Source organism: Fimbriimonadia bacterium, assembly GCA_039961735.1.
In the GTDB taxonomy this organism is placed as follows: Bacteria; Armatimonadota; Fimbriimonadia; order Fimbriimonadales; family JABRVX01; genus JABRVX01.
This window is the reverse complement of the sequence record JABRVX010000012.1, coordinates 57,672-115,342: the sequence shown is the minus strand read 5'-3', so window position 1 is coordinate 115,342 and position 57,671 is coordinate 57,672. Positions and strand designations below refer to the sequence as shown.

General features: G+C 61.5%; 42 protein-coding genes and 1 tRNA gene (2 of these 43 cut by a window edge). 18 read left to right on the top strand and 25 right to left on the bottom strand.

The window, feature by feature from the left end; translation table 11 throughout:
* A protein-coding gene (locus tag HRF45_05550; protein ID MEP0765992.1) for a hypothetical protein crosses the window boundary here: on the top strand, positions 1–825 show its 3' portion. The gene continues 264 nt to the left of window position 1, outside the view; only the last 825 of its 1,089 coding nucleotides appear in the window; its start codon lies off the left edge, out of view; it ends in the stop codon at positions 823–825.
* Here HRF45_05550 and HRF45_05545 read toward each other — a convergent pair.
* Together HRF45_05545 and HRF45_05540 are read right to left on the bottom strand one after the other, a co-directional pair.
* The gene (locus HRF45_05545; protein MEP0765991.1) at positions 822–1,673 is read right to left on the bottom strand and encodes a hypothetical protein; all 852 of its coding nucleotides are present in this window, start codon (positions 1,671–1,673) and stop codon (positions 822–824) included. The genes HRF45_05550 and HRF45_05545 overlap by 4 nt on opposite strands.
* 103 nt (positions 1,674–1,776) lie before the next feature.
* Positions 1,777–3,474, bottom strand: coding sequence for a hypothetical protein (locus HRF45_05540; protein ID MEP0765990.1), 1,698 nt, complete (start codon positions 3,472–3,474; stop codon positions 1,777–1,779).
* Between the two features lie 200 nt (positions 3,475–3,674).
* On the opposite strand from HRF45_05540, the gene HRF45_05535 reads away from it, so the two are divergent.
* Positions 3,675–3,878, top strand: a complete 204-nt coding sequence (locus tag HRF45_05535) for a hypothetical protein (GenBank protein ID MEP0765989.1) — start codon at positions 3,675–3,677, stop codon at positions 3,876–3,878.
* Here the strand turns inward: HRF45_05535 and HRF45_05530 are convergent.
* A complete protein-coding gene (locus HRF45_05530) occupies positions 3,871–4,407 on the bottom strand; it encodes a DUF2993 domain-containing protein (GenBank protein MEP0765988.1) in 537 nt (178 codons plus the stop codon). The genes HRF45_05535 and HRF45_05530 overlap by 8 nt on opposite strands.
* A 122-nt stretch (positions 4,408–4,529) precedes the next feature.
* Between HRF45_05530 and HRF45_05525 the strand changes: the two genes are divergently transcribed.
* Complete coding sequence (locus HRF45_05525; GenBank protein MEP0765987.1) at positions 4,530–5,714, top strand: hypothetical protein; 1,185 nt, start codon at positions 4,530–4,532, stop codon at positions 5,712–5,714.
* A 157-nt stretch (positions 5,715–5,871) separates the two neighbouring features.
* A complete protein-coding gene (locus HRF45_05520) occupies positions 5,872–6,420 on the top strand; it encodes a hypothetical protein (protein MEP0765986.1) in 549 nt (182 codons plus the stop codon).
* A gap of 318 nt (positions 6,421–6,738) precedes the next feature.
* Here the strand turns inward: HRF45_05520 and HRF45_05515 are convergent, their stop codons facing one another.
* From HRF45_05515 to HRF45_05495, 5 genes are all read right to left on the bottom strand, one after another.
* On the bottom strand, positions 6,739–9,255 hold the full coding sequence (locus HRF45_05515) for a hypothetical protein (protein ID MEP0765985.1): 2,517 nt from the start codon (positions 9,253–9,255) through the stop codon (positions 6,739–6,741).
* A 244-nt stretch (positions 9,256–9,499) separates the two neighbouring features.
* Positions 9,500–10,192, bottom strand: a complete 693-nt coding sequence (locus tag HRF45_05510; GenBank protein MEP0765984.1) for a DUF4397 domain-containing protein — start codon at positions 10,190–10,192, stop codon at positions 9,500–9,502.
* Between the two features lie 525 nt (positions 10,193–10,717).
* Positions 10,718–11,692 carry a hypothetical protein gene (locus tag HRF45_05505; protein ID MEP0765983.1) on the bottom strand — a complete coding sequence of 325 codons (975 nt, stop codon included), beginning with the start codon at positions 11,690–11,692 and terminating at the stop codon, positions 10,718–10,720.
* Positions 11,693–11,785: 93 nt separating this feature from the next.
* A complete protein-coding gene (locus HRF45_05500) occupies positions 11,786–13,906 on the bottom strand; it encodes a hypothetical protein (GenBank protein MEP0765982.1) in 2,121 nt (706 codons plus the stop codon).
* A 105-nt stretch (positions 13,907–14,011) separates the two neighbouring features.
* Positions 14,012–14,782 carry a hypothetical protein gene (locus HRF45_05495; protein MEP0765981.1) on the bottom strand — a complete coding sequence of 257 codons (771 nt, stop codon included), beginning with the start codon at positions 14,780–14,782 and terminating at the stop codon, positions 14,012–14,014.
* Between the two features lie 932 nt (positions 14,783–15,714).
* On the opposite strand from HRF45_05495, the gene HRF45_05490 reads away from it, so the two are divergent.
* On the top strand, positions 15,715–20,358 hold the full coding sequence (locus HRF45_05490; GenBank protein MEP0765980.1) for a tetratricopeptide repeat protein: 4,644 nt from the start codon (positions 15,715–15,717) through the stop codon (positions 20,356–20,358).
* A gap of 89 nt (positions 20,359–20,447) precedes the next feature.
* Here HRF45_05490 and HRF45_05485 read toward each other — a convergent pair whose 3' ends face one another.
* Together HRF45_05485 and HRF45_05480 are read right to left on the bottom strand one after the other, a co-directional pair.
* Complete coding sequence (locus HRF45_05485; protein MEP0765979.1) at positions 20,448–22,430, bottom strand: hypothetical protein; 1,983 nt, start codon at positions 22,428–22,430, stop codon at positions 20,448–20,450.
* A gap of 120 nt (positions 22,431–22,550) precedes the next feature.
* The gene (locus HRF45_05480; GenBank protein ID MEP0765978.1) at positions 22,551–24,173 is read right to left on the bottom strand and encodes a PQQ-dependent sugar dehydrogenase; all 1,623 of its coding nucleotides are present in this window, start codon (positions 24,171–24,173) and stop codon (positions 22,551–22,553) included.
* Between the two features lie 347 nt (positions 24,174–24,520).
* Here HRF45_05480 and murB point away from each other — a divergent pair, with 347 nt between their 5' ends.
* Positions 24,521–25,501: a UDP-N-acetylmuramate dehydrogenase gene (gene murB / locus HRF45_05475; protein MEP0765977.1), complete on the top strand. Its 981-nt coding sequence runs from the start codon at positions 24,521–24,523 to the stop codon at positions 25,499–25,501.
* Here the strand turns inward: murB and HRF45_05470 are convergent.
* From HRF45_05470 to HRF45_05455, 4 genes are all read right to left on the bottom strand, one after another.
* Positions 25,498–26,856 carry an aspartate kinase gene (locus HRF45_05470; protein MEP0765976.1) on the bottom strand — a complete coding sequence of 453 codons (1,359 nt, stop codon included), beginning with the start codon at positions 26,854–26,856 and terminating at the stop codon, positions 25,498–25,500. The genes murB and HRF45_05470 overlap by 4 nt on opposite strands.
* On the bottom strand, positions 26,846–27,334 hold the full coding sequence (locus tag HRF45_05465) for a hypothetical protein (GenBank protein MEP0765975.1): 489 nt from the start codon (positions 27,332–27,334) through the stop codon (positions 26,846–26,848). The genes HRF45_05470 and HRF45_05465 overlap by 11 nt, the downstream gene beginning before the upstream one ends.
* Positions 27,335–27,378: 44 nt before the next feature.
* Entirely contained in the window at positions 27,379–28,101 is a 723-nt protein-coding gene (locus HRF45_05460) for a hypothetical protein (protein MEP0765974.1), read from the bottom strand.
* 83 nt (positions 28,102–28,184) lie between these two features.
* On the bottom strand, positions 28,185–29,492 hold the full coding sequence (locus HRF45_05455) for an adenylosuccinate synthase (GenBank protein MEP0765973.1): 1,308 nt from the start codon (positions 29,490–29,492) through the stop codon (positions 28,185–28,187).
* A gap of 101 nt (positions 29,493–29,593) precedes the next feature.
* Between HRF45_05455 and aroC the strand changes: the two genes are divergently transcribed.
* Entirely contained in the window at positions 29,594–30,691 is a 1,098-nt protein-coding gene (aroC, locus tag HRF45_05450; GenBank protein ID MEP0765972.1) for a chorismate synthase, read from the top strand.
* A gap of 61 nt (positions 30,692–30,752) precedes the next feature.
* Here the strand turns inward: aroC and HRF45_05445 are convergent, their stop codons facing one another.
* Positions 30,753–31,433 carry a PEP-CTERM sorting domain-containing protein gene (locus HRF45_05445; GenBank protein MEP0765971.1) on the bottom strand — a complete coding sequence of 227 codons (681 nt, stop codon included), beginning with the start codon at positions 31,431–31,433 and terminating at the stop codon, positions 30,753–30,755.
* Positions 31,434–31,911: 478 nt separating this feature from the next.
* Between HRF45_05445 and HRF45_05440 the strand changes: the two genes are divergently transcribed.
* Positions 31,912–33,639 carry a GAF domain-containing protein gene (locus tag HRF45_05440; GenBank protein MEP0765970.1) on the top strand — a complete coding sequence of 576 codons (1,728 nt, stop codon included), beginning with the start codon at positions 31,912–31,914 and terminating at the stop codon, positions 33,637–33,639.
* A 12-nt stretch (positions 33,640–33,651) separates the two neighbouring features.
* Here the strand turns inward: HRF45_05440 and HRF45_05435 are convergent, their stop codons facing one another.
* Together HRF45_05435 and HRF45_05430 are read right to left on the bottom strand one after the other, a co-directional pair.
* The gene (locus tag HRF45_05435) at positions 33,652–35,436 is read right to left on the bottom strand and encodes a hypothetical protein (protein MEP0765969.1); all 1,785 of its coding nucleotides are present in this window, start codon (positions 35,434–35,436) and stop codon (positions 33,652–33,654) included.
* Entirely contained in the window at positions 35,429–35,776 is a 348-nt protein-coding gene (locus HRF45_05430; GenBank protein MEP0765968.1) for a hypothetical protein, read from the bottom strand. The genes HRF45_05435 and HRF45_05430 overlap by 8 nt, the downstream gene beginning before the upstream one ends.
* 365 nt (positions 35,777–36,141) lie before the next feature.
* Between HRF45_05430 and HRF45_05425 the strand changes: the two genes are divergently transcribed.
* Positions 36,142–37,611 (top strand): hypothetical protein, encoded by a 1,470-nt coding sequence (locus HRF45_05425; GenBank protein ID MEP0765967.1) that lies wholly within the window; start codon positions 36,142–36,144, stop codon positions 37,609–37,611.
* On the opposite strand, the gene lnt is transcribed toward HRF45_05425, so the two are convergent.
* The 3 genes from lnt to sucC form a co-directional block, all read right to left on the bottom strand.
* Positions 37,608–39,113: an apolipoprotein N-acyltransferase gene (gene lnt / locus HRF45_05420; protein MEP0765966.1), complete on the bottom strand. Its 1,506-nt coding sequence runs from the start codon at positions 39,111–39,113 to the stop codon at positions 37,608–37,610. The two genes, HRF45_05425 and lnt, sit on opposite strands and share 4 nt — an antisense overlap.
* Positions 39,114–39,120: 7 nt before the next feature.
* Entirely contained in the window at positions 39,121–40,188 is a 1,068-nt protein-coding gene (locus HRF45_05415; GenBank protein ID MEP0765965.1) for a hypothetical protein, read from the bottom strand.
* Between the two features lie 63 nt (positions 40,189–40,251).
* Positions 40,252–41,403, bottom strand: a complete 1,152-nt coding sequence (sucC, locus tag HRF45_05410) for an ADP-forming succinate--CoA ligase subunit beta (protein MEP0765964.1) — start codon at positions 41,401–41,403, stop codon at positions 40,252–40,254.
* A gap of 358 nt (positions 41,404–41,761) precedes the next feature.
* Between sucC and HRF45_05405 the strand changes: the two genes are divergently transcribed.
* The 4 genes from HRF45_05405 to HRF45_05390 all read left to right on the top strand — a co-directional run bounded on the left by HRF45_05405 (position 41,762) and on the right by HRF45_05390 (position 44,843).
* Positions 41,762–42,496 (top strand): endonuclease III, encoded by a 735-nt coding sequence (locus HRF45_05405; protein MEP0765963.1) that lies wholly within the window; start codon positions 41,762–41,764, stop codon positions 42,494–42,496.
* Positions 42,489–43,901 carry a hypothetical protein gene (locus HRF45_05400; protein ID MEP0765962.1) on the top strand — a complete coding sequence of 471 codons (1,413 nt, stop codon included), beginning with the start codon at positions 42,489–42,491 and terminating at the stop codon, positions 43,899–43,901. The genes HRF45_05405 and HRF45_05400 overlap by 8 nt, the downstream gene beginning before the upstream one ends.
* A 192-nt stretch (positions 43,902–44,093) precedes the next feature.
* Positions 44,094–44,169: transfer RNA gene (locus HRF45_05395), tRNA-Arg, on the top strand.
* A gap of 212 nt (positions 44,170–44,381) precedes the next feature.
* Positions 44,382–44,843: a DUF192 domain-containing protein gene (locus HRF45_05390; GenBank protein ID MEP0765961.1), complete on the top strand. Its 462-nt coding sequence runs from the start codon at positions 44,382–44,384 to the stop codon at positions 44,841–44,843.
* Positions 44,844–44,870: 27 nt separating this feature from the next.
* Here the strand turns inward: HRF45_05390 and HRF45_05385 are convergent, their stop codons facing one another.
* Entirely contained in the window at positions 44,871–45,743 is an 873-nt protein-coding gene (locus HRF45_05385) for a hypothetical protein (protein ID MEP0765960.1), read from the bottom strand.
* A 297-nt stretch (positions 45,744–46,040) separates the two neighbouring features.
* On the opposite strand from HRF45_05385, the gene HRF45_05380 reads away from it, so the two are divergent.
* The 5 genes from HRF45_05380 to HRF45_05360 all read left to right on the top strand — a co-directional run bounded on the left by HRF45_05380 (position 46,041) and on the right by HRF45_05360 (position 52,428).
* Positions 46,041–47,102, top strand: coding sequence for a cytochrome c3 family protein (locus HRF45_05380; GenBank protein MEP0765959.1), 1,062 nt, complete (start codon positions 46,041–46,043; stop codon positions 47,100–47,102).
* A gap of 8 nt (positions 47,103–47,110) precedes the next feature.
* Positions 47,111–48,850 (top strand): hypothetical protein, encoded by a 1,740-nt coding sequence (locus tag HRF45_05375; GenBank protein MEP0765958.1) that lies wholly within the window; start codon positions 47,111–47,113, stop codon positions 48,848–48,850.
* Between the two features lie 34 nt (positions 48,851–48,884).
* The gene (locus HRF45_05370; protein ID MEP0765957.1) at positions 48,885–50,087 is read left to right on the top strand and encodes an ammonia-forming cytochrome c nitrite reductase subunit c552; all 1,203 of its coding nucleotides are present in this window, start codon (positions 48,885–48,887) and stop codon (positions 50,085–50,087) included.
* Positions 50,088–50,097: 10 nt separating this feature from the next.
* Entirely contained in the window at positions 50,098–50,865 is a 768-nt protein-coding gene (locus HRF45_05365) for a prepilin-type N-terminal cleavage/methylation domain-containing protein (protein MEP0765956.1), read from the top strand.
* 138 nt (positions 50,866–51,003) lie between these two features.
* Positions 51,004–52,428: a glycosyltransferase family 39 protein gene (locus HRF45_05360; protein ID MEP0765955.1), complete on the top strand. Its 1,425-nt coding sequence runs from the start codon at positions 51,004–51,006 to the stop codon at positions 52,426–52,428.
* Between the two features lie 67 nt (positions 52,429–52,495).
* Here HRF45_05360 and HRF45_05355 read toward each other — a convergent pair whose 3' ends face one another.
* From HRF45_05355 to polA, 4 genes are all read right to left on the bottom strand, one after another.
* Positions 52,496–53,230 (bottom strand): hypothetical protein, encoded by a 735-nt coding sequence (locus tag HRF45_05355; GenBank protein MEP0765954.1) that lies wholly within the window; start codon positions 53,228–53,230, stop codon positions 52,496–52,498.
* A 63-nt stretch (positions 53,231–53,293) separates the two neighbouring features.
* Positions 53,294–54,739, bottom strand: coding sequence for a menaquinone biosynthesis decarboxylase (locus HRF45_05350; protein ID MEP0765953.1), 1,446 nt, complete (start codon positions 54,737–54,739; stop codon positions 53,294–53,296).
* A gap of 33 nt (positions 54,740–54,772) precedes the next feature.
* Positions 54,773–55,621: a carboxylating nicotinate-nucleotide diphosphorylase gene (gene nadC / locus HRF45_05345; GenBank protein ID MEP0765952.1), complete on the bottom strand. Its 849-nt coding sequence runs from the start codon at positions 55,619–55,621 to the stop codon at positions 54,773–54,775.
* A protein-coding gene (gene polA, locus HRF45_05340; protein MEP0765951.1) for a DNA polymerase I crosses the window boundary here: on the bottom strand, positions 55,621–57,671 show its 3' portion. The gene runs 502 nt beyond the window's last position; 2,051 of the gene's 2,553 nt are visible here — the last part of the coding sequence; its start codon lies off the right edge, out of view; the stop codon is at positions 55,621–55,623. Before polA ends, nadC begins: the two co-directional genes overlap by 1 nt.

Below are 57,671 nucleotides of genomic sequence, written 5' to 3'. Positions count from 1 at the left end.
GGTATCGGCATTATTAGCGACGCCGAGGCGAACACCTTTGCCAATCAGGCGAACGCCGGGTTCTCGCCGAGCGGGCACTTTCCGCTAAAGGTATTTTGGCAACCCGACTACGGGCCCATGCACGATAACGGCATAGACCCCGGCGACACCACCAAACCCTTCGTGGCCGAGCGAGGTCTCTACTTCGTGGTCGGCGCGAACGGGAGCGCATCGTCGTCCTGGAGCTTCAACCGTACGCTCTTCACCTTCACCGTCCAGCCGGAAGGCATAGGTCAAGATCTGCACTGGCTTTTCGACGGCAGAGAGACGCCCGCCGGCCTCTCCACCCGGATGATGGACTACCAACCAATCACGGTGGACGTGACGGACAATTACCTGGTGGTCCTTCCGGCGTTCTCTCGCGTTGGTGGGTCGGTCACGTTATCAAATTGGCTGCAGCCTGCAGAAGGGGTAGATGTCGAATACTGGTTGCTCGACGATCAACAAGTCGTATCTTCTGGATGGACCACACTGGGGCCGAATGGCAGCTACGAACTGAGCTTCCCGCTGTCCGGTGAGTATCGTCTGCGCCTGAAAGCCTCGCACTGGCTGAGCGCTCTCTCTCAACCACTGCAGCTTGCACCTTTGTCACCCGCGCAGGCCGACTTCGTTCTCTCCAATGGTGACTCGGACGGGGACAACACGATCACTATCAGCGACATCAACGCTGTTCTGGTGAAGTTCGCGCTGACGGGACAGGTGAGGGAAGACCTAGACGGCTCGGGAATCGTGGATCTGCCGGATCTCAGCATCGCCCTTCTCGGCCTCGGTCAGATCGGCGACTAGGCAGCCTGCACCTGGTCCGTACTCTCGGGATGCTTTGTGGCCCTGCGAGGACGGGTTAGCCACCCGAGGAACAGCGGCGGCACTGCCATGAACAGACACGCCCATCCGTAGCCTAGCCACGGTCGGTCGATGAACGCCGGCGTGTCCATCTCCTCGACCCCCTTGGCCCCCACGAACAGTCCAACCACCGAACGGGCGAAGCCCTCCATGGGCCCGAGCCGACTCCATCGGAAGTACTGCGGCTTGTCGAGGCGGTATGGGTAGTGCTCGTGCTTCTGGAACACCTGCGCGAAGATCTCAGGGTTGTCACGGACCTCCTCGATGGTGGCGATCCGTCCCTCCTCGTTCACCCAGTAGTGATCGAAAGCAGGGTCCAACAGGCGGTAACCGCCATCATGCCAGACGGATACCATCTTGTGTTCTCCGCCCGCGGCTGCATCGTCCAACAACACCATACGCACAGGCATCCCGCGAATCCGCGCGATCGCACCGATCAGTTCGCTCATGCTCCCGCACTCACCGAAGCGTTCCGTGCCAGGAAACGCATAACCTTCGCGCAGGACCGTCACGGGAGAGAGTTTGAGCGGCAGCCGTTCCTCCAGCTTGGCCACCCAGTGAGCTTTCGCTGGATCTACAGGGTGCTTGCACTCTACCGCGACGTAGTGCAGCAGTTCTTTCAGCGACTCCTCCGTGTCCATCCCCGGGCGAAAGAACTGCTGGGAGAAGCGGTACAGCTCACGGTTGTCGAAGTACACCTTGGTCCAGCAGACTGCGGTACCGAGCAGCAGCACGAGGCCGATGGCAAGCATCGTGCGCGAGAACCCGCGGCTTCGAAACACTTTGCGCATCGCTTCCTCCTTGCGTAATGGGCCCTCGCAACATCGAGGGCTGCAAAGTAACGATTACAGGAGAACCGAGAACATAGGACACACAGAGCGGTCGGATTGCTCCCTAGAAGCGCATTCCGAGGCTGGCTTTCGCTTCATACTCCCTACGATCCCTCATGAGCGAGCCATGGTCGTAGTAGTCTTTCATCCGTCCCTCCAGCGAAATATGGAACGAGCCACGCGCACTGTGAAAGCCGAGGCCGTAGGACCGATACCCTGTAAGCGAGTCGGCAAATAGCCCCTCTTCTGCGTAGAGCAGCCGGAACGATGTCGAGCGATTGAAGAAGACACCGCTTTGCAGTTCGAGCTTCCGGCGTTCGGTAGAGCCGCTGAGCGGTGCGCTCTCCGCGTACGTACCGCCAAGCACCAGTGAGCCTAAGGTCAAGTCGGCCCCAGCGGCCCGTCGGCGCACCTCCTCCGGCATACCCATCTTGTCTTCTGGTCGGTCCGCGTACTCGGCCCGAAGCGCCAGTGGCCGAACGGGCTGCGAAGTGACCCGCATGACGAGTGTGTCGATAGGCTCTCCGCCGTCGGGGGACTCGCGTCGCCTGCCCATGCCACTGAACTCGACCGGAAGCAACGGCGACCACTTCAGCTCCACGCCCGCAGCTTCGTCGAATGGGGTGCCGCTTCCGGCGAAGTAGGTGCCCGCCAGCCCGATTCGAGACACGGGTTGCCACCAGAGCTTCGTGTCCGCAGCGGTTACTTCCCCCTCGGTAATCGCCGAGGCCTCTAGCCGTACCGAGCGGCTGACACGAGCCTGGCCGGAGACCGACGTTTCGCCCGTCCCGCCACGGTCCGGAGCCGTGTGCGAAGCAGCGAGGGAAGCGACTGGGTCGGTAGCTTCGAACCGTACTCTCGTCTTGCCGCCCGTGCCCATCTCGCCGAGCCAGTCCACCCCGAACGTAATCGGCTGGTAGGGCGTGTAGGTTAGCCCGAGCCGGTCTTGTGTTCGAGTGCGTCCGCCATCGCTGGTCACTCCGCGCGAGGCCGCGAACGAGAGCTCCGGATCGAGCATGACGTCGAATCCTGCGCCGTAGGCTGACCGCTGAATCCCCGTGGTCGTCTCTTCTTCCCGGAATGTCGCGTAGGCGGATCCGCGGTCGCCTCTGGCCCGCCAATCGGCGGATAGCACGTCCGTCCCGGCCTTGGCTCCCATCGCCTTGGCTCCGGCGAACTGGTCGCCCGCTGAGAGGTAGGAAGCCTTGAGCGAGCCCCCGAGCAGCCCACCAGCCACATCCATCTGCACGAAACTCGATCCTGGAGCAGAGAGGTCACGCTCGGAGAAATAGTAGCCGGAGGTCCATTGCCACCCGCCTCTCGTGCGATACGAGCCCCGCAGTCCCAGAAAGCCCGTGAGGTCGTCTCTCATCTGCGCAACGAGTCCCAGTCTCGCAGTGCTGGTGGCTAAGAAGTCGGTTTCGAGGGGCACGAGCGTGCGGCCGGATTGGCGCGAAGACCGACCCTTGGCGATCTCGTACTCGATCAGAGCGGACTCGCCGGGGGCCAACGGGGGTTCGAAGCGAATGTAACCGAGGTCCGGATTGACGAAGTAATCGCGGCCCGCGACCAGTAGGAGCCCTCCCCGTCGCACGCGTTCGCTTCCTGCCACGATGCCTTGCCACTGCAGCTTCGGCATGGCAATGCCCGCCTCTCCTACGAGCAACTCCGACACCCGCTCGGTTTGTGCAAGAGTGGCGACCGAAAGCGTCAGAACCAGTGTTGTCGCTAGAGTGGCGCGCATCACTCCGCCACCGGTCACAGCTAGCCTCCGTCCGTGAGAATACCCAGACCCGCCCGCAAATTCTGGCGGAAGAGCCCCGTTTCCTTACCGACTTAGACGTCTCGCCACCGTAATCGTGCCGAACCCACGGCCAAAGACCCGTCAAACCGGCGAGTCCGTTCTAGACGCAAGAGGCGGAATGAACCATCCGACAATTCCTGCGGAAGGTGGTTCGGGGGATGGGAAACCGGGAACTTAGGATTGTGAAGCTACTCCAGCCAGAGATCTGCCTGGAGTGCCGGTTCGCACATATGGCGAACGTCGAGACCCCGGACGGCCGGGAGCAACGGATGCTCTACTGCCGTCGACTCGATTGCGACAACTGGGATTACTCTAGCGCAGAGCCCGCGACCAAGGTGGACTGGGTCGAGGAGATCAAGTAGCGCTTCTTGAAATCCGAATCGGCCCACCGGACGCCTGCACACGCACCTCACGTGGCGTCACTTCCACGCGCTGCAGCTGAACGGGGAAGGGCAGTGCCGACACGTCGAGCAGCGGGTTCACGCTCTCCAACACTCGCTCGACGAGCGCGTCCGGCGCGCCCATGCCGGCCACTCGCACGGAGCTTGGGTGAAACGCGATCTGCGTCCCTTGCACGACTTCCAGGCTGCCGACCGCCTCGACCCCCAGCGGCAGCAGCCCCTGCATCCTCGCCGAGACTTTGACCGTTCCGTCCTGCAACACTACCTGCAGGTCCTGCACGGCATCAGGCGAGTTCTCTACCACGAAACTCACGATGGACTCGGCTGACATGCGCGCCGAGATCGTGGCTCGGCCAGGCAGCACGAAGGTTAGGCGGTCGGCCTCATAACTCACGTCGCCGGTCTCGACTACGACTTCGTCCAGGGTGAGGCCGTTGTCCAGGACTACTCCGGTCAGCCTGACTTCGCATTGTCCAGCGGATAGCTTCATCTAGGGCAGTTTCGCCACAGATTGCGCCGTTCCTGGACAATGGGCCAAACCCTTGATAGAATGTCGGCAGGCGGCCTTCCCCGAAGGCCGCAAATCGAGACGAAAGGATGGACATCAAGACCATGAGAGCCTTAGCCCTGATCGCTCTGGGCTCGGCCTTCACAGTCGCACCGGCCCAGGAGTGGGACGTCGCCCAGCGCATACCTGAAGGCGTGCAGCCACGGGTCGTCTATGCCGAGGTAGGGGCAGACGGGATCGGTCGCGTTGTGTCGGCGCCCGGTGTCAACATGCAGGCTGCTCCCCAGCTACCCCTTTACAGCGTGATGAAGAGCAGTGGCTACTTCAGCACCGCGGGACCCAGCCGACAGGACGGCATCGGTTTTCCCGCACCGGCCTATGTCACCGAGATGGCAATTTGGTACTTCGACAACAGTGGTGCAGGCCCATCCGATACTGTGGACGTTGACTTCACCTTCTTCGATGGTACGGCCCCCGGCGGCATCGGCTCCAACGATGATCGTGCCGAGATCATCGAGGGTGGCTGCCGCGGGGTTGCCGGCTTGGCCATCGGGTTCGTTACTGTAACCGGGCTCCCGCAGGACAGCACCTACTCGTGGATCGTCCAGATCACCCTCGGAGCCAGCTCGTTCATCGCCCCCGGGCACGTATGGGTCGAGCACCGGTACTACAACCAGACCTTCGGTGCAGGCGGAACGACAGGACCGATCCTTGCGGCTGGCGACGTGGTCGGCGTGCCGCTCGGCGTGCACTCGGTCTTCCAGTTCTCCAACTATCCGTACCAGAGCTCGGGCTCCGACAGCCAGAACCGCTGGTACAACCCAGGGACGGGAGGGTGCGCTTGGTTCAACCCATATCCGTTGGCAAACGTGGCATATGAGTTTCGCGGCCGCTATGCGCTTGTGTGTGAGCTGGGCGGTGAGTATGGCTCGATCGGCCCAGTACTGACTGGAGCCATGAACAAACTGTGGGTGGCTGTAGCGGATCCGAACGACCCCAACAAGCCTATCTACTATGATGTGGTTACCGTCTACGGTGAGGACGGCACAGGACAGGTGAACCGGTGGTTCATGCTGCCGTTCATGAGCAGCGGCCCCTATGAGGTCACAGTCATGCCGTTCAACGGCTTCCTCGGCAAGAAGCTTACGGTGACCCCCGATCCCGTCTCCTTCAGCGCCGCCGTCACCTTCCCGCTGGTTCGCGGTGACGCAAACGGCGACAATGCTGTCAACATCTCCGACCTGAACAGCATCTTGATCAACTTCGGCAAAACGGGCGACACCCCGTAAGCCGCAGTTCGACGCTGATTGGGTCTCGCTGTTCGCGCCCCGGCATTGCCGGGGCGCGAACTCACTTCTGGATAGGTCAGGGAGGCGTGTCCTGTCGCGCCGAATACTTTAGCACTACTGGCATCACGTGCCGGGGAGTGAATTGGAGGTCATAGGGATGAGATTGTGGACAACGTTGCTGTTATCAACTGCCTGCGCGGCGGTTCAGGCGCAGGAAGGCACCATCCGTGAGCTGCTCTCGGGTTCGAAGTACCCCAAGTTCATCACGGCGGAACAGGGAGAAGCCGACTACATGCCGGTGCAGATCGAGGCAGGCAGCGGAATGTCGGCTCTGATGGCGATGTTCGTTGGAGTTGCAGGGGGTATGGGTGGGCCGGCATTCCCGCCCGCTTACACGAAAGGAGACACGGTCCGCATCGGAGAGAAGACATATCTCGTGGCGTACGTTCTGCCACCGGACCTGATGCGCGGCATGATGGGTGCGATGGACGTGGCGATTCCCGGTGAGCCGGGCATCGAGGTGGGTCCGGGCGAACCGGGCGACGAGCCCGACGAGCCGCCGATGATGGGGCCTCAGGACCGTCCTCCCTTCGGCCCGTCCGACCCGCCAAAGCCGTCGCGCTACGTCTTGACCTTCTACAACCTAGACCTGCTGGGCAGCATCAGCCCCTGGTTCCCTCCGGAGCCACCGCCGTTCGAGCGATAGGCAGCGCAGTTTGGGAGTGCGCGAGCCTGCTCGCTTTGAATGCATCGCAGTCGGTCGCTGTCAAAGGCACAAGCAGGTTCGCGCAGTCCGGAAACCAGCGGAGCATTGCCGAACGCGAGGGAAGTTTTCATTCTTTTGAAAACATCTGGGTTCTCGTTCGCTTACACAAGATGTCGTTGGGATGCTGTCCTCACGGGCTTCCCGCCATTCGATTCGAGTTGTCATACACCCCCGTTCCTTACCCGCCGAGTTTGGGCATGGGGGATGCGAACCGGCAACAGTGCGGGTTGCATGCCGTGGCGCGTACGACGGCGCAAGCTACGGATCGGACTGTAGGCCGAAGTTCACCAAGACGATGTTTAGGTCACCCAGGTCCACCCAACCGCTACCGTCGAGGTCCGCCGCTGCGCTGCTCATGGCCCATTCTATGAAGAGGCGGTTCAGGTCGCCGGTGTCAATGCTTCCATCCTTCAGCGCGTCGCCATTGACCAGTGTGAAGTCCAGCTCGAGCCCCGCTGCGTCCAGTGTTGCCGTGTGCGACTGACGCAGCCAGTGCAGGCCCTCTGCGCTAACGCGCACGTTGCCAGTGAATGGGCACGAGAACGCGTAGTTCCCTTGTGCATCCAGCGGGATGTCCCGCTCGGTAATCAGTGCACCACCCTGCTCCTCACGCACCGTGAAGTGCACGACTACTCCCGCAGGCGAAGTGGCATAGTGACCGAGCGTTACCTTCCCGTGGATGAGGAATGGCGGCGCTGCGGCATGAATGTCGGTGGTAGGCCCGGCAGATGACGCACCCCTTTCACCGTGCCAAACGATGTAGGAGCCGGTGGCGATAGTGGGTGCTTTGTTGTCATAGTCGTAATTCGACACCTTGCTGATCACGCCGTTCATGTATTGATAGATCTGCCACCTACTCCCATCGTATCCCTGCCACACGATCCGTCCGTCGTCGTCAATCTTCGGGTGTTGGTTGTGTGTGGTGCTGCTCGTCAAAGCCGTCGAGGTGGTGCTATCCACCGAGCCACGCCGTATCTGCCATCGATTCGAGGCGTCCATCTGCATCCACACGACCGTACCCGCGGAGTTCACCTGTGGCCACCAGTCCTGAACGGAGTTGTTGGAGAGGCGTGTCACGTTCCCACCCGAGGCATTGGCTGCGTAGATCTCGCAGTTGCTATCGCTCCTCCAGGTCTGCCACACTACCTTGCCGGCATCACTGATCTGCGGGTATTCGCTGTCATAGGTGTTATTGGTTATGTTGACCAGCCCACTGCCGTCCGCGTTGGCGCTGTATATCTGCCAGCGGGTGCCATCGAACCCCATCCACACGACGCGGTTATTAGCGTTTATCCGTGGCCACATGTCGTCTAATGGCCTTCCCGAGCCGGAGCGATTCGTGATGCGAACCAGGTCACTTCCGTCGGCGTTTGCGGAGTAGATCTCGTAGTCCGTACCGTCGAACTGCTCCCACACGATTCGTCCGGTATCACTGATTGCGGGGTGCAGGTCCTGAACTGCGTTGTCGGTGATACGATGGACATCCGTGCCATCGGCGTTCGCCGTGTAGATCTCGAAATCGCGACCATCGAAAGATTGCCAGACGATCTTGCCTGAATCGTTGATTTGAGGCATCTCGTCCGCCTGACTGTTCGAGGTGATCTGTACGAAGCCCGTCCCATCGGCGTTGGAGGAAAAGATCTCTGTGTCCATGCCGTCATGCCCAGCCCAGACGATGCGGTCGTTCCGGTTGATCTGTGGCCTCCAATCGTCACCGGGGCGCGATATAAATGTGGGTTGATTCGGATAGGGTTGGGAAGAGGGAGGAGTTCCACCGGGCACATGGTTGCCTCCACTCTCTGTGTAAGAGTTGAAGTTCTGAAGGTACTCCCACCAATTGTTCAGCCGTGTCATGCCGTATTCGGTTAGGCTTCCCTCTACGTGAGGGATATGCTTGAACCACCAAATGTGGTGCAATCGCATGTCGCCGCCGCCCCATTCCGCGCAGTTCACCCATTTCTTCTGGTCAACGAGGTTCGGGTAGTTGTAGAGAAAGTCGTCGCAATAACTCCACACGTAGGTCGGATTTCCCCAATCGTAGTCACTCTGACTGTTAGGTGCGTAGTGCACATTGCCGCAGCCCGCTTCCCCGGGGAGCTGCTTGTCATACAGTGTAAAGCGGTTCCACATATGAGTCTTTACGGGCTGCCAACTTCCGTACACGACCCTCATGATGGACTCGGTGCGGTGCCCATAGTCCTCTAGCATGCAGTCCACACCGCGCTCGAAGTTGAACCCCATCATCACGAAGATACGTGCGGAAGCGATGCGTTGCTGTGGTCCAGAGTTGCACCAGTAGCCACCGTAGCCGGCCATGGTCGATTCCCAATAGCCGAAATATGGCGCCCCCTGAACGAACACCTCGTCGATCTCGCCGAAGTCCACCCGTCGAGCCAGATCGAAGTTTCGCGCGATCATCTTGTAGTCTACGCCGTCGGGCGTGTGCCAGCCGCTCCATGTCTGCCAGCAGGCGATGTAGCTCTCGTCGGTGTACCGGAAGCCGTCCGACTTGAGCGGGAACTCGTCCACGTCCACGCTGCCCGAGAGGCGATAGTCGAGTATGTTGTGGCTGGAGTTACGCATGTCCGCGATGTACGAGTTGTTGAGCGTAGCGGGGTTGTTCCATCCACACTTGCTGTGGAGCCGCTGATTAAAGGCCTCGAGCCAAGGGTTGTAGTTGATGGCGTAGACGCGAGGGGTCTGCGTGCTTACGGCCTGCCCGAAGGCGGTCATGACCAGGGCCGTCAAGGCCGCAATGTGTAGAAGGCGTTGCATCGATAGATCGCTCCTGTTCGCTAGGTCTACTGCCGCCAGGGTGGCTCGTAGGGTCTGGCGGCCATCGAGCAGCCTTCAGGGGCAAAGCACTCTACCCTACAATGACAGCCGAATTGGCCGTGCTGCTCCCGCTGGCGCGGCGAATCGGGGCATATTGGAGCCCGTTTCAGCTGTGTGCCCGATCCGAGTGAGAAGAAGGCCCCGGCCGCCTCGCTCGGCCGGGGCCCAGAAGGTGCAGTCGTACCTAGCGCCCGAATTTGACCGGGATGACGATCAGGTCGAGCGAGTTGCGCGTGTCGTTGATTGTGCCAACAGCGTACACGAGATACGTCGTGCGAGGAATGAACAGCGCGGTGGCCGGACCGAGTACGGGAGTCGTGGTCCCAGCGGGAGTCAGCCACAGCCGGTAGATGCCCGAGCCTATGAGCGCAGAAGCCTGCTCGCCGTTCGCGAAGTCCTGAACGACGAGCGGGCTGAAGAAGGGAAGGCGCTTCAGATATACGTCCACTGCAGGAGCAGCCGCGGTGTGGTGGACGATAACACGGCTCCGGAAGAAACCCGGAAGCGAAACGTTGTTCGTAAACTTAGATGCGGTTGGTGCGCCACCTTCAGTTAGGTGCGCGATCACTGTGGCGTTCTCACCCGAAGCGAACGGAACCGTCGCCTCGATGACAGTGATGTCGGTGTTTGCGAGCTTGATGGCTATATCGTAAGAACCCGCAGGCAGCGACAGCGGACCAACCACCGCCTTGAAGGTGAAGCCAGGTATTGCCAGGCTATCGTTCACATAAACGTCGACGGGCAGAGCCTCGTCTAGCCCGAGGTCTCCGCCATTGATGCCGTGAACGACATAGAGAGACGCGTTGCTGGCAAGTGCCGCCACGGTCAGCCCGACCGCAAGCGTCAGCGCGCTGATCATGCGAACGAAACGATTCATCAACTTTCCCCTAAGTTGGGCTCTCCAAACCTTCGATGGCAGAGTCCTTGCGTTAGAGCCTATTATCCGCGAGACCGCTCAGGATGTCAAGATATTGTCTAATATTTTTAGGGCTTTTTCTCGACATTGCTTGACGCCGTCGCCCGCAATCGGGCGGCCAGCCCGGCTCTCCTTGGGGCAGCCCCGTCGCTTCCTCGCGGAGCTCCTCAGCCTCGGGCCAAGTAACTGGAGACTGGAACGCGAGTTGCATGGAAGTCGGAGCGAGGCCCCGGTTAGCAATGGGTGCGATAAGAGTCACACCGAACGTAGAAAGGGCGCTCGGTCCGGAGTTCGCTCAATGGCTCAGAAAGGTGGGTGGAACTGCGCATTCCGAGGGTAGCCACACGCTTCGAAGTGTAGGCCCGAGTCGGGTCCGGATCGCCCAGTTTCGCCGACGCGGAACCTGTTGGCTGGGCGGACACCGTCTGGGGTGTCCGCCCGCTTTGCGCGAGGTCGCGCCCACCTCGCAGGTCCCGCACGCCCTTGCTATGGAGCACCCACGAGACCGAAGTTGACCATGTTGATGTTCATGTCCAGGATGTCCACCAGCCCGTCCCAGTTCAGGTTCCCCATCACCTGGCCCGGCTGTCCGAAGTTCACCATAATCCAGTTGAGATCGATTAGGTCCACAGCGTTGTCACCGTTCGCATCACCATTGACCACCGTGAAGTTGACGCCACTGGTGCTAGGGTCGGTGATAACCACGTCCTCCAACACCTGACGCAGCCAGTTGTGCAACTTGAGTGCAACGTCATACGTGCCGACGGGCACGGTCGTGGCAGCGTAGTTACCCGAGGCGTCGAGGGTGATAGGTTGCGAGTGCAACACAGTCAGTGTGTCGGGATCGCGAAACTCTAACGTGCCGGTCATTCCCGCACCGCCGAGGTAGAACTGCCTATTCACGTTCCCATACACCGTCGCGACAGGAATGATTTTCACGATGGCTCCTGGGTCTATCGTGCCGGTGATAGGCGTGTTAGGTATGAAGCCATCATAGACCACGGTGGTATAGGGGCCGATGTTCGTTGGAATGCTGAAGACGGTCCCCGGCGTGCCCGCCAAAGCCTGGAACTGGAACGTTGTCACCTTCAGCCCCGCAGGCGGAATCGGTGCTGGATTGCCCGGCCCGGCAAACGCGGTCCACACGGCGTCCCCGTCTGCCAGACTGGCATTCGGGTCGCCGGGGTAGAGAAATCCTGACTGGAACCACGAATAACCTGCTCCCGCGTTCGTGAACGACAAGGGGTTCATGTAGGTGGGATCCCATAGAAGGCATATATCCATCGCCGATGTGTACTCCGTAGCAGACGTCTCCGATATCGCCCACAGCTCGATGCTGACAGTCTGCCCGACGTACACCTCCTGATAGTCTGGCTGAAGGTCGAGAGTGACCTGAGCATTCACCGGTCCACACGACCAGATCGCGACCGTTATCCCGAAGAGCGTACCGACTCTTTTCATTATCGTATCCTTTCACCTTGCGTTTCTGGAGGCCGGCGGCGGCTCTTGGAGCCCGCCGCCGGCCTGCCCGTCACTCGCCCCATTGTCCAAGGGCTACCGGCCTGCAGGTCCTCCGGTGCCACCCCACCGCAACCACTCGACTATCTCTTCCATCGTCACCCAGCCATCTCGGTTCAGGTCGAAGAACGGAGCGATTCGAATCCCTGCGTCCAGCATCTCACGAACCGTAGCCGTCACCTTTGGTGTACCTTGTGGTATGTACGGACCAACGGGCAGATCGCCAACGGTTAGGAAGCCGGTCTGGATGTAGGTGTAGTCGGCGGTGTCCACCAAGCCGTTCCCGCTAAAGTCGGGATGCGGATCAGTAGTGGTGTTGTATGTGGTGTTCACGTCCGTATCCGCACCGAGGTTCTGTCCGAACCTCCATGCGAACATGCCGAAGTCGAGGATGTCGATGAGGTTGTCACCGTTAGCATCTCCGCCGGACAGGGAGTTCGCCGTGCCAGTGAATGATGCCGTGTAGTTAGGTGACACACCGCCGAGTGGGATGGTCTTCCTTAGCGTGTGCAGCGGGTCCTTCGCACTGATGTGCGTGGGGCTGCCAGTACAGGGTATCGGGGCATCGAGTGCTGTCAATACCACGCTGCCGGTCGCGTGTTGGCCGCCGGGTCCATCCGGATCGCTGAATACCAGGTCCTTGAAGAACGAAACGGGTGGATTGCTCCCTCCGGTTCCACCGACTTGGAACTGGATCGCTCGCGTCACGGAGGTTAGCAGTGGCAGATGCACGTTCTTCAGCTCCACCGTCGCGCTGACCTGCTTCGTGTTGAGGTCGAGACTTCCGTTCAGAACGGCCATGTTGCCAGCATCGTCCGAGCCGGTGATGGTGATTGTAGCGGTTCCACACCCGTGCGCACCCGTAACAGCAGTATCGAACCCGAAGGTGTTACCTACCAGGGCATGCATCGGCTGATTCAGGACGTCGGGGCCGGAGGGGAAGTCTATGCTGATCAGCGGGTAGTTCTCCAATCCGGCTCCGTTGTTAGGCGTTAGCGTCCACAGGTCGCGCGCATCCACGGTGATCACGATTGGCCCCTGAATGACAGGATTGATTCCGCCCAGCACGTTGAGCACTCCCTGCATGGCTGTCATGTTGCCGAGGAAGGGTGGCGTATCGTCAATCACCAGCAGATTGGACGCGTGAAGCGCGCCCGGCAGGATAGGTAGACCTATGGGCGAGGTGAATCGCGTCGGTATCAGCGGATTACCGTTGTCCGGCATGATGGTCAGCGAAGCGAGTCCCTCCACCGAAGGATCGTACGGCAGGGTGGCCAGCGTAGCGTTGATCTGCGTGGGGCTCCCAGGCAGCGCTATACCGGCTGCCAAGCCCGCCTGTGTGGTAATGCCTCTCGGGTCCAAGATATGATTGGAGAACGGCAGCCCGGTGTAGTATGCGCCTAGCGAACCCAGATCCACCAGCGTCTGCGGCCCGCTGGAGGCGAAGAATTGCTGATAGCCGCTCACCAATTGCGTAAGGTTCGCCATGCCGAAGCGATAGAACGCCAGCTCGTTCGAGCGCACGTACGGGTCGTCCAAAAAGGCGAACAGCACGTCGTTCGGTCGATCGGTCACGAAGTTCGTGACCTCTGTCGCCGCCAGCGTCTTGTTCGTATCGCACACGAACCCGGCCGCGAAACCCACCGTCCCTGGTAGAGAGTATGCGCCGATGGTAGGGTCGTACGGCCCGCCCAGGCTCACCGGCACGCCGGCTCCGACGCCATTGAGAGGTGTCACCGAGCCGCTGAGCTTGCCTGCCAGGTCCACGCTTACCAGCACTCGGAACTGTGTGTTCGTTGGGGCGGCAACAAAGGGAGTGCCGCCGGTCTGCATGGTCCAGGGTGCCAACATGAGGCGGGATCCCAACTCGATGCGATATACGGAGCCCTGAAGGGTTACCACCGCACCGGCCATTAGTCCGCCCCCACCGACCGCAATACCAAACATGTCACCGGACTGCCAGGTACCTGTCAGGTCCAGGTCGGCCTGAAATGTCATGTTCGCAGCGGTCACCGTAAGCGGATTGGGTGGCTTTACGTCGTCCGAGAAGGGTGTGAAAGTACCTTCCACCACGTTCGGGTCCCAGTCGTTCGGTGTTCCGGGCCCGCTGCGCTCGATCACTTGCCCGTAGTACGGATCGGCGACCGTGGCAGCCATGGCTACCCCCGGGTAGACGAGACCCACATCGGTCACACTAGGACAGATGTAAGTGCCGTTGAGATCCACGGGGAAGCCGGGTAGAGGCAGCTCGACCCCTTCGGCTCACACTTGCACGTTGATGTCGCTGGACTTGTCCCAGCCATAACCGTCGCTGTCCCAAGTCCCATCGCCGCTCTGCAGGTTATGAACGTAGAAGTCTCGCATCAGATCGTCGGCCCCATCTTGTGTCGAACCACTGAGTGCCGCGTTCGATGCGTGGTTGAACCAAACTCGGTTGACGTTGTCGTAGACCAGTCCGTGGACACCGAACCGAATCGGCCGTCCTCCCGGGACAAGCCAATCGAGATTGACGAAGTCGGTTTGCCATATCTGCGCGAAGGCACCGGAACCTGTCTGGTAGTCAAGTCCGCCCGCGTACTGTACGGGAGTGAACGTAATGTCGGGATTGGCAGTCGTGGTACCCGGTATCAGCGCCGTGTTAGTACCTGGTGCAATGTCGCCAGACTTGATCGGCACGACAGCACCGTGCCCCCCTGAACCATAGAGCGTGACGTTATAGTACCTGTCACCTAACTTGAATCCGGGGTCGCCGGCTGCGCCGGCAACTGCCCAGATCCGGATCTTGGTCACACGCCAGACTTTGCCGGGTGAGTTGGCTGGGAGTGTGAAGTCATCACCAGTGAACCACTCGTTGTTGCCCTCGCCCGCTTCATAGCCGAACCCCCACGCCACGTTGCTGCGATTGGCTCCGGCAGCGTTGTTCAGGTTGGCCGTCGGCAGGCCGCGGTCGAAGAGCTGCGCCTGCGAGCAGAGAGATGCACCCACTAAGAGCAGGCTGCAGAGAACGATACGGATCAGTCTAGTCTGCGTCATTGAAGACACTTACCCTCCTTATTTGAAGAGATCTGTCGGAAGCCGATAGGGCGTGGGGTGCCCGCCGGGAGGATGCTGCGCGGCCGTCCGCAAGCCAACGAGGGCAGGGGCAGGCAGCCGGAGATGAAGATGCGTAGCAGGAGGCCGACGCGAAAGCTTCTGGAACGAGGCCGCAGGAGATCACGTCTTAACGGCATGGGCGTCCTCCATTTCCAGTAAGGTGACGCTTCGCGGGAGTTGGGGTCTGCCTGCAAGCAGACCGTAGGGATGCCTGAAGCAAGGGGCGCGCGGTGGCCAAGCCGCGCGCCCCTTCGTCGAATGGCTTGTCATCACAAGCACTCGGCTGGTCGGGGGTCGGAGATCCTTTGTGCCACGCAGACCGCATCTCGAACGCCAGCCGAGTGCGCATTCCCTGCCCGCGGGACGAACCCGCAGTCGGGGCTGGCCGCCACTCGGGCTGCCGGTTTCCAAGGCATCGCGGACCGCGCGCATCGGGGGGTCTCTTTCCCAAACCATTTCACGAACCCTCTTCGGACTCAAAACACGGGGGCTAGAGCCGAACTCTTGTCCCAATACAGGAAGCTACGAAGGAAACTTACGGCTTGCGCCGTCTAACTCGGCAACATTCCTGTTATCAATCCGCAAGGTCTCGTAGAGGCGTACAGAGATAATGTTATCAATCAGGAAAAGCAGTAACTAAATTTACCTCCCGATTGCCAATCTAAGGGCACAGAGCCCGCAGATTTGCAAGCCCTTCTGCAAACAATCTCGCAGGCCCCACGCCCAGAGCGCCGTCAAGCACCCTGTAGGACATCCGTACCCAATTCGCACAACCGTTCGCCAAACCCCTCGCATCGACTCGAACTCGTCCCCTCCCCCGCCGATTCATCTCAATGGATTGCACCCGCGCTGGGCATCTCGGGAGGAACCTTATGCGAAATCCGAGCCTGGCCTTCTGGCGACTAACTCCAATGCTGCTCCTAGCTGCCATCGGCACCCACGCGCAACAGGCCAAACCCATCGAGCTGCGAGATACCTCTGCATCGGCACTGCTCGCCGACACCTACCCCGTCGCCGACTTCGCGCTCGAGCTGGACATCCGCTGCGAGAAGCCTGGCGCCGTCATCCAATCGGGCGATCCGGGGCTTCGGGGCGCTATCCGCCTCTCCATCACCGATGATCGTGTGCCGCTGCTCGAATGGCAAGACGGCGGATGGAAGAGCCTCTCGGGGAGCCCGCTTCCAGCCTTAGGCTCTGCACGCCTAACCATCCGACGCATCGGCAATCGTGTGTGGATGGCCCTGGGCGGCACAGATCCTGTCGAGGCGACAATGGCTCCGCTTTTGTCCGGCAGCCCTCTGTACGCAGGCAGACTTCCTGGTGGCGCGGGCCTGCGTGCGATGGTGGGATCGGTCGAGGTGTTGTCGCACACGGCTTGGGCACAGCCTGGCAGCCCCATCAGGCCTAATCCGTCTGCCGATGACCGAAAACAACTAAACTCCCTCTTGCAGGCTGTCAACAAGGCGCTGTCGGATCCTAAGTCGGCCGATCAGGCGCAGCGGGCAGTCGAGTTGGCCAAGTCCCGCTTTGGTTACGGCACGAAGGAACACTCCCAAGCCAACTCTCTCCTCGCGGTGTGCCTGTTCAACCAGAAACAAGACCAAGCTGCAATCCAAACCCTGTACGAGTCCGTCGCGCTCAGCGAAAAGGCATACGGCGTCGGGTCCTTCGAATCTGGCAGCGACATGCGGCTGCTCGGGGCGATACTCACCATTCAAAAGAACTATCCCGAGGCGGAGCCGGTCCTGCTTCACGCCAAACGCCTCTACCAGCGAGCCAAGTCAACCGAGAACGTCAACTACGCGCACCTGCTCAACAACCTCGGCATCACCCTCCGCGACCTGGGAAAGCTCACCGAGGCAGAACCGGTGCTGAGAGAAGCGTTGCAGCGAAAGGAAAAGCTCAACGGCAAGGACACGGCCGACTGGCCGGTCACCGCCAGCGCACTCGGTTGGTGCCTGCACTTGCAAGGAAAGGACAAGGAAGCAGAAAAGTATCTCTCCGTGGCTTTACGTCTCCGCGAGCGCGCCAATCCGCGGGACGAGAACGTCATCGCGAGTCTGAAGAACCGTTTGGCCGAGGTGAGGGGGGAGGGGCCTGCCGTAGTTGCAGAGACTACTACCAACATGTTGTTCGACCTACCGCCCCACTCGCCTGAGCCACCTGGCTCAATGCCGCCACCACCCATCCCCACCGACGTCCCGCCTGTTCGCCTGACACCGGACGTAGAGATTCGGAGTATGACCGAGGCGCAGTACACAGGACTGGTGAGCGCGGTAGTCGAGGCGATGCGTTTGGTCTATGGGGAGATGAGCCCCCAGGAAGATCTCGCTTTCAGTGCACGGTGGGCGCCGTACTTCGATCACCCTTCACCCGAGGCAATCGAGTACCTCGAAAATCTGCTGCCTCTCTTAGACAGATACCTACAGGTTCGAGGGGCACTAGCCGAGGCCGCCGTGGCATTCGACCAAGCCCAGCTCGAAGCGGCGACCTGCGCAGGATTGGGTGATGACGACGGCACGCTAGAGGCAGTGGAACTGGGCAAGCTCCACATGGAGGCTATCAAGTCTCTCCTTGCGGAGCTGCAGGCGCTGCACCAAGAGATCGATGCGCTGGGTGACCCGCCCGACCCTGCGGCGCAGAAGGAGGAGGCAAGGCGCCGATTCAAGTCGCTTCTCGAAGAAACTCAGAAGTTGCTGCCCAGTTTCGCCATCAAGCCTGCCAAAACGAAGACGGAGCTGAACAAGAAAGTCGTGCTTACTCCAGTCGGCAAGAACCTCCCGACCGGCGTACGAGTGAGCTGGCAGTTCAGCGATGGCAAGTCACTCACCGGTGGCATGGAACCGATAGGCCGCATCTTCGACAAACCCGGCACCTATACGGGTGTCGCAACTGCCACCGATCCGAAGACCAAGAAGCTCATCGCGAAGGCTACCACTACTATCATTGTGGCCGAGAAGGCCGCGACGCCAGGGGTGTGGCGACTGGAGAAGGTGGACAAGAAGGATGATAGGGGCCAGAGTGGATACACCTTTACTCCCACTGTCACCTTCAGCGATAACTCGCTGAGCACGAATGCCACCACTGGAGGCGAGGGCAGCATGTCCGGTGGCCGCGTCCTGGGTAAGTGCAATCGCATCACCACGGTTGCCTGGACCGCCCCACCTGCCACGATTCGACCCAACGAACCATTCGATATCAGACTCATGATCACCGACAATGTGCAGGGTGACATCGAGAGCCTCGCCGGTGGAGGTCCTGGCGCGGTCTGTGGCCTGAACCTGTACCTCACGGTGGACTCGCCGTTCGTCGGAATGACGCCTTCCACCCGCAAGTACGAGCAGGACGGCTACTCCCATTACTTCGTCGCAGGGTTGACGGTGGATTCGGATAAGTTCCTACGTATCAAAGACTATCGTCCGGTGGGTGGGCAGCTCTCCGACGAGAAGACTGTCAAGTTGGCCCTGCCGCCTGGGACTCCGGGTGCACGATTCCGCATTCAGTTCAAGGCGGAGGACAGCACGTGGTCGGCATCGAGCGGCCGCGCTGCACAGTCGTTCCGCCACTACGTGTATGTGTATGCAGGCGAAGGCGAGGAGATCGTGGAGGAACCTCCAGCGGAGTTGTCACTCGCCGAACTGGAGAAGCGGGCGAACGAAGAACAGATTCGTTTCCACGAAGACAATATCGCCTACTACCGAGACCACATCCGGGGGCTCGAGCGTCAGTTAGCAGATGCGAAGGACTCGGCATCCCGTGAGGCGATCGAGTGGCAGCTGATGTGTGCGCGCTCCAATATCCAGGCCGAGGAAGACGCCATCCAGCGGGTCAAAACGGGTGAGTGGGTCAGGACAAGGACCGAATTCGATGCATACTGCCTTCAGCGCATGGCCGCGCAAGGTAGAGAAATGGCACAAGAATGGGCCGAGATCACACGCCTTCAGGCTGCGGTGCCACGTCTCCTGGACATGCTGCCGTACGAGCAACGGCGAGACCTGCGCGCCTTCGTGGATAGGCACCTGAACACCGAAACCATGGCATCACGCGATATGGAGCAGATGCGTAATGCCGTTCGATTGCTCGGTGAGCGAGTGCAGGCACACTGGAGCGGCGAGATGGCTAAGGAGCAGGAGAAGGCAGACACTGCTAACTACTGCCTGGAGAAGGCTCAGGAGATCAAGTCCGTAGCCGACAACGCCATGTTCGTAGCGTCGTTTGCCGGTGGTCCACTCATCTACAGCGCCTACATGGGTGCCACTGGTTATATCGAAGGGGGTCCTACCCAGGCGCTCAAACAGGGCATTCAGTCTCTCGGTCAAATCGGCTATCTGGCAGTATCCGCCTACGATGGCTACGAGCGATCGGGTATCGTGGGCGCCGCAGCCGATGTGGCCAGGGCTGCTGCGACGGCGTTCGTGTTGAAGCGTGTGATAGGTTCTGTCACCCGTGCGATGGCCGGCAAGGGCAGCGAAGGCGTGCCTAACACCAAGAAGTGGCCCACCGTACAGCAGCAGATTGATGCCGCTCGATTCCAGAGTGAAGCTGCCAATGGTAGGGCACTCGTCAAGCTCTTCAAGAGCCGGGCAGAGAAACTGGCGGAAGCAGGGAAGTCCGGTGCCTCCAAGGAGGTCATCGAAAGGCTCAGGCGCGAAGCCGAGGATGCGGCAGCAGCCATCAAGTCCTCCTTCGCAGCAAAGATGCAGCTCAACCAGGCAGTGCGCTCGGGAGACGCGAAACTGGGCAATTGGTATCGCTCGCACGAACGCCAGATCAACGGTAAGGTGAAAGCTGAGCTGGAATCTATTATGAAGCGCGAAGGCTGGAGCCCGCAGAAGATCCGTGAATTCCGCAACGCATCCAGTGCCGGTAAGGCAAGCATGGATATGGACCTCGGCGCCGCCGAGCCGCCGCGCTACCTGATGCAGGGTGGAAAGCCCGTTCCCAACCCGGAGTATGCCGACTGGCGGCGGGGACTCACACAGAACGGCCAGCCGCGCAGCCCACACGAGTTCCAAGAAGCCGGTCAGAAGTACCTCGAAGAGGCATACAAGAAGGTGACAGGGCGCAACCCCGATCAGGCATTCGTCAACTTTACTACCAGCGGGCACCCCGAGGCTTACAAGGACCTCGCTTGGTTGGGCCGGAAGGGCGAGAAGAGCGTGAACATCTCACGCGTAGACCCCAAGTGGGCGTCGCAGGCTGGAGAAGTGGGCAAGTTCAAGGTGAACGAACTCCCTGCGCAACACCCCTCGCTAGGTCGCTACAACACCATGCAGGAGAACTGCAGGGGTCTCGTGAAGGAGCTCGATTCGAAGCTAGGCAATGAGCTCGCGAAGATGCCGGCAGCACAGCGTCAGTATCTACAGAAGCTGCGCAGCGTAATGGAGGATTTCGCTACGAACAGGATTGGGCCGATAGATGCAGACCGCAAGCTGCAGCAGCTAACGGGTGGTAGAGGGATCGGTCACGTGGCAGACCTCATCGGCTCCCTAATGCATGCCTCCGCCATACGATAGGCTGTCACTGCGCGTGGGTGATAGTTGTGGTGGCCCCGGCGCTGATGCGCCGGGGCCACCACATAGGGCTGGTCAGCGAACGGTCCTACCTAAGGTTGACCGACCAGACCGAAGTTCATCAGGGTGATGTTCAGGTCAACGAGGTCCACCATCCCACTTCCGTTCAGGTCACTCATCGGGTCTGCGGTGCCGAACCAGGCTAGAATCTTGTTGATGTCCAACAGATCCACACTGTTGTCGGGGACGACGTCCCCGTTCTTCATGGTCATCAGCACGTAGTTCGTACCAGATGTGATGGTGGCCGGAACGACCGTCCTCAGCCAGTGGGACAGCTTAAGCGCGACGTCGTAGCTACCGAAGTATGCCGGCGTAATCAGAAAGGTTCCGCTGGAGTCCAAAGTAACCGGATAGCTGTGGAGCACGGTAGTAGTGCTCGGCGCGCGCAGCTCCAAGATGCCCGAGATGCCCGCCGGTGATGCCGTGTAGTGCTCGAGAGTTACGGCTCCTGAGATCGTGGCGGTCCGACCCGGATCGATCCGGAATATCTCGGTTACCCATAGGGCAGGTGATGCAGGGTCGGGGACCATGTTCAGGCCCCAGAACGAAATGTCATCCCCTCCATCTACGCAGAGACCTGAATAGTCGCCCCAGCGCACGTTACCGCCACCCTCGCCGGTGTAGTATCTCGTCCCTGCACGGATCACGTACGGGGCGCCGAACGTGCCGAGCGCAGCATCGGCATATCGCACTGCGCCGTAGATGGAGATGTACTCGCTCGATGACGATCGGCTGAACGCAGCACCCATGTGGCCGCAACCGTTCATAGCAAGCGCTCCGAAGTACTGGTCCGTGTTGGCAGCAGAGAGCACGCCCGATTGCACTAGCGACACCGACGTGGGCATGTTCCACGCGTCCAACTCGTACCACCGCAGAGCGGAGTACCCACCCTGATCGACGTTATGCAGAATCGTCAGTCGGTTGTCTCGGCATTGCACGTCGAAGATGCGACTGTCCACCGTCCACAGCGTCACACTACCGCCCTGCTGTCTAGCGTTGGGAGGGGCGCTGAAAGTGGACACGAGCACCTGACGTGCCACCAGAGTCGGCGTCGTCGTAACGTTCTGAATACCCCACACGTTGATTCGGTTGTTCCCACCCGCGCTGCAGAAGTACGGCATGTGTGCCATACCCTTCGTTCGTGCGGGTTGCATACTGGCTGCCTGCGCGCCGGAGGCGTCCGTGAAATTCCAGAAGTCGGTATACGTGATGTTAGGGCTGCCATTGAGGAACTGCTGCTTCAGCGCAACTCTCACTTTGCCGTACGCCCAACCCCATCCACTGGTATACATATTCGCAGTGAACACGATGGCATCTTGTGTGTGCCCGAAACCAGGATAGTCGGACCAGTTGGTAGTGTTCTGACTTCCGTTCATGCTCGAGTCCAGTGCCCAGAGCGTCCAGTTTCCGTTCGGGTCCGAGTCGTCGGAGAGCGCTACCAGGAAATAGCTCTTGTTCCACGAGCCATTGAGAATCGCCGGATACAGCACCCAGAATCTCTGGGTGTACGTGTCATAGAACGTCCTCGGATCGAAGATAAGGTAGTAGCCTCCAAGGGAGGCGAAGAACGCATTGGGTGAGACGCTGAAGGTGTTCGTCCCGTCCTTTTGATAGAACGCGATCTGCCCGTTGATGCATGCCACCACATGGTTCGGCCCCGCTGAGAGCTGAGGGTCGCCGGGCGTCAGGCCAGATTCGTTCGGACCAGGAAAGGCGGAAGACGATCCGCTCCCGAACAACGCCCGGATGGGCTCCGGTGCACCCTGGAATCGAGGACCGCTCCGACCCGCGAAGGGCGGCCTTGGTCCTTGCGGGACGGCATGGATGGTCTTAGGCACATCCAGCAACGCGTTCCGAGCCTGCATCGCTGCAGTGTTATCCACGGCGCAGCGCACGTTTCCGACGAACGTAGCACGCTCGAAGGGCACCTCGACGGCGTCCTGAGCAAGAACGAGAGAAGCACCGAATGCCGCCAGCATCAGCGTTGCGGCGGCGAGAAGACCTAATCGCAGCATAAGTTAGACTGCCTCCATTCCCTTGCTCCCGGTTTTGCTACACAGGCGCAAAACGGGTGGTGGCGAATCGCCACCACCCTAAGAGACAAATCCCTGGCGCGCAAAGTTGCGCGAATATGCCTACCCTTCGCCCTCCCTGCCGAAGTTGACTAGGATTGTGCTCAGGTCCGCCAGGTCCGTCTGTCCGCTTCCATCTATGTCAGCGCTCGTGCCACCGAAATCGAGTAACACTATATTCAAGTCGGCCAGTCCAATCAGGTCGTCGCCATCGGCATCACCGTTGTACGGGAACACCAAGTCGAGAGCTACGTCGCCGCCGACCACCACGCCATCGTGCCGGACCGAAAGCCAGTGTCCCGCCTTCGCGACAATATCGAATGTCCCGGACGATGCCGGCGACACGTAGTACTCACCGAACGCACCGACCGTCGTAGACAGCGTCTTGACGACCGTAACGCCCGTCCGAAGCTCAATAGTAAGCGGCACCCCAGTCGGCGCACCGAGGTAGCTCCCCAAGGCCACCTTGCCAGTCAGCGTGTTCGGGGCCTCGACCGGTCGCACGCGGTAGACCCGCCCGAGACTGAGCGAAACCACCCACAAGTTTCCGTCCGGGCCGATGCGGAGGTCGGTCACGACTCCCCAGCTCGTTCCCCAGCGGACTAGGTTTCGCTCGGTGGTGCTGTCCGCCACCTTGTCCGCAAGCCCACCAGTGAGCACGAATCCATCCCGGTTCGAGTTCATTTCGAAGAGGTAGAGCTGCCCAAAGTTGTTGTCACCCACAATGCACTGGTCCCGCAATCCGGGTGCGAACTTCGCAGAGTGCAGAAACACGATGCTCGTCACGCCGATGGGTGACAGCCAACTGAAGTCCGGGTCTCGGTAGAACGCTCCCGAGATCATGTACAGGTCCCCAATCCCCTGCGGATCCCTGTCATCCGGTCCCATGATCTTGTTCCAGCCGCTGTTCAGGCCGAACGGAACCATGTTCACTTCGTCGTAAGAGGTGGGTCCGTTTTCGGTGTCCCATAGCATGCCGGTCTTCGAGTCGAAGCTAATCCCGAAACTGTTCCGCACACCGTAGGCGATCAGCCGCTCGAACTCCGGGCGCCCGTCTCCCACGAACGGGTTATCTGTCGGGATCGAGCCGTCGGGGTTCAGGCGGAAGATGCCGCCCACACCGGCTATCGGGCCACTCAGATTGTTCTGCTCGTAGCCGTTTCGGTTCAGGTCTCCGGTTACCCCGTACAGCTTGCCGTCCGGGCCGAACAGGATCACCCCTCCGTCGTGATTCGGCCCATTGCCGAGTGAGCTGGGCGAGAAGGCAATGATCAGCTGTGGGTCGGTAAGAGCCGCACCGGTCCAGGTGAACCGCTCGACCCGGTTGTCTTGCCAGGACACGTTGTCGGCGCCGCCCGTCGAGCGGGAGTAATAGAGAAACACGTGCGGTGTTGTCGGGAAGTCGGGGTGAAGGGCGATGCCCAACAGTCCCCGCTCGCTGTTGCTCATTACCGGAAGGTCGAGCACCGTCGCCGAGACCGAGCCCGACTGCACCCGCTTCACTTGGCCCGTGCTCTTCTCGATCACCAGAAAATCGTCGGCGCTAAGGAAGGCGATGGAAATGGGCGTTGTCAGCCCGGAAACCACCGTGTCGAATGTCAGACTCGAGTCCACGAGTGTCTGCGCGAGCGAGCTCCCAGCCACCGCCGACGCTACAACCAGTGAAATTACGACTCTGGGAGTCATTTCTTGCTGCTCCTTTCCGTTCCGTGAAGTCGCGGGACATCCTTAGCTACACGAAACGTGCGTACTACACAGCGAACGTGACGTAGCCCCGGATTGTTCCTGATCATCCGAACGCTGTCGCCAAGCCAGCCCCAGCGCCTCGCGGAGCCGAGTGCCCTCGACCTCGAATCCCACCTTCGCGGGAATGATGGTCAGACTCGTGGTCACGGAGTGTGTTTATCGTCCCCCCGAAGCCGGGGGATCAGCCCGCCCTCTCCCCACGGAGAGCAGCAGATGGCCAATGGCGCGATTCGAAGAACCGCGTCGAGGCAACCACCCCTAGCCGCCCCCACGGTATTATCCCTTCGGTGGAACCCGACGAGCGTATCGAGACCTTCCGATCCCACCTCTCACGGCCGGAGGCGGTGCTCCGGTGCGTCTCGCTCCGCTCGCGCACTACGCTGTTCGTCGGCGGCCCTGCCCAGTACCTCGTGACCACGTACGACGGTGACCAACTTGCCGAAGCGGCAGCCCTAGCACAGCAACTCGCCGTACCCTACACCGTCCTCGGCTCCGGGTCCAACGTGTTGGTCTCCGACCGCGGTGTGCCCGGCTTGGTCATCCACGCATGTACCGGCCGCATGCAGGTCGGCGAGGTGACTCGCGCAGACTGCGGTGTGTGGTTCCAAGACCTGTTTCTTGCTGCCGCCCAGGCCGGTCTCAGCGGACTGGAGTTCGCGGTAGGTATCCCAGGCACAGTGGGCGGGGCGTTAGTGTCGAACGCGGGAGCCTACCGCGCCAACATCGGCGACCTCGTAACCGGTCTCGAAGTGGTCGAGGGGGGGCAACGCAGGCAGGTAGGACCGGAGTGGCTGGAGTTCAGCTACCGCGACTCGTGCCTTCGTAGGGGCACCCGCCAGGGAGTGTTAGTGTCTGTCACACTTCGCCTCACTCCCGATGACCCCTTTGCCATCTATGCGCGCGCAAGCGAGTTCCAGAGGCAGCGCCGCATGAAGCAACCGCCCGGCCCTTCCGCCGGGTCCTTCTTCAAGAACGTATACGATCGTGCCCTCGCCGAGCGCATGCCTACACTCCCCGAAGAGATGAAGCAGGCGGGTGTCGTTCCCGCGGGCTACCTGATCACGGAAGCCGGACTGAAGGGGGAGACTATCGGCGGTGCCTGGGTCTCGCCCATGCACGCGAACTTCCTGATGAACCGCTGCGGCGCATCGGCGCAAGACCTCCGGAAGCTCGCCGAGCTCGTCAAGCGCCGCGTCCACGACCGCTTCGGCGTGCTCCTAGAGGAGGAAGTCCTCTACCTCGGAGACTGGGGCGAAGCAGAGAACTAGCCCTCCGCCTGCTCCGATAGGTGGAAATGGTCATGGAGGGCGGAGACGGCGCGTTTCGCATCCGTCTCCGGAACCAGGCACGAGATGGAGTTTTCGCTATCCGCCGTTTGCCACACCGGCACCCCTGCCTCGTGCAGGGCCGATAGCACGTCGTAGTACACTCCCGGCTGGTCCAGGTAGTTGTACGCAACGAGTGACACCACCGTACAGTTTTCGGTGACCTCCGCGGTAACGAAGCCGATGTCCTGCGCGCACCCCGCCTTCATCAGCAAGTTGAACTGCGCTTGAGCGGTCGGGCTCCCCAGGCTGCCTATCTGCACGATGTACATGCGCCTACCATCATCGCACGGGATCACCAGCCCATCTAGCAAGTCCCGGACGCGCCCATACTGCGTTCGCGGCACGGCAAACGAGAATCCACGGGGCCCGATACCTAACATCATCAGCACGATGTCCTCGTCCCCGAGCAGGCGGAACACCTCGGTCTCGATCCGCCGCGCATCTCGGTTGTCCGACAGCGTGAAATGCAGGAACACCGACTGCCCGGAGCTAGTCAGGCCCGTGATTCGCCGCCCCGGGAACTCGTCCGATGACACGATCTGCGAGCCCGGATCATTGGTGAAGGTGTTCCGCACCCAGAGTGGGATGCGGTGCATCATTGCAATCTCGGCTGCGCGCGGATGAAGCACCTTCGCGCCCAGGTGCGACAGCTCCGCAACCTCCTCGTAGGTGAGCCGCCGAAGCGTCAGGGCGTCGGGCACGAACTTCGGGTCCGCCGTTTTCACGCCGTCCACATCCGTGTAGATGTCCACGGCTTCGGCCTTCAGCGCGGCGCCCAAGGCCGCGGCTGTCGTGTCGCTTCCGCCTCTACCCAGGGTGGTGAGCGAGCCGTGCACGGCGCCCTCCGGCGGTGCCGAAACCCCCTGGAACCCGCACACCACCGCAATCCGTCCTTCTCGGAGCACGGTGAGCAGGTCGGTGGGGTTCACCTCCAGGATGCGGGCGTTCCCGAATACCGCATCGGTGACGATTCCCGCCTGGCCGCCCGTAAATGCCGTCGCGGGATGCCCCAAGACCACGAGCAGGTGCGAGAACATCACTGCGGACAGTATCTCTCCGCATGCCATCAACATGTCCAGCTCTCGCGGGTGGGGTGGCACCGCAGGGTCGGCTTCGCGCAGCGCATTCACAAGCGTGTCGGTGGCGTACGGTGCCCCGGCCCGTCCCGGCGCACTCACCACCACCACGGGCGCATACCCATCTTCCTTCGCCCGGATCACCTTCAGCGCGGCTTGGTGCCGGTGCCCGATCTCGTCTATGCTGGTGCCCCCGAACTTTAGGACCCTAATTCGCATCGAAGGCCCCCAACTGGAATGCGGCCTGGAGTGCGTTTGCCGCCTTACGCCCCGCCTCTTGCTCTACCACCAACAGGATGCGATCGTGCGAGTCCCCAACCTGCTCGATGCGTGCGCCTGCCGCGGTCACAGCCTCGACGATTTTCGCAACGATCCCCACCTGATCGCGGATGTTCACGCAATGCACAGAGAGGAGTGCCCTGCCATGAGATTCCGCCACGTGACCGCCGACTAGCGCCAAGGCCTGGATCGCCTTGTCCGAGTCCTCTTCCACAACCACGCACGCGAAACCATCGGCAGTGAGCTTTAGAAAGTCAATCTTCACGCCTGCATCCCGAAGGCATTTCAGTGCGTGAAGGCGTCGGGGCATCAGGTCCTCTCGGCCCAGACCTTCGAGGCGCAGGTGACATAGCCCCGTTCGCACGCGCACGTCCGTCACACCGCGAAGGGGTTCGAAGCTGGTACGACTGTTCGCCACGGAGCGCATTGTAGCAGCGTAGCCCGAGCCGTTTGATGAGGGGACTACGGCGAGAGGAACCGCTGCAGCAGAAGGAGAGCAGGTTTGTTGTCTACCGAAGGTACGTTCTGGCTAAGGCGCGTCGCCATGTCGCCGCTCAATTCCAGATCGTATACCTGCGTGCCGAAGCGGTCGCGAACGCACACGAGCACGCGAGGGCCGGATGGCTTCATCACCAAGAAGGTCGCCACTGTGCGCATCTCTAGGGAGGCAGCAGGCCGAATGTCCGGCCCACCCGAAACGGTATGCTCGGCGGTCTCCGTACTCACATCGGCATAGGCCATCAGCCGCTGCTTCAGGTCTTCCAGGTCACGTAAGCTGAGCCTCGGGTCCGAACGTTCGGACACGGGTACGGGTGCCGAAGCACTCGACTTAGGCGCTTCAGCGACCACCTTCGGAGTTGGAGTGGGTTTGGATACCTTAGGAGTTTTCGCGATCAGCGCAGGTGTGCGCGGCGCTTGCGCCTCGGCCTCCGCTTCCACCTCCGCTTCGGCAAGGACCTGCAGCACCAGATGGACATCCTCGTCGGGGTTGAAGCCGGGAATGAAGGCTTGAGGGTCTACTCTAGAGGCAAACTCACGCGGTGTCGAGAGCATGTTCGCCGCGGTCTCCGGGTGTTCCGCGAGTTCACGCGAACGAATCTCCTGGACCGTGATGGCGGTGCCTACGACAATGCCCATCACGATCGTTACCAGGGTCGAACCGGTGATTCCACTCCTTTTGCGCATGACGCATGGTCCTCCGCCCCTCTTAGACGGTCGTGCGGCGCGGACGTTTCCAGTTTACACCGGTTTTCGTCTTGTGAGGCCGGTTAGATTGCTGTGGATTCACTCGAAATCCACAAAGCGGAAGAGTCCCGCAGGATAGTCTGCTCTCGTTCGGGTCCAACGCTGATGATTGAGATTGGGCACCCGGTAGCCTCCGATATGATGCCTAGGTAGGTGCGGGCAGCCTCGGGAAGCTGAGCCTCCGCTCTCGCTCCGCTGATGTCCTCAGTCCAACCCGGGACCGTTCGGTAGATTGGACGACATCGTTCTAGGATAGCCGTGTCAGTTGGGAAATGCTCGAGCCTTTGTCCGTCTACCTCATACGCGACGCACACCGAGAGCTCGGGGAATCCCGACAAGACGTCGAGTCGGGTCACCGCAATCGAGTCGAGGCCGTTCACCCGAGCCGCGAACCGTAGCGTCACGAGGTCCAAGTAACCGCACCGCCTCGGCCTGCCCGTCGTTGTTCCGTATTCTTGCCCCTGCTCACGCAGCCGCTCACCCTCAGAACCGACTAGCTCCGTCGGCATCGGCCCTTCGCCGACGCGGGTGGTGTACGCCTTCACGACACCTAGCACGTGATCGATCTGCCGGGGGCCGATCCCGGTGCCGATTGCCGCACCCCCAGCGGTGGTACATGTGGAGGTCACGTAGGGATAGGTGCCTAGGTTGAGGTCCAGCAACGTGCCGTGCGCGCCTTCGAAAAGCACTCGCTTCCCCGCAGCGGCCATCTCTGCGACCAAAGTCTCCGCCTCGCCTACGTACGGCCGCAGAATCCGTGCGTAAGAGTCGTACTCGGCCAAGATCTGGGCGACGTCCAGGGTATCGACGCCTGCGCCGCGCAGCACCTCGTTCTTCGCCTCGATGAGAGCGCTCAAGAGCGCCCCGCGTCTGGCGTCGTCCACGAACTCGCACATGCGCAGCCCAGTCCGTGCCGCCTTGTCCATAGCGCACGGACCGATGCCACGGCGGGTCGTTCCGAGCTTCCTGGTTCCGCGAGATGCCTCCTGAGCGGCATCCAGCAGGGCATGATAGGGGAGGACGACATGTGCCGCGCGGGAGATGCATAGACGATCGGGCGTAACAGTGCCAGCGAAGGTCTCGAGCTCCTTCACGAGCGTCTTGGGGCAGATTGCCGTAGCCGAGGTAAGGACCCCTCGAACGCCGGCGTGGAGCATTCCCGCAGGCACCAGGTGGAACTTTACCAGTCTCTCGCCCACAAGCACCGTGTGACCCGCGTTGTGCCCGCCAGTGAACCGGACGATAAGGTCCGCCTGGGAGCTGAGTAGGTCCACGATTTTGCCTTTCGCCTCGTCGCCCCACTGGGCGCCAACGATAACCAGTGTCGGCACATTTGCTCCTTCTGCGGCCGAGTGTCGCGACCGCAACCCGGTTACTCTACCCCATGCCCCTCCGACTGCGGAGGCAGCTCTTATCGGGCTAGAATGTGGGCATGGGTAATACCTTCGGGCGCGTCTTTCGCGTTACGACGTTTGGGGAGTCCCACGGTGGGGGTGTCGGTGCGGTTGTGGACGGGTGTCCTCCCCGGATGGAGCTCTCAGAGCAGGACATCCAGGTGGAACTGGACCGGCGCCGGCCCGGCCAGAGCCGGCTCGTGTCTCAGAGAAAGGAATCGGACCGGGTCGAGATACTTTCCGGGGTCTCGGAGGGAGTAACGCTCGGAACCCCGATCCTTCTGCTGGTACGAAACGAGGACGCAAGGAGCCGGGACTACGCAGAGCTACGAGATCTGTACCGACCCAGCCACGCGGACTACACCTACGAGGCCAAGTATGGAGTTCGGGCATGGCAAGGGGGTGGCAGGGCGAGCGCGCGTGAGACCGTGGGAAGGGTTGCCGCCGGGGCGATTGCGCAGAAGGTGCTCCGCGAGCGCTTCGGCGTGACCATCGTAGCCTATGTCGAGAGCGTCGCCGCACTTCGTGCAGATGTGGACACCGACAGCGTGTCGCGCGAGCTCGTAGACGCCCATCCGACGAGGTGCCCCGATGCCACTGTAGCCGAGCGGATGGCTGCAGCCATCGAACAGGCGCGAAAGGAAGGCGACTCGCTCGGGGGCATCGTCGGATGCGTTGCGCGTGGCGTGCTTCCCGGCTGGGGCGACCCGGTGTTCGACAAGCTCGAGGCCCGGCTCGGCGCGGCAATGCTTAGTATCCCCGCCTGCAAGGGTTTTGAGGTCGGTTCCGGCTTCGGGGGGACGGCGCTATCGGGGAGCGAGCACAACGACCCGTTCTATGCAGACGAAGCAAAGCAGGTGCGGACTCGAACCAACCGCTCCGGGGGGATCCAGGGCGGGATCTCCAACGGAGAGCCGGTTCTCCTTCGTGCGGCTTTCAAGCCCACGGCTACGATTCTGAAGCCGCAGGAGACCGTCACTGTGCACAGGGAGGCCACCATGTTCCAGGCGAAGGGACGCCATGACCCATGTGTACTTCCGCGTGCCGTCCCCATCGTTGAAGCGATGACGGCTCTGGTCCTCTTGGATGCGGCTTTGTTGCACCAGGCTCAGTGCGGTTTCCAGACAGAGACATGATGAAGGGCCGCCCCACGCGTTGGGCGGCCCACATCCTTGAACTCCGCGGAGATGACCGAAGCTACTTGCGCCTGCGAGACAAGCTCCACAAGCCAAGACCACCGGCCAGAAGCCCGGCGATAGTCCCCGGCTCAGGAACCGGAACCCAAACGTTGACACTCTGGCCCGTATAACCACCACCCGACGAGGTGGCGATGTAGAGAGTACCGTACCCAGGCCCAGCAAGACTGTGGATCTGATACATCTCGGCGGTGTCGAGCACCGCAGGTGAAGTCTCGCCCGGATCAATCGAAGCACTCGTCGCGCCAACCCAGGTGGCAGTCGAAACGTTGTCGCCAACGTACGTCCACGGGTTGTACACGGCGCCGCCATGCTTACCCCCGCCAAGCCCCAGCATTGTGTGCGGGGCTATGTTGAACAGTTCAAAGAACCTTAGGGACGCAGTGCCTGGTCCTTGACCTATCGAACCAGCATCGATGTTGACCAGCTGGTACGTGTAGAAGTACCCCGCTTCGTCACTGAGTGTGAACACCCAGAATCCGAGCTTGACCGTTCCCACAGAAAACGCGTCGGGAATCAGCGTCACGAAGTCGCCGGCCGCGCCGCCCGGATTGAGGAACGTGATGTCAGAGTTGGTGCCGTCCGGATCCGTGTAGACAGGCACCGCCATTGCGGCCACGGAGCAAAAGCATATGGCTGCTGCAAGCACGAACCGGTTCGCCATACCGGAAATGAAAGCCATACTCAACCCTTCCTTTACTCTGGTTTGCAAACCGAATTGGACGGAGTCCAGAGCTATGTCTAGTCTCTCGCGTGCAAGCACAAGTCATGCCAACACGCCGACTCGTCGTCCAACGATAACGGTACCAAGGAGACCTGTGGGCGCATAGCACACTAGGCCACCACCCACGGGGCTGAAGAAGAGGCAAAGTACGAAAATCACCGCTCGTCTGTTCGCGAGCTTAAGGACATTATACAGGACGAATCACGGAATCTTGACACCCGCCCATTGTTTTTCAGGATTTTCTCTAGGTCCAACGGCAGGCTCGATGCCGTATTGGGCGTGGGAGCCGTGCGCTGCGGGCCCAAAGACCGGCGCGGCGGCGCCTCTCGAGGGTTCATTCTAGGCGGAGAGAACAAACGGACCGGTATAATCCGTCTCTCCCCATAGGATGCGATACGATTTAGCGCCAAACTCGTGGAGTCCGGACCTCGTAAGCATGAACAACGACACCGTCGCCCTGCAGTCCGAAGTCGAGCAGCTCCGAGCGCAGCTCGAAGAAGCCAAGCGGCAGATTGCAGAGCTTAACCAGCGAAACACCAGCCTGCAGGCTACTAAGGCAGCCCCCGATTCGGGCATCGAGGCAACCCCGCTCGACGAAATGGAGATGACGCTGCGCCGTCTGGTGCAGCGCATCGCCATGATTCTGCAGGCCGAGAAGACCGTCTGGATGCTCTACGAGAGGGAGAGCGGTGAGCTGGTTGCCATGCCGCCCGCTTACGGCGTCGACGAGGAGACGATCCGCTCGTTGAGAGTGCGGGCCACACAGGGCATCTCTGGGCAGGTCTTCCGCGAAGGACGCCCCCAGATATTTCTCGACGCGGTGCGCGACCCGCGAACCATCAAAGAGAACGTCGCTTACTACAACATCTACAACGGCGTGACCGTGCCCCTCATCGTCGAGAAGCGCGATGAGCAAAACCGGGTCGTTGACCGCCAGACCATCGGTGTTCTTCACGTCTGGAACAAGCGGCACGGCGAGGAGTTCAACGACGAAGACGTGCGGCTGCTCGAGAGGTTGGCTAGCAGCCTCGCCGCAGTCATCACCAACATGCGCATCTACCAGGAAGTGGTGGAAGAGCGCAAGGAGCTCCTGCAGACCATCGAGAGCCTGTACGCAGGTCTCGTCCTGGTCAGCGCCGAGGGACGCATAACCCAGATGAACTCCTCGGCCCGCCAGATCTTCAACGTCCAGGGAGACGTGAGCGGAAAACGATTCGACGAGGTCTTTCACCACGAAGGCGCCGTAGAAATGTTCCGGCGCGGTCTGGCAACGCTCAAGGGAAGCGAAGCGGAGGAATTCGGGGCAGGCGCGGAGCTCACTTTCTCCGAGGACGGGCACGAGCGTATCTTCCAGGTCCAGAGCGCGCCGGTGCGAAACGAGGACGGAAAGCCTATCGGCATCGTGGCCATCTTCAATGACTTCACGGACATTCGCAACATCGAACGCATGAAGTCTTCCTTCGTGGCCACGGTCTCCCACGAGTTGAGAACACCCCTCACAGCAATCAAAGGCTTCATCTCCACACTTCTAATGGACGATGCGGGATTCGAGGAGAGTGAGCGCCGCGAGTTCTACGGCATCATAGACCAGGAGTGCGACCGGCTCACCCGTCTCATCAACGACCTCCTCAACATCGCCCGAATCGAAGCAGGCGAGTCGTTGAAGCCGCATTACACGGACGTGGACATCAAAGAGCTCGCGCAGAAGGTGGTGATGATTCAGCGCCAGGCGACTTCCCGCCACAAGCTGTACCTAGAGGCCCCGGAGCAGATGGACACGATCATCGGCGACGAGGACAAGCTGGACCAAGTCATTACCAACCTGCTCAGCAATGCAATCAAGTACTCGCCCAATGGCGGCGACATCCGGGTCAAACTGGAAGACCTCGGCGATAAGGTGCGGCTGAGCGTGAGCGACCAAGGTATGGGCATTCCAAAAGAGCACCTAGGGAAGGTGTTCGAGAAATTCCACCGCGTGGACAATCGGGACAACCGCAAGGTGTACGGGACCGGACTCGGTCTGTTCCTCGTCAAGCACCTGGTCGAAGTCCTGCACCAAGGGAAGATATGGGCCGAGTCCGAGGTTGGAGTCGGATCCACCTTCATCTTCGAGATCCCGAAGAAGCTGAAGCTCGAAGAGATCGAAGATGCTCATCCCGCCTAGTTCGCTGTCGCTTCAGCGCACACGCAGCAACGCTACCGTTGGAGTGTCGAACGCGACCTCTGCGTCCGCGGGGGGCTCGTCCGGCTCATAGGTGTCCGGTGGCGGTTTTCGAACCAATAGGTACTGAACCCCGAGCTCCCTCGCCGTCTCCGTCGAGAGACTTCGGTACCCTTGCATCTCGCCGCCGTATAACCCGCCCATCACCGCCCGAATCCGGCTGACGAACCAGGGCGTCTCGCTCCAGTGCCCCGCATAGACGGCCTGCCCAGCCAGGGCCGGAATGAAGCAAGCATAGGGCAGAATGTCTTGCGCGGTTGCGTCCTCAGACAGATGCTCCCTCATCCACGCGAGGGTCGCCACCTGATCCTCGGACAGGTACACAGGATGTATCCCGGTACTGGACAGATCTGCGGAGATACGGTCCAAACTGCTGCGGAGCCACGCGAGGTTGGAGAGCGATAGGAGCGTTAGAGCAGCCGCAGGAACGGCGATGGAACCTCGTAGCCGAGCTGGTAGCCGGTGCAGAACTTCGGCGATCGCAATGCCCGCGAGGATGGCGAGCGGAAGGTGCGCCCCCATCGTCAGCTTCCGCTGGAACAGGGCGGGGAAGTAGGGCAACCACAGTGCAACCGCAGCCCACGAAGTGACGAGCAGCAACGCAGGTCGCTGCCGACCATCGGCCCCGAGAACACGTCCGATCCCCCACGCACCGACGCACAGCACAGCGAAGATACCAATGAACAGGGCCAAAGGTCCCAAGCCCAGAAACATCGTCGTGCCCAACGCGTGCTCCGGTGGCTGATTGAGCGGGCAGCCCGCAAAGGTTAGCACCAACAGCACCCCCAGCGGCACCGCCCCGACTGCACCGAGCCATGCGGGAGGCTTGTGCTCGCGGCCACGGAGCCATACCGCGTCCGCCGCCAGCAAGATAAGTGGGAGATAGCCGAGCACGAACTGCCAGGGCTCCGGTGAGAACGTCTCGGTAGCGGCACGAGAAGCGAAGACAGGATCGTGCGCCCGAACGTAGGCCAACCAGGCCACCGAAGGAATCGCTCCTAGCAGGATGAGCCCCGACCTGAGGACCCACGAAAAGCTCAGTACCTTCGCACCAGCTAGGGCGAGTGCAAAGGCGACCGCAACCAGCACCATCGTGAGCACATCGTAGGTGTGGATGTTGCCCAGCACCAGCATCGCCGCCGCACCGCGCAAAATGGCTCGCCAGTGCTCCCTGGCGTCCAGGATGGCGAGCCACGCCTCCACCATCAGCCACAGCGAACAGGCGAAGAGGGCGTTATTCAGCAGGCTGGGAAACGTGAAGCCCTCCGGCTGCCACAAGTCTGTGGGGCCGGTCACACCCTTCATCCCTTGCATCGTCCAGCCGATGCCCGCCGAAACCAGCAGCACTCCGAATGCGATTCGGCGCGCGCGGTGCTCCTTCGTCACCCTGCAGATCAGCCGCCACGCAGCTACCAGAAACAGGAAGCCGAAGACGATGCGCGCGCCATGGAACACCGTCCCGTGGTATAGCCCGGTGACCCGAGAGACCGCGCCCAAGGCGAAGAAGAACACGTGCACCGTGAGGCGTGGCTGCTGTTCCGTGGTGAAGCGATTGTCGAACAGGAAATGGCCGCGTCGCGCCTGCTCCATCCACGCCATGTACACGCACATGTCGTCCGTGTTCAGGTCGAAGCCGGTGTAGAAGCGGTCCCCGGCAAGCGCAAGACCAAAGAGGTTGGGGAGCAGGCAGATGACCAGGTATACGATGGAGACCGTTACGACGAACCTACGCTCAGCCATCTTTCGGAGGCACCAGCACCCCGCCCGTACCCCGGATCAGGTCCCATAGACTTACCCCGACCATTCCGAACATCTTCAGCCCGACGCCGACGAGGGCAAGCGTGAACAACCCCGCTCCCAGCATCGCGATGCAGAGGGGAGCTATGGCGAACTGCCCGATCGCAAGCCCCCACGACGCCGCGAACTGGCCCAGGGCGAAGTACTTGCCGTAGGCGAACTGACCGATGGCCACGTCACCCTTTGCGAACTGGCCGATAGCGATGACACCGTCGGCGACGCGCACTTTCCCCGTCACCGGGTCCTTGCCCCAAGCTACGTGCACCAACGGTCTGCCCCGCACAGTCTTCTCGCTTCGCCACTCTCCGCCGGGTTTGTACGAGGCTCGTGCAGGCGCCGGCGCGCCACAGTGAGGGCACATCGTCGCGTCTGGACTCACCTGTCCGGCGCATTCCCTGCATTCCGCGAGCTCTCGCGGCGATTGCCGATGCCCGCGGAACCTGCTTCTGAACCCGTCGGCTGGTGCCGATGCCTCGCCAAAAGGCTGCCTTGACCCGCAGTGCGGACACGCCAACGCGTGGGGGCTCACTTGACCGCCACACTGGATGCACGTGCCCAGTTCGCCAACTTGTCTCTGCCTCAATCGAACACCTTCACGCCACTCGAGCGTCCGGTAACATACGGCAACTCGCGGTTCGAGGTTGCTTCATGTCAGTTCTCGCTCTGCTGCCCCTCGTCCTACTCGCGGCTTCCCCCGCCCAGGCCGATGACTGGCGCAGCCTGGTGCCGGAGCCGTTCATCGAAAGCCGCGAGCGGTGGGTAGAGCTCTACTGGAAGGCATGGGAGCTGTATCGGTCGGGCATTCGCGAGGGCACGGAGACGAACGGGTTGGTCTCGCGGTACGTGGGGGCATCCGATGGCCGCGTTCGGCAGATCGAGACAGCGCTCCTGGTCGCATGCGGGCGATACGGCCACCGGGCATTTCCCACCGCCATCTCCCTCGACAACTTCTATCGCAAGCAACATGCGGACGGCTTCATGAGCGCAGGCATTCTCGAATCGGACGGCCGTAGCGCGAAGTCGCCGACAGACCTCGCCGAGGTGTGTCCACCCCTTCTCGCGTGGGCGGAGTGGCAGTACTACCTAGTCGCCGCCGACCGTACCCGCCTGCGCTTCGCCTTCCCATACCTCAGCCGCCACTTCTGGTGGCTGGACACGAACCTGCGAACGCCAACGGGTGCCCTGAGCCCGGGACAGGGGAGCCTCGGCCCTGCACGCGAGGGAGTGGTCGGTTCGATGGAGATGACGTGCTTGCAGGCGTTGAACGCACGGTGTCTCGCCCAGATGGCTCGGGTGCTGGACAACCGCACTGAGGAGCAGCGGTTCTGCAAGCAAGCCGATGCGCTCGCGGGCGTAGTGAATGCGATGCTTTGGTCGCAAGACAAGGGGTTCTACTGCGATGTGGATGCGGGTTCGCGTCATGTCAGCTACGAGCGAGAAGGCAGGCAGGTCCCGCGGGCCACGCTCGAAGGTGCATATGCTCTGTTCGCGGGCATCGCATCCGCAGACAGAGCGAAGAAGGTAGCGGCACGACTTACTGATCGCAAGGGCTTTCTCCAGCCTCACAGCTTCTCCACACTACCTGCCGACGATCCGATGTACCAGGCCGATGCGGCTCGGCTCGGCGCTGTGTCGCCCACAGCAAACTACTTAGTCATCCGCGGTCTCGAGGAGCAAGGCTTGAGTGAAGTCGCACTCTTGGCCGCCGAGAACCACCTCGAAGGAATATCTAGGACCTTCGTCCGCACCGGCCAACTCTGGGGCGCGTACGCCTCGAACGCCTTCCGACCGGCCAAGGGAGTTCGCCCGGACGCACTAGGCATCTCCGTGTGCTCCGCGGTCGCGGTGCTGATCGAGTCGGTTTTGGGGATCGAGGTGGATGCCCCCGCCGGTGAGGTGCGTTGGAACTTGCGACAAACGGTCAAGCACGGCATACGCCGCCTCCCGATCGGCGAAGGCACTGTGGATCTCGAGTGCACCGCCCGTACGGATCGCAAATCGCCTGCAAAGCTCACCGTCAGGTCCGACTGCTCTTTCACCCTCGTGGTTAGGCTCGGCAGCCGCGAGGTCCGAAAAGCAATCTCCCCAGGCGAGACGCGCTTCGAGGTCGCGCCTTAGTTCTTCGCCGGCTTCCGCTTGCGCCACGCCAGCGCAGCTATCACCCCTATCAGGCACAGCCAGGGGAACAAGTCGTGAAGCCGGCCAGGCACGTCGGTTCGGCTCGCGACAGGGACATCCGCGATAACCATCTCCCGCACGCCGATGGGCAGGCTCGCCAAGACCACGCCACGCGCGCTCACGATCATCGTGACCCCGGTCGAGCCCGACCGAACCAACGGGCGACGGCACTCCACTGCGCGAACCACCGCAACGGCTGCATGCTGGTTGATGCCTGCGGGCGGGTACCAATCGTCCAGCGACAGCACCGCGATTAGGTCGGCGCCTTGCCTCACTTGCGCCCGAAGCACCTCTGGGAAGAGGTTCTCGAAGCAGATTCCGATCACCACGTCTAGGCCCCGCACCCGAAGTGGTTGTCCAGGAGGCGCAGCGGTGACATCGCCGCCCGGCAGTCTGAAGGCGTCCAGAAAAGGCAGCCGGTCCCGGAAGGGCACGTACTCGCCGAAGATGACGAGCCGTGACTTATCGTAGGTGGTGACTGTGCCGTCGGGTGACGCGCCGTAAGCGGTGTGATAGACCTTGCCGTTCACCACGCGGTGACCGCTCGCAATGTAGCCGGTGGGTGGGGGCCGCTCAGGCCTCGGCGGCGCGAACTGATAGCTCTCTGGAAACACTACTACCTGCACGCCGGCAAGTCCGGCCGCCTCTAGCCGGTCCTGCTTCCACTGCTCGAACTCGCCACCCCACTCGAACTCCGACGAATGTATGACATCGAACGCCGGCTGCGCCGCTGCTACGCGTATCGTGTCAGTGACTGGCAGGGCTCGTAGAAACAGCAGTTGGCTGGTGCCGAGTACTACAGCGACGGCCACGAGCAGCACGAACCCCAAGCCCTGGCGCTGCGGCTTGCCCAGCGCGAGGACCACACCGACCGCCGTCAGCACGATCAGGAACGCCAGCAGATGCGTGCCCCCCACTGCCACGGGAGCCAACAGCACCGGGCTCTTCCACTGCGTGTAGCTCAATTGCGCCCAGCCGAAGCCGCCTGCCGGCCAGCTCGACCGCAACCACTCCGTGAACCCCCACGCAGGCGGCGCAATTATCAGGCCGAGCGAGCCATACCGCCGGCACGCGAGCGCCACGGCTCCCCCGAACAGCGCTATGTAAAGCCCCTCGATGATGGAGAGAAGCACCCAGGGGAGAAACGCCAGCGGGATGGAACCTATCCAGTTCGCGATGAACTGCAGCAGCCAGATCAGGTTGCCCAGAAAGAACAGTGTGCCGAACCACAACGCACGCCGGAACCCGCGCCAGAAGCCGCCTTCCGCAAGCGCGAAGAGCAGCGGCACGAGTGCAATCCAGGCGAGGTAGCCCAGGTCCAGCGGCGGATAGGCTGCAAACAGGAGCAGAGCGGAGAGCAGGGGCAGCCAGCAACCCGGCTTCCACACTCGCCGCAACAGACCGACCCAAGCGGGCTGAGGCACATGCTCGGCAACGGTCATCGGCGGGTTATACCTGCGACACTCGGATCGTCCCGAGGTCTCGGTAGTCGTCGCCGATCCGCTGCAGGCCCACGGTCACACGAGCGATGGACTGCGTCGCTCTTATGGTTGACAACAGCCGCGCCCGCCTTGTCGCAAAGTCCACGCCCATGAGGACCCCCATAGCCAGAGTGTGCCCCTCGGGCCCGGCAATACCGCACAACAGCCCACGGTAGTCGCGAGCGAGCGTGCAGAACACTCGACTCACCTCGAACAGCTCTTGTGCCCGCGGTTCCGCCTCATCCGGAAGCGGCGACTCCGTCACCACCCACAGCGCCCCCGGTAGCGCTTCCGCATGTAGCACCTCGGTTCGCAGAACGCGTCCCAGCCTATCGGCCAGCGCCTTATCCAATGCTCTTCCCGATCCGAGGCGGCAGCCAGCAAAGCACACATCGTCCAACGAGACGATGTGCTGCGTGGCGTCGCGGAAGTAGCGTGCCCACTTCGCCTGTCGCCTCCGTGCGCGGAATACCGGCGAGCGGCGGGCCGCATTCGGGGAGTGTGTTAGCCGAACCACCTCCGCTGCCGTCGTTCGCTCCAACAAGCAGACCAATGGTTCCATCTCGTCAGCCTGCTGCAGCGCAAGGATCTGGCTGGGCTTGAGCAATCGCGCCAACTCCAGTTTCTGCATTCGGGCGCCCGGGCCGAACACATGGCCGTCCGTATCAATTACAGATCGGTCGCAGTTCCTTCGGCGGGACCACAGCAGGGCGGCGGAGACCAGGAACTGTGTGGGGTTGCGGTCCGGGCTCGTTACGCCGACAAACTCGATCTGCTCGTCATCCAAGTCTTGAAAGCTCGCGACACCTTTAGTGGCATAGGCGAGACCGACGCTGCCGGGCGGACCCACCTCGCTCTGACCGAGGTCGCAGTCCATCAGCGCCACCGTCTCACCGCTCTCGGTCCAACGTTGCAGCAGCGCGAGGCACAGGGAGGTCTTGCCGGTGTCCGGTGCGCCAAGAAGCATCGTCGGCCCGGTGCTGTTCGCCAGGGTTTCTATCGCCGCCGTCCAGGCATCCGGCAGAACCACGTCCATCTCGTGTGAGCTTCGCCTGCACTCGTGCCTGTCCTTGCCCCGGGCCTCTGCACATCAGGACGACTACGCCGATACGAACTCCACGATACGTTCTGCCGCTTCCTGCATGGTCTCCGCTCCGTGGATCGGCGTTCCCTGCAGCAAAGCCCGGCCCTCCTCGGCGCTGGTGCCTTCCAGCCTCAACACCACCGGCACGTCGATGTGAAGTCGCTCCAGTGCAGTGAGGATGCCCTTGGCCACTTCGTCGCAGCGCGTGATGCCTCCGAAGATGTTGATGAGCAGCCCCTTGACGTTCGAGTCCATCAAGACTAGGTCTACGCAGTTCGCAACCACGTCGGCCTGTGCTCCGCCGCCGACGTCCAGGAAGTTTGCTGCCTTGCCGCCGGCTCGCGCCACCTCGTCCAACGTGCACATCACAAGGCCTGCACCGTTGCCGATCACGCCGACGTTCCCTCCGAGCCGCACATAGGCGATGCCTCTGCGGTGCGCCTCGGCCTCGATGGGGTCGTCCTCGCTTTCTTCACGCCATGCGGCGAACTCCTCACGGCGGAACAGCGCGTTGTCGTCAATCGTCACCTTCGCGTCCGCCGCCACCAGCCGTCCGTCCGTCAGCAGCGCGCAAGGGTTCACCTCTACCAACGAAGCGTCAACCCCGAGGTAGGCCCGCAGCAGCGCACGCAGAAGGCTGTGCATCTGTCTCCGCGCCGGTCCATCGATCCCGGCACACGCGATGGCATCTCGAATCTCGAAGTCCTCCACACCCCATGCCGGGTCCACGTGCAACTTCACGATGGCCTCGGGATGCTCGCGGGCCACCTCCTCGATATCCATGCCGCCCATTGCCGAGATCATCACCACGTCTTTCTGCGCAGCCCTGTCCAGGGTGACAGCGACGTAATACTCCTTCGCGATGTCCACCTGCTCGGCGACGAGCACCTTCTCGACCACCATGCCCGCAGGGTTCTGCACGGAGACCAAGCGCTTCCCGATCAGTTCGCGCGTGAACGCCTCGGCTTCTTCAGCGGTCTGAGTCAGCCTGATCCCGCCGGCCTTGCCGCGCCCACCCATGTGCACTTGCGCCTTCACAACGGCTTTGCCGCCGAACTCCGCTGCGATGCGTCCTGCCTCCGCAGGGTCGGTGGTCATGCGTCCTGACGGGACGGGCACGCCGAATCGAGATAGCACATCCTTGGCTTGGTACTCGTGAAGCTTCATGGGACCTCCTGCGCCGAAGCAAAGACGGCCGAAACCGCGACGCCATTCTACCTTCACCCCTCCACCTGCCATACTGAGCTTGCCGAAGCACGACCCTCGCTTCTGTCCCGTCATGCTGAGCCTGTCGAAGCATATAAGTTGCGAGATCCAAATCTATCCCACCCGTCCCCTTGGCCCGGAGCCAGATCACACCAGAGATCGGCCTGTATCCGAGGGCGGATGGAGGCATCAGAGCGACACCCGACCCTCGCTTCTGTCCCGTCATGCTGAGCCTGTCGAAGCATGAACTCCGTCGAAGCACGAGCCCGAAGCAGCACGCGGCAGGGTAAGCCTGTTCCCACACCGAAGTTCACCCAGAGTGACCCGACGCAGAAAGGATATCCGAAGGATCGTAGAGCATCTGGAGGTGTTGTATGGCCGCGCCGCTCACCGCCCCCGCTTCGATCCGGTGGAGGAGCTCATCTGCTGCATCCTGTCGCAGCACTCGGCCGACGTCAACTCGTTTCCTGCATTCACTCGCCTTCGCGCACGCTACCCCGAGTGGCAGCAGGTGCTCGATGCGCCAGTCGAGGAAGTCGCAGAGACCATCCGCAGAGCCGGCATGCACAACCAGAAGAGCGAGCGCATCCGTCAAGTCCTCGCACGCATCTACGAAGAGACCGGCGGTTTCTCTCTCGACCACCTGCGCACCATGCCTTGGCCCGAGGCGCGCAAGTGGCTGATGAGCCTGCCGGGCGTCGGCCCGAAGACCGCCGCCATCGTGCTCTGCTTCACGATGGGGCAACCCGTCATCCCAGTGGACACACACGTCTTCCGAGTCGGCTGGCGGATCGGTTTCTACGACAAGAAGATAGGTGAGGCGAAGGCGCACGACGTTCTGCAGGCCGCAGTGCCCGAAGACCTCGCGTATCGCTTTCACACCACGCTAATCCAACACGGCCGCAATCTTTGTCGCGCCCGCGACCCGGAGTGTGCCGCATGCCCGATTCGCTCGATGTGTGACTTCGGGCGAGAAAATCGGCCTCCTGGTGTAACATCTCGACGAACGCGTGCGTCCAAAGGGCAGTCATCCAAGGGAGGACCACATGACTAGTTTCTTCGCAATGCTCGCAGCCGCCGGACAGGGCGGTGCAGGACTTATAGATAGTGTAGAGATCACCGTGTATAACCAAGACTTCGGCCTCGTCAAAGAGATCCGACGAGTCGACCTGAAGCAGGGTGTCGCCGTGCTTGCCATCGAGGACGTGGCGGCGACGATTGACCCCTCCACCGTGCACTTCAAGTCGCTCGATGACCCCCAAGGCGTGGAAGTGCTTGAGCAGAATTTCCGGTTCGACCTTCTGGGGCCCAACAGCATCCTGGAGAAGTCGGTGGGCAAGAAGGTGCGCCTCCACCGCAACCTCCCAGACGGCAAGAAGGAAGTGCTCGAGGGCACGCTGCTGACTCCGCCCTCGCAGGGTACCGTCATTCGCACCTCCGACGGGCGATTCGTACTCAGCCCAGCTGGAGAAGTGGAAGTGATGGAGTTGCCCGAGGGGCTTATCGCCAAGCCGACCCTGTTCTGGGAAGTGAGGTCGGCCAAGAGTGGTACTCAGCGCGTCGAACTGAGCTACATGGCCGACGACATCTCGTGGACTGCCGACTACGTGGCGACCCTGGATGCGAATGACGAGCGGCTCGACCTAGGTGGATGGGTTACGCTTACCAACCGCACGGGCGTAACGTATAAGGATGCCAAGCTGAAGCTGGTTGCTGGCGACGTTCGACGGACGCAACCAGTGATGGACAAGCAGATGATGATGCGTGGAGCTGCTCCGGCAGCGGGGGCCGGGTTAGGTGGATTCACGGAGAGCCAGCTCTTCGAGTATCACTTATACACGCTCGGCCGCCCCACTACCATCGCGAACAAGGAGATCAAACAGGTGTCGCTTCTCAGCGCCACGGAGGTCCCGGCTACCAAGAAGCTCGTTTACGAGGGGCAGGGGTTCTACTGGCGATCCTATGGCCAGTACTATAGGCCGGGCGATGGCGTGGATACCGACCCCAACCAGAAGGTCAATGTAGTAGTCGAAATCGTGAACAGCGAGAGGAACCGTCTCGGCATGCCACTACCCAAGGGCAGCGTTCGAGTCTACAAGCAGGACGTGGAGGGTCAGCTCCAGTTCGTCGGGGAAGACACGATTGACCACACGCCGCGCGACGAGAAGATCAAGCTCTACCTCGGTGACGCATTCGACGTGGTTTGCACACGGACTCGAACGGACTTCCGGCGCATCTCCACCGACATCATCGAGCAGAGCTTCGAGATCAACGCGCGGAATCGCAAGAAGGACGAGACGGTGACGCTCACCATCGCTGAGCACCCGTGGGGCGATTGGGAAGTGCTGGACAAGTCACACGAGTTCACCAAAGTGGACGCTCACACCATCCACTTCGTCGTGGAGATCCCGGCTGGCCGAGAGATCAGCGTCTCTTACCGCGTCCGCTCCAAGTTCTAGCCCACCTTCTTCGCCCTTTCCAAGGGCGAGTCTCGGCTCCAATCTCTTGTCTGGGATTTGGCCAGTAGGTAGCCTCCCGTCGGATGTGAGGCGGTCTGCCCCACGTTCCTTCCGGCAGGCCACTCCGGACCAGTCGTGACATGCCGCTCAGCCATCGGATCGTGCAGCGCAGCCGGGTACGATTCAGGCGAGGCCCCCGTAGCTCAGGGGATAGAGCAACTGCCTTCTAAGCAGTGGGCCGATGGTTCGAGTCCATCCGGGGGCGCCAGGTCCTTACCAAACGCTACTCAGAGCCGGCAATGAGAAAATGAGAACATTGAGTTCCGGCGGTATCATCCCGACATCGTGAGCGAAGTCTGCCTCCAGGCGCGGCGCGATGTCGCACTATTCCTTCTCTGTCTCCTCCTTGCCGGATGTGGAGGGGCTCGGCCGAATACGTCCGACCAATCGGAGAAGTCGGTTCGGTCGAACCAGCGGGACGTGTCAGACGCGTCCATCTCTTCTGATGCCGCAGAGGGACCCTCTTCGTACAACCCTGCCCGTCGGACGCAGCTGGCTGACCTTCCGACAGCGGAAGTGCGCATCGGCAGCCACGTGATGCCCGTGTGGATCGCTGCCAACTCGCTCACCCGTGAAGAGGGCATGATGCACCTCACCGAAGCGGAAGTTCCCGATAGCCACGGCATGCTCTTCGTGTTCCTCGAGGAAGCGCCGCTTAGCTTCTGGATGCGAAACACTCTGATCCCCCTGGACATCGCGTTTCTCAACGCCAAGGGCGAGGTGCTCAACACGGAGCGGATGCAGCCCCGCGACCCGACGCCGATTCCGAGCAAGGGGCCGGCCAAGTACGCATTGGAGGCCAAGGCCGGCACATTCGAGCGACTGGGCCTTCGACCCGGCATGACCATTCAACTCCCAGCCGGCCTTGCCGCAATAGACTAGCTTCCCCGACCCACGGACGCAGACCGCCTAAGGGTGGTAAGTAATCACTCGGTACGAAACCTCGACCCAGCTCGGCTTGAAGAACCGCGTGTCGTAGGTCGTCCGCTTCGTCCAGTTGCCTCTGGCATCGTAAGTGGCTTTGAACGTGTGGCGGGTCATCAGTTGACCGTCGCCGCGGTAGATCACGAGCTTCGCCAGATCGCCCTTCGCGTCGTACGTATAGCGGGTGTTGCTGACGAGCGAGCCGTGACGCCAGGCCTTGTCCTCGCTGCAGCGACCGTTTTCATCGTACCGATAGGCGTGCTTCCAAACCTGCTTGCCGTCAGGGCCGGTGCAAGTCACTGTGCTGACTCGGTCGCTCGAGTCATAGGTGTAGGCTACGACCCAAGGGGCGCCGCCGCTGGCAGGGGTGGTGGTCTCTCGCGTGGGCATCCCGCGCTCGTTATACTCGAGTACCGAGGTGTTGAGAGGAGTTCCGTCTCCACGAGATCGCTGTATCTCGAAGAGCTTGCCTCGGCCGTCGTAACGATAGCTCTCCCGCCCAGTGAGCTTCTGCGCGGGAGTCTCGAAGATCGTCTTCTCTGCCACGCGCCCGAACTCGTCGAGCGTGCACACGGTCTTAGAGACGAGTGCGCCGCTCGGTAGGAACTTCTCGTCATCTATCACGACACCCTGGGGGCTGTAGGCGGTTTTGCGTACGGCGACACGCTTGCCCTCGACCCACTTGCCGCCCCGCTTGGCAAACGGAGCCGATTCGGTGATGACCACGTGGGGGCGGTTGCGGGGGATGGCCGTCTCCGGGCCCATCGTGGGCTCTGGTGGTTGCCAACTCAGCTGGACAGGAGCCGGGGCACCGCTCCAAGCGGCGAGCATCGCAGAAAGAACGACGATAGCGGTCATTCGACACCTCCGATCGGGTGCGCCTGAGAGTCGCCACATCGGTGGACGGCTGTGGAGGCGCCCAGCCCGACAGTCAGACTCGAGCATGACACTAGAGATTCTTGGCGAGTGAACGGAACGCACCGCAAAAAACTTCAGGGCGTCTTGCTCGTTGCAGGTGTCTTTCGTCAGGATACCGAAAATACCTTTCAGAACTGCAAATCGGGTGGTAAGATGCCCGGTAAAGGCAGTGCAGGCTCTTTCGGTACGCTCCGGCAGCCGCTGTGCGGAGCTTGACGATGAGCTAAGGAGGGCCGCATGCGAATTGGCCGACAGAACCCACGAAGTGGGCTGCCGCTTTTCATCTTTGGAGTCGCGGCACTGCTCATGCTCGTGGTCCTGGCATCTGCGCCAGCCTCTTCGGCGCAGCAGGACTCGGGCAAGCGGGTACCCGCTACGGAAGAGGCGGCGCGAAAGAAGGCACTAGAGCAGGATCGCCCCGGACCTGACGCGGAAGCGCTCGGGAGTGAAGCGTGCGAGATGTGCCACGAGGAAGTGGTGAAGGTGTTCAACGCTTCGCGTCACACTATTCATCTCCGCAAGGTGCTGAAGGAGGCCAACCAGGCGTGCGAATACTGCCACGGCCCGGGCAGCGAGCACGTGGACTCCGGCGACGGCACCAAGATTCTGCGCTTCCCGCCACGCTCGTCGGTCACTGTGAAGCGAGCCGCCGAGCTGTGCATCAAGTGCCACGCTACGACCCATGACAGCCCGCACTGGCGCACCAACGTCCACGCATCGGCAGATGTGGGCTGCGTGGACTGTCACCGATTTCACGGCTCGGACGACGACCCGTTCATGCTGCAGAAGCCCATCGTCAAGGTCTCGAACCTCGCAGGCTTTCGATACGACGCCAAGCACCCGACCACTAGCCAGGCCATCAACGGAGCGTGCCTCAACTGCCATGCGGCGCAGGCAGCCCAAGCCAGGCTTCGATCCCACCATCCCATGCTGGAAGACCGCGTGAGCTGCACGGACTGCCATGAAGTCCACCGCAGCACCAACCCCGCCTTGATGCCGGTCAACAAGAGCATGTCCGCGGTATGCACCAAGTGCCATACCAACATCCGTGGTCCCTTCGTATATGAGCACGAGCCGACGCGAACGGGAGGCCTCGGCGAGAGCTGTCTCACCTGCCATCAACCGCACGGCTCCCCGAACCAAAAGCTGCTGGTCACGAACGGTCGAGGCGTGTGCATCCAGTGCCATACGGATATCAATGCGGACGAGGCGCATCGAGGCCGCCCGGGTAGTTGTTGGCGCTCGGGCTGCCACTCGGACATCCACGGCTCCAACACGAGCCAGCTGTTCTTCCGATAGGGGTGAGGATGATGAGGAACGCGAAGTGTTTGACGGGAGCCTCGGTGCTCACAGCGTTGTTCGTGACCGTCCTCGCCGCGCATGCGCAAGGAGGCGGTGGCGGTACCGAGGCGACCGGCGAGCAGGAGCGCACCGAGGACAGGCGGGCAATAGGCATCGAGCCCATCCACGTGGAAGTGGTGCCTGCGTTTGGCGCGGTGGAGTGGAACGGCAACGAGACTCGGCTGTTCCAGTACCGCTCGTTGGCAGAAGGTTTCTATGGCGACATGCTGTTCGCCGCGCTCCGCGATCCCCGTTCGTTGCGATCCATCGGACGTGGCTACTGGCGAGACCTGGGGGAGCAAGATCAAGCCGGCTTCATGGAACTTATCCCGACTAACGAGAGCCACTCGCTACGCTTCTGGGCCGATAGGTTCGCCTACTTCCCGGACGCCACGCTCGATCTCAGCACCTCATCCAGGGCTTCTTCACGCAAGATATGGCTGCACCTCGCCGGCTTGGGGATCGCCCCCAGCTTCGATCTGAAAGCAAGTGATCGCGAGTGGGTGGTGCGTGACATCGTTCGGCAACGTCCTGATCCGGGATACGACTATCGCACGCTCACCTATGACGCACTGCTAAGCTGGCCCCTGTTGCGAGGAGACGTCAAGGTCGGGTTCTACACGGAGGGGCTGAACGATCGGCTCGGTGAGGTTCCGAATGGTTGGCTTCGGGAGATGACCGTCAGCAGCACGCAGTCGCCCGCCCCGAACATCGGCGCTTCAGTTGCTTATACCGATGTCAGGACCGACCACGAGGGACTGGGACGAAGCACCGCACAGATTTGGCGGTTCGATGCCGGTTGGGCGGCCGCTCCCGATCTGCTCTTTCGGGCGGAGGCGCAGTTCGACACGGTGGATGTTCCCTTTACCCTGAGCCGATACGCTGAGAAAACGAGTCGTGGGGGAGCGGAGGTCTCGTGGCGGCCCGACCGGGCCGTATACGTGAACGCGGGCTACACCCGGCACGGATGGCGACGGGAGATGCAGGGCAGCAACGTGGTCCAGCGTCCAGCTTCGGACGACGCGCACATCTCCGTGCGCTTCCGAAACGACGCGCTGGGGCAGTTTCGCTTGCGGTACCGCAACCGCAACCTGATTAATGCTCCGGACTCCGAAATCCTGCTGTCGGACACGACGGCTACCTTGTACTATGACCGGACGCAGACCTTCATCGGAAGCTGGTCGCGCTCGTTCGGCTACCTCACGAGCCTGTACGCGTCCTACCAGTGGGCGGAGCGGCGCAACAACGCGCGCGAGTACACGCTTCGATTCAACTCGGTCAACGCTGGAGTCAGCACGCAGTTCCTACCGAACCTAGCGGCTTTCGTTGACTTCCTTTGGGAAGACTGGGGCAGCAACGTCAGTGGAGACGACCCGCTCAACACCGGCGAGGACGGGGCAATCGGCTTCGGCTCGGCTGTGCGCCCGTGGTATAGCTCGGGTCAGGTGTGGACGGTCGGAGCCAACCTCGACTTGACTGAACAGAGCAGTGTGGATGGAACACTCACCCATTACGTAAGTCGAGGGGGTGAGCGGAATGTCGCCACCTACGTCGGGCTCGAGTACCGGCAGGAGTTCTTCCGTGACTTCACCCTCGGTTTCGGCTTCCAGCGGCTGGTATCGTCCGACCGACTGGTGAGCGATTTCGGATACGACGCGAACGTTTTTTCTATCACGCTGAAGGGGACGTTCACGAGCGGGCAGTGATGCCGGCCGTTGGGCGTAATTGGGAGGTCGAAAAGTGATACTAGGCAAGCAGAGAGTGGGAATGGCCGCCGCACTGGTCCTTTCGAGCACGGTCGGACTCATAACGCTGTTCGTGGCTGCGGGCTGCTCAGTTAGCGATTTGGTGTCGGGTTCGACCGACGATGCTCCTCCAGGGACCATCGTGTGGAACGACCCGTCGCCGATTCCGTCCAGGAATGTTCCCGACGATGCTACCTATGTTGGTGTCGAGGTGTGTGCAGCCTGTCATGGTCGCTCGGCTCCAGGGCACCCAGAGGGCATCCATGCCGAGTGGAAGCAGATGGCGCATGCCAAAGACCCGACCAAGCTGGGTGGCAGCGGCACGATCGACATCTTCACGCGCTTCATAGCGGATGGCTTGGTCCCCAATACTCCGTGTTCGATATGCCACGTGACCGGAGCGCCGGATACGCTCGACAACCCGGGCTCGGACAGGGGAGGATTCGACACCAATCAAGACCCCCGAACCGCTCACAATCTGAAGTTCTGGAGCGTTCAGTGCGAGGCTTGCCACGGCCCCGGTTCGGCACACGTAGCGAGCGGGGGCAATCGCAGCTTGATCAATCGCATCCCGGACTCGAAAGAGACCTGCTGGAAGTGCCATACCGGACTGCCTAATACGAAAGGCGTCACTCCGGATGGTCCGGCAACCGATGCGCTTATCGGGTTGTTCAGTTCCTCTCTGGCGCGCGGACACAACGCAGGCATAATGATCGCAGCGGCTGGCGGTTACGAGTACCCAGGGGTCGAGTACGAGCACTCCCCTCACACGCGAATCGCCAACACCTGCCAAACATGCCATGCACTCGCCACGGGTAGCAGCCGAACGTGGAATCACACCACGACCGTACCGAAGAAGGAAGTGTGCGCGAAGTGCCACGGCGGCGCCAACAGCGCGCCTGACCTCGAGCATGTTGTAGTCAATCGAAATGGCGATACGCTCGAGGACATTCGCGAGGAGATAGCTGACCTGCTCATCCAGCTCGGCGGCTCGACCTCGTCGGGAGCGCCCGACAACAACGCAAATGGCGGGGCGCTCCGCGCATACCGCGATACCTACGGACAAGATGCGAAATACCGACGTGCACGCTGGAACTTCTCGCTCGTCATCAACGACGGCAGCCTCGGCGCACACAACTACAGCTATGCCAAGCAGCTGATCCTGAGCTCGCTCGCCGATCTGGCTGCTGGTCCGTAGAACGTGTAGAATGATGCCGATGGTCGGCATCGACGCTTCCGGCACGGGCCGACCGATGCGGTCGGCCCGTGCCTTCACGCTCATCGAGCTTTTGGTCGTGATCGCGATCATCGCGATCTTGGCCGCCGTGCTGTTCCCCGTGTTCGCACAGGCGCGAAAGCGCGCATCGGCCACCGCGTGCCTCGACTACACGTCTCAGTTCGCCAAGGCGGCCTATCTCTACACCGGCGACTACAACGATAAGTTTCCTTGCTACATCAACTTCGTTCAGGGCGGACAGTGGATCATCCGCCTCTGGTGGGACACGCTCCAGCCGTACGTCAAGAGTACCGAGGTCTACCGCTGCCCGACCGCAGGTGCCCCGGACGAATCCAATGGCGCGGGGGATACCAATCCGTACGGCCGCAGCATCTGGGGAAGCGTAAAGCACCAGTGGCAATTCGCGGGCTATCGAGGCAGCCACACGACCAACGGCTGGATGTACGGGCCAGGAACCTCCACGGGTCACACCAACGGCGTGAGCCTCACGATCGTCCGCGAGCCCACACACACAATGTTGTTCTCGGACGGCGTGTGGGTGGACGCGTGGCCAGAGCATACGGGTACCCTCGACCCCTCGCGCGACAACGTGGGGCGCATCTTCATAGACCGACACGGCGGAGGCGTGAACGTGGCATTCACCGACGGACACGCCAAGCAGATTCACCGTGATGCGCTCCTTCGGCTCGACGACGGCCGTCCCGTAATCTACAAGCCTCACCCTTCCGCCACGCCGTGATCACTTCACAGCTTGGTCGGGTATCGCCCCCTGCTCTTACTCAGAATGTAGAATCCCGATTCGAACGGTGTGTGTAACCCGTCATGATGGACCCGAGGCGGGCAATGGTGGTTCGTAGGGCGTGGGAGGGCAGGTAGTGTGAACGAGGCGAATAGTCGAACGCAGGGGAGCCGCGCAACCCAGTCCGCAAGAACCTTGCTCCTTTCTATCCTGTTCTCGCGTCACTACGTCCCTGCGCTGGTGCTTGCGGTGGTACTGCTACGGCTTGCATGGATGGTTACGGTGCCTGCCGAGCCGGTGGAGGATGCCTCGTGGTACTACAAGACTGCGGTAGCAATAGCGGAGGGAGCCGGTTACACGCGTAACGGGATGCCTACGGCGTGGTATCCCATCGGCTATCCACTCTTCCTAGGGGGGATCTTCGCGATTACGCGCCCGTCGCCCACCGCTGGGAAGATCGCGAACCTTCTCCTCGTGTTAGTTACACTGCTCCTGGTGTACCGCCTAGGTCGAGTCGTCTTCCGTAGCGAGGCCGTCGGTCGGCTCGCGACAGCCGGATACGCGCTCCTGCCCGATGGCGTCTTCTGGTCTGCCCAGCTTGCGTCGGAGCCGCTATTCGTAGCCTTGGCTCTGGGAGGCACCCTATGTATCCTGCATGAGCCGACACGGTGGTGGAAGGTAGTGACTGCAGGACTCTTATTCGGATGTGCTGTATCGGTTCGACCGGTCGGCATGATGTTGCCGTTCGTGGTTCTGTTCGCCGGGCTACTCCGAGACAAGCGTCTGCCGAGCTGGGGCGCACGATTCCGCGAGTTCTGCGTGCTATGCGTACTGGTGGCTCTAGTAGTAGCACCATGGACCGCAAGGAACTACCGCACTTTCGGGGCATTCGTGCCTCTCTCCACGAGCGGCGGTTTCAACCTGGTGATAGGGAACAATCCCGTGGCAAGTGGTGTCTTCCAGCGCGACTATGCCACCTTCCAGATGGTCCCCGAGCCATACCGGACCCCCTGCGCCACCAGCTTTGACAAGTATCTGTGGAACCCGGACGGCCCGGCGCTCCTGGGCACCACCCATGAGACGCTGAACGAGCCGAGCATAGATCGTGCATGCCGTGATGCTGCTATCCGGTACATCGTAGAGAATCCGGTCGCCACGGCCCTGCTGTTCGTCAAGAAGGCATGGCTGATGTATCGGGCAGATGGTGGGGGCGCCTTTCACTCTATGGACCAGTTTGCCAGACAGGGTGACGGCTGGGCTCAGGCTCAGAAGTGGGCGCGGCGAGTGGCACACCTGACATGGCTGGTGCTATTCGGGGCATTCCTGGGATCTCTCGTCGTCCTGCCGCGTGCCGCGCGACAGGCGGGATGGCAGCCAACGGTCTTCCCCTGGTTCGGCGTGGTGTTCATCGCCCTCTTCACGGCCTTCACGTGCGTGTTCTACGCATCCGGCCGCTACTACGCGCCGATGGTTCCCTGGATCTGCCTGTACGTTGCGGCGTTAGTCGTGTGGCTCTTCGATCTGGACAGGGCACCGATTGCCGAAACCTCCCAAGTGAAGTAGTAGAAAAGAGAACGGCGGGTGGGATACACCCCACCCGCCGAGGTCATCGAGTTGCTGTCAGTCGAACTCAGAAGCCGCCGTCACCGCGTCCAGGAGGTCCACCGGGTTGGCCACCGGGACCACCGCGCTGGCGACCGCCAAAGCCACCCCACGGGTTGGTGAACGTGAACGCCTTGCCCTTCAGTGCCTGGTACTTGGCCTTTTGCTCAGCAGTCAGCAGCGCCTCTACCTTGGTGGCCATCTCCTTGCGCATCTCCTGCATGCGGGCCATCATCTGCTCTCGGTCCGGCTGCTCGCCGCCCGCTCCGCCTCGAAACTGTTGCATGTGCGACTGCCGAACCTGGGCCACCGTATCCGAAATCTTCTTGATCTGGTCCTCAGTCAGCCCCAGTGCCTTCTGCAACTCGGGGTCGCTTGCCAAAGCGTCCGGTCCGCGGAGCTGAAGCGAGAGCTGCTTCAGTCGCTCGTACTGTGCCTTGTCCAGAATAGTCTGGATTTCCTTCTCTACTTGAGCTGCGCGGGCCTGCCGCTCCTCTTGCGTTGGCGGCCCCTGTCCGGCCTGCGGCCGAACGTTGAGTGCCTCTAGTTTGGTCTTTTGGGCTTCGGTCAGCTTCAGTTCCGCCTGAACATCGGGCATTCGGAGCATGCTCAACAGCTGCATGGCCCCGCCGAACTGGCCTGCCCCGATCTGACCGCCGCCGAATTGGCCACGACCCTGCCGAGCTCCGGGGTTCTGTGCGAACACGACCGACACCAGCACAGCCGCAGCGATCAGAGCAACGAGCCGCATCACTGGCTTCATCAATTCACCTCCAGAGAGTGTACGAACTATCGGACTGACTAGACGAAACTGTCGGGCCTATGTTCACAGTCCCAGCTCGCTCCAAACCGATTCTACGCGGGCACGGACGGAATCCAACATTCGAATCTCGTCGGGCCATGTGCGGACCGGTCCTTCTCCCGGCCACTTGTGCGTGCAATCGAACCCAATCTTGCCCCCGAGGCCCACTTCGGGTGAGGCATGGTCTAGTACGTCGAGCGGCCCCTTGACGATGGCAGAGTCTCTTCCGGGATCGCAGTTGGCTCCGATGCGCCAGATCACCTCGTCGATGTCGTGCACGTTTACATCGTGCTCGAACACGAACACGAACTTAGTGAACATGAGCTGGCCCAAGCCCCACAGTGCGTGCATCACCTTGAACGCGTGGCCGGGATACCGTTTGCGAATGGAAACGAAAGCGAAGTTATGGAAGCAGCCTTGGACCGGCAGGTGCATGTCTACGATCTCGGGCAGAGTAATCTGCACGAGAGGCAAGAAGATACGTTCCACCGCCTTTCCCATCCACCCGTCCTCCATGGGCGGGACCCCCACGATCGTGGATGGGTACACCGGGTTCTGTCTGCGTGTGATGCAGGTGAGGTGGAAGACAGGGTACTCCTCCGCCAAGCTGTAGTACCCCGTGTGGTCGCCGAATGGTCCCTCCATCCGCCGCTCCTCGGGGTCCACGTAGCCCTCGAGCACAATCTCGGAGTTTGCCGGCACTGACACGTCCACGGTCCTGCAACGAACGAGATCCACTGCCTTCTTCCGCAGGAACCCCGCAAACAGCATCTCGTCAATCGCAGGTGGTAGGGGGGATATGGCGGAGAAGATGCAGGCCGGATCGCCACCCAGAGCCACCGCCACCTCGATTCGCCTACCTGCACGCTGAGCGTCCTGGTGATGAGCGGCTCCCACCTTGTGAATCTGCCAATGCATGCCACAGGTGTTACGGTCGAACACCTGCATGCGATACATCCCCACGTTTCTCTTGCCGCTGCTAGGGTCATGCGTGAAGACGAGAGGCAGTGTGATGTACGGTCCCCCGTCCTGGGGCCAACATGTCATGATCGGCAGCGACCCGAGGTCGCTCTCGTTCCCGGACAGCACTACTTCCTGACAGATGCCGTCTTTCACCGTCTTAGGTGTCAGCGATGCGAGCATGCCGAGGCGTGGCAGCATCTTGAGCTTATCGACTATGCCCTGAGGCGGTTCCGGCCGGAGCAACTCGCGCAGCTCGTCGGCCATCGCTTGCACATCGGACACACCTAATGCCAGCGCCATTCGCTTCTCGCTCGCCATCGTGTTGATTGCGAGCGGAATGTCGTGCCCTTTGGGGCGTTCCACGAGCAGGGCAGGGCCGCCGGACTTGACTAGCCTATCGGCAACCTCGGTGATCTCGAGGTAGGGGTCGAGCGGATAGGACGTGCGCTTCAGCTCCCCCTCTTGCTCCAAGCGCCGCAGAAAGTGTTGGTAATCGTCGTATGGCATAGCGTGTTGGGCAGGGTACCGGATTGGCGGTCGCTACTGCACGATCTCCAAGTGCATTGGCAATACAGGCGCGGAATGCGTGATGGCACCGACGGAGATGATATCTACGCCGGTCTCTGCCACCTCGCGCACGTTGGCGAGTGTGATCCCGCCGGACGCCTCGAGAAGCACCTTCCCCTTGTACCTTCCCACGGCCTCGCGAAGGATTTCGGTCGGCATGTTATCGAGTAGGAGTGCGTCGGCACCCGACCGGACAGCTTCTTCTGCCTGCTCCAGCGTCTCGCATTCCACCTGGACTCGCAAAAGGTGGTGGACGCTTCGCCGGGCAGCCCGAATCGCCGCGGTGATCCCTCCGACAGCCGCGATATGGTTGTCCTTGATCAGCACGCCGTCATAAAGTCCGAATCGGTGGTTCACGCCGCCCCCATGTCGTACCGCGGCCTTCTCCAATTCGCGAAGTCCGGGCGTGGTTTTCCTCGTGTCCACGATCCTTGCGCCCGTAGTCTGTATGGCCTGAACGTAGCGTGCCGTCTCGGTGGCCACACCGGAGAGGTGCTGCAGGAAGTTGAGTAGGGTCCGCTCGACGGACAGTACGACCCGCAAGCTTCCCTCCAACCCGAGGATGGGCTGTCCGGGACCCACCTTCAGGCCATCCACCACTCCCGGCTCGAGGTGCACATGGCATGACTCGCCATACAGCGAGGCACCAACCGATACGAGAGGCGATACGATATCCAGGCCACTGAGAACGCCCTCCGCCTGGGCACTTACCAGCCCTTTGCCCCCAGTGCCCGCAGAGACACATGCGCTTGTCGTGACGTCTCCATTCCCGAGGTCTTCGGCGAGTGCCTCCCGAACTAGGTGATAAAGCTTGCTGCTCATCAGCTCATATCCCTCCAGTTCGGCCCGACCTTTTTGTCCACCACGACGGGGACCTTCAGGGGCATCGCGGATGCCATGACTTCTCTGATTGCGCCATTGACCTCGACGTCAGTCTCCGGACACTCGAAAAGCAGTTCGTCGTGCACCTGCAGGAGGAGGCGGGCACTTCCCGTTGCTCCGGATTTGTACAATTTAATCATGGCGAGCTTGATCATATCTGCTGCGCTGCCCTGAATCGGTGCGTTGATGGCGGCGCGCTCGGCGGCCATGCGCATCTGCCGGTTGGAGCTCTGGATCTCTGGAAAGTATCGCTTCCGTCCAAGGAGCGTCTTCGTGTACCCATCTCGGCGGGCCTGAGCAACGATGCTCTCGGTGAACTCCCGAACGCCGGGGAACTGGCGGAAGTACGTCGCGATCACTTCGTGCGCCTCGCCCACCCCGATCTGCAGCGATTGCGCGAGCCCGAAGTCGCTCATGCCGTACAGCACAGCGTAGTTCACCATCTTGGCCACGCGTCTCTGCTCGGGCGAGACCTCGTTCTCGGGAATCCCGAACAGGCTGTGTGCAGTTGCTGCATGAATGTCCAGCCCCTCGTGAAAGGCAGAAGTCAGCACGGGGTCTTCGGACATATGGGCCAGCAGTCGTAGCTCGATCTGCGAGTAGTCGAGGGAAAGAAGAACGTGCCCAGGCGGCGCTACGAATGCTCTGCGGATTTCTCGCCCGAGGTCCGTCTTGACGGGTATGTTCTGCAGGTTGGGGTCCACGCTCGACAGCCGCCCCGTTGCTGCGACCGTCTGGTTGAACGTCGTGTGGATACGCCCATCGGGCTGAACCATCTTTGGTAGTGCGTCGGCATAGGTGGACTTCAGCTTCGTTACTTCGCGCCAGTCAATCACCAGTTTGGCGATGGGGTGTGCCGCGGCCAGTTCGCCCAACACGTCGGCATCCGTCGAGTGCCCCGTCTTGGTCTTACGGCCCGATGGCAGTCCCATCTCCTCGAACAGCACTTTAGCTAACTGCTTGGGTGATCCAATGTTGAACTCACGCCCTGCCGCAGCGTATACGTCTCGAGCCAGTTCGTCAATGCGCTGCGATAGGTGGGACGATAGCGTCGAGAGGTACTCGCGGTCAACGCATATCCCCGCTTCCTCCATGTCCAGTAGCACCGGTATCAGTGGCATCTCGAGGTCCTGAAACACTGACAGCGTTTGCTCGTCTGTAAGGCGTTGAGTCATTGGTGCTGCCAGACAGAAGCATGCTAGTGCGGTACCGGCTGCACCATCCGCCATACCACCTAGGTAATCGCGGGCGAGGTCCTCGAGGGAGTAACTACCACGCCCGGGCGCCAGCACGTACGCTGCCAGCTCCGTGTCGAACGCGAATCGTGGTCGCGCGACCCCCAGGCGCCCAAGCCCGGATACCACTCCTCTCGCGTTGTGCACCCTCAGCGCAGGAGCACCCGAATCCGCGAGCCACTCGATCCCACCGGCCGCGTGCCACACACTCTGGCCGTCCGATAGCGCAACGCCGTCCTCGCTCACGGCCAACCCAATCTCCGGAAGACCGCGAAGGGCAGCCTCGCCCGATGCGTCCAGCGTCAGCACTGATACTTCGACCCGTGGCGTTTCTTGCACCGTCGTCACGCCATCCGGTCCACCTCGTACGTACTTGCTCAAGACCGGCTCCAGACGGCGCACGATGGAGCGAAACTCGAGACTCTCCAAGAACTCTCTGGCTCGGTCCAGCGCGGCCGCATCCGGTTCATAAGGAGTGAAGTCGAACTCGACCGGTGCGTCTGTAACGATCGTGGTGAGTTCCTTGCCAAGTCGCAGCACGTCCACCGAGCCCTCCAACTTGGAGCGATACTTCGGCGGGATTTCGTTCAGTCGCTCGGCTATCTGCTCCACCGTCCCAAACTCCTGGATCAGCAGGGTCGCCGTCTTCTCGCCCACCCCCGGTACGCCCGGGATGTTGTCGGATGGGTCCCCTCGCAGTGCCTTGTAGTCGGGAATGCGCTCTGGGCCGAAGCCGAACCGCTCGCGGACCAACT

Excerpts from the sequence above, each read along its gene's own strand:
- HRF45_05545 (MEP0765991.1), bottom strand. The coding sequence starts at position 1,673 with ATGCGCAAAGTGTTTCGAAGCCGCGGGTTCTCGCGCACGATGCTTGCC.
- HRF45_05535 (MEP0765989.1), top strand. The coding sequence starts at position 3,675 with ATGGGAAACCGGGAACTTAGGATTGTGAAGCTACTCCAGCCAGAGATC.
- HRF45_05530 (MEP0765988.1), bottom strand. The coding sequence starts at position 4,407 with ATGAAGCTATCCGCTGGACAATGCGAAGTCAGGCTGACCGGAGTAGTC.
- HRF45_05525 (MEP0765987.1), top strand. The coding sequence starts at position 4,530 with ATGAGAGCCTTAGCCCTGATCGCTCTGGGCTCGGCCTTCACAGTCGCA.
- HRF45_05520 (MEP0765986.1), top strand. The coding sequence starts at position 5,872 with ATGAGATTGTGGACAACGTTGCTGTTATCAACTGCCTGCGCGGCGGTT.
- HRF45_05515 (MEP0765985.1), bottom strand. The coding sequence starts at position 9,255 with ATGCAACGCCTTCTACACATTGCGGCCTTGACGGCCCTGGTCATGACC.
- HRF45_05510 (MEP0765984.1), bottom strand. The coding sequence starts at position 10,192 with ATGAATCGTTTCGTTCGCATGATCAGCGCGCTGACGCTTGCGGTCGGG.
- HRF45_05505 (MEP0765983.1), bottom strand. The coding sequence starts at position 11,692 with ATGAAAAGAGTCGGTACGCTCTTCGGGATAACGGTCGCGATCTGGTCG.
- HRF45_05500 (MEP0765982.1), bottom strand. The coding sequence starts at position 13,906 with ATGGCTGCCACGGTCGCCGATCCGTACTACGGGCAAGTGATCGAGCGC.
- HRF45_05495 (MEP0765981.1), bottom strand. The coding sequence starts at position 14,782 with ATGACGCAGACTAGACTGATCCGTATCGTTCTCTGCAGCCTGCTCTTA.
- HRF45_05490 (MEP0765980.1), top strand. The coding sequence starts at position 15,715 with ATGCGAAATCCGAGCCTGGCCTTCTGGCGACTAACTCCAATGCTGCTC.
- HRF45_05485 (MEP0765979.1), bottom strand. The coding sequence starts at position 22,430 with ATGCTGCGATTAGGTCTTCTCGCCGCCGCAACGCTGATGCTGGCGGCA.
- HRF45_05480 (MEP0765978.1), bottom strand. The coding sequence starts at position 24,173 with ATGACTCCCAGAGTCGTAATTTCACTGGTTGTAGCGTCGGCGGTGGCT.
- HRF45_05470 (MEP0765976.1), bottom strand. The coding sequence starts at position 26,856 with ATGCGAATTAGGGTCCTAAAGTTCGGGGGCACCAGCATAGACGAGATC.
- HRF45_05460 (MEP0765974.1), bottom strand. The coding sequence starts at position 28,101 with ATGCGCAAAAGGAGTGGAATCACCGGTTCGACCCTGGTAACGATCGTG.
- aroC (MEP0765972.1), top strand. The coding sequence starts at position 29,594 with ATGGGTAATACCTTCGGGCGCGTCTTTCGCGTTACGACGTTTGGGGAG.
- HRF45_05445 (MEP0765971.1), bottom strand. The coding sequence starts at position 31,433 with ATGGCTTTCATTTCCGGTATGGCGAACCGGTTCGTGCTTGCAGCAGCC.
- HRF45_05440 (MEP0765970.1), top strand. The coding sequence starts at position 31,912 with ATGAACAACGACACCGTCGCCCTGCAGTCCGAAGTCGAGCAGCTCCGA.
- HRF45_05435 (MEP0765969.1), bottom strand. The coding sequence starts at position 35,436 with ATGGCTGAGCGTAGGTTCGTCGTAACGGTCTCCATCGTATACCTGGTC.
- HRF45_05425 (MEP0765967.1), top strand. The coding sequence starts at position 36,142 with ATGTCAGTTCTCGCTCTGCTGCCCCTCGTCCTACTCGCGGCTTCCCCC.
- lnt (MEP0765966.1), bottom strand. The coding sequence starts at position 39,113 with ATGACCGTTGCCGAGCATGTGCCTCAGCCCGCTTGGGTCGGTCTGTTG.
- HRF45_05415 (MEP0765965.1), bottom strand. The coding sequence starts at position 40,188 with ATGGACGTGGTTCTGCCGGATGCCTGGACGGCGGCGATAGAAACCCTG.
- sucC (MEP0765964.1), bottom strand. The coding sequence starts at position 41,403 with ATGAAGCTTCACGAGTACCAAGCCAAGGATGTGCTATCTCGATTCGGC.
- HRF45_05400 (MEP0765962.1), top strand. The coding sequence starts at position 42,489 with ATGACTAGTTTCTTCGCAATGCTCGCAGCCGCCGGACAGGGCGGTGCA.
- HRF45_05385 (MEP0765960.1), bottom strand. The coding sequence starts at position 45,743 with ATGACCGCTATCGTCGTTCTTTCTGCGATGCTCGCCGCTTGGAGCGGT.
- HRF45_05380 (MEP0765959.1), top strand. The coding sequence starts at position 46,041 with ATGCGAATTGGCCGACAGAACCCACGAAGTGGGCTGCCGCTTTTCATC.
- HRF45_05375 (MEP0765958.1), top strand. The coding sequence starts at position 47,111 with ATGATGAGGAACGCGAAGTGTTTGACGGGAGCCTCGGTGCTCACAGCG.
- HRF45_05365 (MEP0765956.1), top strand. The coding sequence starts at position 50,098 with ATGATGCCGATGGTCGGCATCGACGCTTCCGGCACGGGCCGACCGATG.
- HRF45_05355 (MEP0765954.1), bottom strand. The coding sequence starts at position 53,230 with ATGAAGCCAGTGATGCGGCTCGTTGCTCTGATCGCTGCGGCTGTGCTG.
- HRF45_05350 (MEP0765953.1), bottom strand. The coding sequence starts at position 54,739 with ATGCCATACGACGATTACCAACACTTTCTGCGGCGCTTGGAGCAAGAG.
- nadC (MEP0765952.1), bottom strand. The coding sequence starts at position 55,621 with ATGAGCAGCAAGCTTTATCACCTAGTTCGGGAGGCACTCGCCGAAGAC.